Here is a 56,211-nt window from a genome sequence, read left to right as displayed (position 1 = left end):
TGACCTACGGCGACATCGCGAACATCCTCGGCATGCCCGGCGGCGCGCAGGCCGTGGGGCAGGCGATGGGCCGGAACCCGTTCCCGATCATCGTGCCGTGCCATCGTGTGCTCGCCGCGGGCGGCAAGGACGGCGGCTTCTCCGCGCGCGGAGGGGTCGCCACCAAGCGCCGGATGCTGGTCATCGAAGGCGCTTTGGCGGACGAACCGACCTTGTTCTAGTGGCTGTGGGGTTCTAGTCGCTCTGACCCGGCGACCAGGGCTTGAGCCATGGCGTCTCCGGCCAGCCTTCCGCGGCGGCCATCAGCGGGATCGCCGTCGCGCCGTCGATGTGCTCGCGGATGATGTCGGCGTGCCCGGCGTGGCGCGCGGTCTCCTCGATGAGGTGGAGCAGCACCCAGCGGACCGACCACGCGTCGACGTCCTGCGGATACCAGGGCACGCCCTTCGGCACCGGGACCGGCTGGCCGAGGTCGGCGATACCGGCGATGACGTCTGAAGTGCGGCGAGCGACCTCGTCGTAGCGCGCGAGGACGCTTTCGACCGTCTCTTCCGGCGTCATCACGTAGCCGGCTTCGTACTCCTTCATCGCTTCGTCCATCGGCTTCGAGGGCTTCTGGAGCAGGATGTCGATCCAGCCGTCTTCCGTGAACGCGGTGTGCTTGATCAGGCCGCCGACGCTGAGCGAGCTTCTGGTCGGGACGGCTCTGGCCTGTTCTTCGGTGAGGCCGTGCGCCGCGATCCGCAGGACGTGGCGCTGCTGCTCGAGGTAAGCGAGGAGACCTTCGCGCTCGTCGGCGACCGGGGGAACGTTTCCAGCCATGGTGGCTCCTTCCGTCAGGAAGGGGATCATGACATCCGGCACCGGCTTGCTGGGGCGATTCGGCGGGGAAGGGAGCAAGGGACCTTTGCTCCCGTTTGTCTCGACGTTGAGAGAAGCGAGAGCAAAGGTCCCTTGCTCCCCCGCTACCCTTGCGGCCGGACGAACGGGAACAGCACCGTCTGCCGGATCGAAGCCCCGGTCAGCATCATCAGCAGCCGGTCGACGCCGATGCCGAGCCCACCGGTCGGCGGCATGCCGTGTTCGAGCGCGAGCAGGAAATCCTCGTCCAGCTCCATCGCCTCGACGTCCCCGCTCGCCGCACGCAGCGACTGGGCCTCCAGCCGCCGCCGTTGTTCGAGCGGGTCGGTCAGCTCGGTGTACGCCGTGCCGACCTCGGAGCCGAACGCGATCAGGTCCCAGCGCTCGGCCAGCCGCGGATCCACCCGATGTTGCCGGGTCAGCGGCGACACGTCGGTCGGGTAGTCGGTGTAGAACGTCGGCAGCACAGTCGCGCCTTCGACCAGATGCTCGTGCGCCTTCAGCACGAGATCGCCGTGCCCGGCCTCCTCGTTCACCGGCACTCCCGCCGCGCGGCAGAACCGCTGGAGATCGGCGATCGAGGTGCTCGCGTCGATCTCTTCCCCGAGCGCCGCCGAGACGGCTTCATGCACCGGGATCACCGGCCACTCACCAGAGATGTCGTACTCGACGACCGTCCCGTCCGGCCCCGGACGTCGAACGACCTGCGCGCCGTACGCGGCCTCCGCGGCGCACTGCACGAGTTCACGCGTCAGCGTCCGCATCGTGTTGTAGTCGGCGTACGCCTGGTACGCCTCCAGCATGGTGAATTCGGGGTTGTGCGTCGCGTCGACGCCTTCGTTGCGGAAATTCCGGTTCAGCTCGAAAACGCGCTCGACGCCGGCCACACACAGCCGCTTCAGGTACAGCTCGGGGGCGATCCGCAGATACATCCGCATGTCATAGGCGTTGATATGCGTGATGAACGGACGCGCGTTGGCGCCACCGTGCACGGCCTGCAGCATCGGCGTTTCGACTTCGAGGTAGTCACCCTGGTGCAGCCGTTCCCGCACCGCGCGCACCACGGTCGAGCGCAGCCGCAGCATCGCCGTCGAATCCGGGTTCACCGCGAGGTCCAGGTAGCGCTGCCGCACCCGCGTCTCCGGGTCGGTAAGGCCCTTTCGCTTGTCCGGCAACGGATGCAGACTCTTCGCCGTGACGGTCCATTCGTCGACGAGCACGGAAAGCTCACCGCGCCGGGACGTCACGACCTGCCCGCTCACGCCGACGTGGTCACCGAGGTCGACACCACGCCGCCAGCCGCTGGGGTCGAGCACGGAAGCGTCGAGCATCAGCTGGATCTCACCGCTGAAATCCTTGACCCGCGCGAAACACAGCCCGCCGAGATTACGCATCGCGAGCACCCTGCCCGCGACTCGGACCCGGTGACCGGTATGGGTGTCCGGGTTCAGACCACCGAACTTCGAAACGACGTCACCGAGCAAGTCCTCGCGGGCGAAACCGACCGGATAGGGGTCGATCCCGGCTTCCCGCAAGCGGTCCAGCTTCGCCATCCGCACCCGGACCTGGTCGGGACGCCGCACCTGTTTCGGCGCGGGAGTGGCCGCGTTCGCTTCGATGCGGTGGACCTCGGCGACGAATTCGTCGGTGACGGTCTCCAGTTTCAGCGCTCGTCCAGACCGTCCCGTCGGGACGAATCCTTCGAGCGCGCCGGCGACGATGCCGACCCGCGGCAGCCGTCGAGCCGAGGAGTAGCACAGGAAACGCGGCTCCCAGTCGGGGCCGTACTTGGCGTTGGACCGGTAGAGCGATTCCAGCTGGAAGAAGCGCGACGCCATGCTGAGGACGCCACGCCATGCGCGCAGCACCGGGCCCGCACCGATCCGCTCACCCTCGGAGAAGACCGCCCGGAACATCGCGAAGTTCAGTGAAATCCGTTGTGCGCCAAGGTGTGAGCTCGCCGCGACGACCTCCGCCACCATGTACTCGTTGAGGCCGTTTTCGGCGTCGCGGTCGCGTCGCATCAGGTCGAGGGACAGCCCACGACGGCCCCACGGCACGAACGACAGCATGCCGCGAAGCTCGCCCTTGGCGTCGTACGCCTCCACCATCACGCTGCGGCCATCGCTCGGATCACCGAGCCTGCCGAGGGCCATCGAGAACCCGCGCTCGGTTTCCGCTCCGCGCCACTGCTGCGCGTGCAGCAGGAGCTTGGCCATTTCCTCGGGCGGGATTTCGCTGTGCCGACGAACTTTCGTGGTGTATCCGGCCCGTTCGATCCGTTTGACCGCTTGCCGGACCGAGCGCCGTTCCGGCCCGGCGAGGCTGAAGTCCCGCACGTCGAGGACGGCTTCGTCACCTATTTCCAGCGCGCGAAGGCCCGCGTCGGCGTAGACCTTCGCACCACGTTCACTCGCGCCGAGCACACCGGGCGTCCAGCCGTAGGTGCGGGCTTCGTTCAACCAGGCGCGGACCGCGTCGGGCCAGGCATCGGGATCGCCGATGGGGTCCGCGCTCGCGACGCTGGTGCCCGCGAGCACGCGATAGGCCACGGCGGCACGGCCGTTGGGCGAGAAGACGACACTCTTCTCGCGCCTGGTGGCGAAATAACCCAAGGAGTCGTCTTCGCCGTGTTCGGCAAGAAGGCGGCGTACGCGCAGTTCTTCCTCGTCTGTCCTCAAGCGACGGCTACGCACCCCGCGGAAGAGCGTGTACAGCGCGGCCGTCGCGACGGCCGTCGCGCTGAGGTCGAGCACGAGATCGAGCCAGGCCGGGCCTTCGCCGATGCCGACCCGGCGCAGCTGGATGTTCTCCCCGGTCGTGTGGTTGACGACCCAGGCGAAGCGCGCCCAGGTGTCGGCGAGACGACCGGGAAAGGCTTCGCTCAAGCCCCAGCCGACGAGAATGACCGCGGCCAGGCCACCGAACAGGACGGTGAGCCCGTCGCGCCACGCGCCGGGCGCGAGCCGGGCGGGGAACGCCGGACGCAGAATCCAGAGCAACGCGATCATGCCGAGGGAGATCAGGTCGGCGATGGCCAGCACCCACACCTGGTGCGGAATGTGGCGAACCTGCCACGGACCGAGTTTCAGCAGCTCGGGCCACCACAGCAGCGCGGCCTGGAAGGCCAGCGTCACCGCCAGGCCACCGACCTGGAACAGCAGCAGTGTGTAAAGCGCGGCGCGTTTGCGGCGGCGGAGCGCGGCGCCGAGGACGACCAGCAGCAGGACGATCACGAGGCTCGCGTTGGTCGGGATGCTCAAGGCCGAGAAGGCGATGTCACCCGTCCTGAGCACCGGCCCCTTCACCCCGCCGGCGAGCAGGAGGATCACCGAGAACACGGCCGCGAGCTGCACGAGGGTGGCGACGATCCCGCCCGCCCTCGCCTTCCACGGCGCGACTCGGCTCACTGGGTTTGCCATTCTGGTCCTTCGCGGTACACACACAGGAGATCGACAGCTGTACTTACTTGACGTCACACAACCCTGTGTGGTTGTCAACGATCATCATCCTCTGGTCTGAATTTCCTCATTCGCGGGTGTGACGGCGCTGTGTGAAGCTGGTCGCAGGGCCTTGGGACGGTCATATCGGCATGTCACGCTTGGCCTGTTCAGCTCCACGACCCGGGGACCTCTTCGAGGCCTCGAGGGAAGGACGGTCGACAAGGATGTCTGCCACCGAAAAGGATTCCGGCGAGCTCGCGGCTCCGTACGGGACGGGCGCGGCGCCCCAGGGCACTTCTGGGAAGAAGGTCCGCGTACATCATCTTCGTGACATGAAAGAGCGCGGCGAAACGTGGCCGATGCTCACCGCCTACGACATGTACACCGCCGCACTGTTCGACGAAGTGGGCATTCCCGTGCTGCTCGTCGGGGATTCGGCGGCGAACAACGTCTTCGGCTACGACACCTCGCTTCCGGTGACTGTGGACGAGCTGCTGCCGTTGGTGCGGGCGGTGACCCGATCGGTGAAGCGGGCACTGGTCGTGGCCGATCTGCCGTTCGGCTCGTATCAGCTCTCGCCGCAGCAGGCGCTGGAAACCTCGGTGCGGTTCATGAAGGAAGGCCGCGCGCACGCGGTGAAACTCGAAGGCGGACGGAAATTCGCTCCGCACGTCGAGGCACTGACTTCGGCCGGTGTCCCCGTGATGGGACATATCGGATTCACCCCGCAGAGTGAACACAATCTGGGCGGCTATCGAGTCCAGGGACGCGGCGAAGCGGCCGAAGCGCTACTCGCCGACGCGCTCGCCCTGGAGGAGGCTGGAGCCTTCGCGGTCGTCATGGAGATGGTGCCGGCCGAGGCGGCGAAGCGGATCACGCACGAACTGAAGATCCCGACCGTCGGCATCGGCGCCGGGCCGGATTGCGACGCGCAGGTGCTCGTCTGGCAGGACATGGCCGGGCTTCGACGCGGCAGGACTCCTCGCTTCGTGAAGAAGTACGCCGATCTCGCCGGCGTGCTGGCGGGGGCCGCGACGGCATTCGCGGAGGACGTCCGGCGAGGCGAGTTCCCGGCTCCGGAGCACTCGTTCCACGACTGATCCACCTCTGACCTGCGAAAAGAGAGCAAGGGACCTTTGCTACCACTCCGCCAGTTGGGAGCGCGGCAGCAAAGGTCCCTTGCTCCCTCACGCTGTGGCGACTGTGTGGATTTCGGGTCATCCAACGCACCAAAATCCACACAGTCAGGGCGCCGACCAGCGCCTCTCTCCCCCTCCCACCGGCTGCGGTAGCAAAGGTCCCTTGCTCTCTCTTTCAGGTGGGCCACGCAGGGCGACCCTCCTAAAGTCGTTCACGTACATGAACTTGAATCATGTCCTTGACGCATGTTCGTAAAGAGGCTTAACGTCTAGCCCGTCGCCGCCACGACCGAGCTTCGATCCCTCGACGAGGAGGACCACGGATGCGTGTTCGTGAGCGGGTTCTGGCCGTTGCGGCCGGTGCGGCCCTGCTGTCGACGCTGGCGGCGTACCCGGCACAGGCCGCGACGGTCCGCGTAGGGACTTCCGAGCAGCTCACGGCGGCGCTCGCTTCGGTCACTCCGGGAACCGTCATCGAACTCGCGGCCGACACGACCTTCACTGGCAACTTCAAAGCAGCGAAGAGCGGAACGTCCAGCAGCCGTATCACCCTGAAGGGGCCGCGAAGCGCAGTCATCAAGGCCTCGGCCGGACGCACGCTCGAACTGACAGGCAGCTACTGGAACCTGACCGGCTTCACCCTCACCGGTGGCCAGAAGGGCCTGATGGCGACAGGCGTCAAGAACACCGTCGTCGACGGCATCAAGGTCACCGGCGTCGGCCATGAGGGCATCCACTTCCAGTACACGAGCACCGACAACGTCGTGAAGAACTCCGAGGTGACCGACACCGGCCGCGAGTACGCGGGCTACGGCGAAGGCATCTACTTCGGTTCCGCGAAGGGCAACTGGCCCGGCGGCACGCCCGACCGGAGCGACCGCAACAAGGCGCTGAACAACAAGATCGGCCCGAACGTGCGAGCCGAGTCGATCGACATCAAGGAAGGCACCACCGGCGGTGAACTGCGCGGCAACGTCTTCGACGGCACCGGGCAGAGCGGCGAGCATTTCGCCGACAGCTGGGTGGACATGAAGGGCAACAACTACGTGGTCGCGGACAACCGGGGCAGCAAGGTCTTCGTGCACGACGCGACCTACGGCGGCTTCGAGGTCCATGTCCAGCTCGACGGCTGGGGCCGCGGCAACACCTTCTCCGGCAACACCGCGGACGTGCGGTCCTCCTACGCGTACGGCTTCTATCTCGTGAAGGCCGCGACGGGGAACAAGGTCTGCGCGAGCAACAAGGTGACCGGTGCCGGGAAGGGATTCGCGAACGTGGCCGCCACGGCGGGCTGCTGACGCGACCGGAGACCGGGGGCCCGCTCAGCCCGGCGGCGGGGGCGGGCCCCCACCCTTCGAACACTCCTCGGTTCAGGCAGAGTGTCCTCATGGACGACCTGTACCCGCCGATCCACGTGCGCGCCGAGGGCATGCTCGACGTCGGCGACGGGCACCGGATCTACTGCCAGGAAGCCGGGAACCCGGACGGCAAACCGGTGGTCGTCCTGCACGGAGGCCCTGGTAGCGGCATCTCCTCGATGGCCCGGCGGCATTTCGACCCCGAGGCCTACCGGATCATCCTGTTCGACCAGCGCGGTGCCGGCCGCAGCACTCCGCATATCGGCACGCCGGACGTCGACCTGTCGGTCAACACCCTCTGGCATCTCGTGTCCGACATGGAGAAGCTGCGCGAACGGCTGAATCTCGAACAATGGCAACTCTTCGGCGGCTCGTGGGGCGTGACCCTCGCCCTCGCCTACGCCGAAACCCATCCGAGCCGCGTCAGCGAGATCATCCTGCGCGGCGTCTTCACCGTCCGGCGCGGCGAACTCGACTGGATCTACAACGGCGGCGCCGCGAACCTCTTCCCCCGGGAGTGGGAAGCGTTCCTCGCCCCGATCCCCGAAGACCGCCGCGACGACCCTCTTTCGGCCTACCGCGAGCTCGTCTATCACCCCGATCGGGCGATTCGAGAGCGTGCCGCCATCGCCTGGAGCGCCTGGGAAGGCGCGATCGTCTGCCTGCGCCCGGATCCGGCCTTCCGCAACCAGTACGCGTCACCGGACTTCGCGGTCACGTTCGCCCGGCTGGCGCTGCACTACTTCTGCCATGGCGCGTGGCTCGAGGAAGGGCAGCTGATCCGGGAGGCCGGGAAGCTCGCCGGGATTCCCGGTGTCATCGTGCAAGGGCGGTACGACGCGGTGTGCCCGCCGGTGACGGCTTACGAGCTGCACCGGGCCTGGCCGGATTCGAAGCTGGAGCTGGTGGAAGCGGCCGGGCACGCGGTGACGGATCCGGGGATGCTGGCGGCGCTTCGGGCCGCGACGGACTCCTTTCGGTAGGAGCGGCTACAACCGGCCGCCCGAGGTCGTGTCGCCGGAAAGTCGTTGCGCCAGATATACCGGCACCGTCGAAGCCAGGATCAGCACCGCCGCCACGACGTTGACGATCGGTGCCTGGTTCGGCCGGAACAGGTTGTTCAGGATCCAGATCGGCAGGGTCTCGAGTCCGGTCCCGAGGGTGAACGTCGTGACGATGATTTCGTCGAACGACAAGGCGAATGCCAGCAGGCCGCCCGCCAGGAGGGCCGAGCGCAGCATCGGGAACGTCACCAGCCGGAACGTCGTGAGCCCGTCCGCGCCGAGGTCCATCGACGCCTCTTCGAGGTTGCCGCCCATTCGCCGAAGCCGCGCGACGACGTTGTTGAACACCACCACGATGCAGAACGTCGCGTGCGCGACGATCGCGGTGAACAGGCCGAGGTCGATGCCGAGGATCGTGCGGAAGGCGTTGTTCAGCGCGATACCGGTGACGATACCGGGCAGCGCGATCGGCAGGATGATCAGCAGCGACACCTGGTTGCGGCCGAAGAAGCGGTACTTCTGCAGCGCGAAGGCCGCCATCGTGCCGAGTACCAAGGCGATCGCCGTCGCGGCGAGTCCTGCTTGGACACTCGTCCACAGTGCGTTCAGCGCACCCTGGTTCTCCGCGGCCCGGCCCCACCATTCGAGGGTGAAGCTCGACGGTGGCCAGCCGAAGGTGGTGTCCGCGTTGAACGAATTGAGCAGCACCACCAGCAGCGGGAAGTAGATCACCGCGAGGCCGAGCACCAGCGCCGCGAGCAGAAGGTATTTGGTCGTCCGGGAAAGCCGCATCGCGCGCTCCTACAGGTTGTCCAGCGCGCCCGTGCGGCGCACGGCGGCGAGGTAGGCGAGCATGATCACCACGGGTACGGTCGCGACGGTCGCCGCGAAGGGCAGGTTGTTGGCCGCGCCGATGTTGTCGTAGACGACGTTGCCGAGCATCTGCGACGTGCCGCCGACGATCTTCACCGCGATGTAGTCGCCCAGCGACAGCGAGAACGTGAAGATCGAGCCGGCGACGACGGCCGGGAAGGTCACCGGCAGGACCACCGAGCGGAACGTCCGGAACGGCCGGGCGCCGAGGTCACCGGAAGCGTCCACCAGTGAGTTCGGCAGCCGCTCCAGGCCCGCGTAGATCGGCAGGATCATGTATGGCAGCCAGAGATACGACAGGGTGATCACGGTCGCGAGCACGCCGTAGCCGGGGCTGTCGAGGCCGAACGGGTTCAGCAGCCAGTGCAGGACCCCGTTGCCGGACAACATGGTCCGCCACGCGTAGGCCTTCACCAGGTAGCTCGCCCACAACGGCGTCATGACGGCGATGACCAGGAGGCGCCGCGCCCTCGGCGAGGCGAATTTGGCCATGTAGAACGCCATCGGGAAGGCGATGATCGCGGTGACCACCGTGACGAGCGCGGCGATCCCGACCGTCCGGAGGGTGATCGTGCGGTACACCGCGTCGCTGAACAGGGTGACGAAGTTGTTCAGCGACCACTCGGTCACGACCTGGCCGGTGAAGACGTCGGTGCTCCAGAACGCGGTCACGAACAACGCGGCCAGCGCGCCGAGGTAGGCGAGGCCGAGCCACAGCATCGGCGCGGAGAGCAGGATCCCCAGTCGCAGTCTGGGTTTGCGGTACAGGAAGGCGGAGGTCTTCCGCCTCGGCGAATCGAGCGTGGTCGTCATCGTCTCCACCAGGGGATGGGACCGGGAGCGGACGGCGTTGGGGGGCACCACCGTCCGCTCCCGGAGTTCGGGAGGTCAGCCCTTGATCTCGGTCCAGGCACGGGTCCACTCGCCGTAGTCCTTGCACTTGACGTCGGTGCGGCCGTCGAGGCACTGCGCGATCGGCGTCGTCCAGTACTGGATCTTCGATGCGTACGCGACGTCACCGGCGTGGAAGGTCTCGCAGTGCGCCTTGTTCTTGGTTTCGGCGCACGCCTTGGGGTTCGAGGGCGATTCACCGAAGTACTCGGCCACCTGTGCGTTGGCCTTCGGGCTGACGATGTGGTTCAGCCACTTGTAGGAACACGTCTTGTGCGGCGACTTCGCCGACACCATCCAGGTGTCCGACCAGCCGGTCGCGCCTTCGGACGGCAGCACGGATTCGACCGGCGCGCCCTCGCTCTTGGTCAGGTTCACCGTCACCTGCCAGGCGGTGCCGACGACGGCGTCGCCGCTCTTGAGCGCCTGGCTTTCCTTCAGGTAGTCCGACCAGTACTCCGCCACCATCGGGCGCTGCTGCTTGAGCAGGTCGACCGCGGCCTGGAACTGCTTGTCGTCCAAGGCGTACGGGTTCTTGATACCGAGTTCGGGTTTGTGCGTCTGCAGGTACAGCGCGGCGTCGGCGATGTAGATCGGCGAGTCGTAGGCGGTGATCTTGCCCTTGTACGGGCTGTTCGCGTCGAACATGACCGACCACGACGTCGGCGCCGGGGTCACCTTGTCGGTGCGCCAGGTCAGCAGGTTCGCGCCCCAGCCGTGCGGCACGCCGTAGGACACGTTGTTCACGCTGTTCCACGGGCGGTTCTTGAGGAAGTCGAAGACGTCGGCGTAGTTCGGCACGAGCGCGGTGTTCACCGGTTCGACGTCGCCGGACGCGATGAGCCGCAGCGACGCGTCACCGGAAGCGGAGATGACGTCGTACTGTCCGGTCTTCATCAGGCTCACGGCCTCGTCGGAGGTGCCGAACGCCTTGACGTTGACCTTGCAGCCGGTCTCCTTTTCGAAGCCCGTGACCCAGTCGACGGCCGGGTCGTTGGAGCCGTTCTCCGCGTAGCCGGGCCATGCCAGCACGTTGACCTGGCCTTCGGGCTGGCCGAGCTGCGCGAGCGCGTCGAGATTCGGCGGGGTGAAGCCCTGCCCGCCGGGCGCGGCCGCGGTCGAACTGGATCCGGAGGTTCCGCAGGCGGCCACGAGCAAGCCGGCGCCGAGCAGGCCGGCGAGCGCGAGTTTCCTGTTCTTCATTGAACAACCTTTCGGTACAGGGGGAGAACTAACCGGCTTCGGGGACGCGGAAGCTGTGTTCGTGCCGCCAGCTCAGGCGGACACGGCCGCCCTCGAAGTCCGCGGGTTCGGCGGTGTTCTGCCGGACCACGGACAGCTGGCCGCCGGCGTCGAGGGTGACCTCGTAGCGCACGGTCGCGCCGGCGTAGACGGTGTTGGTGACGGTGCCGGTGGCGCTGGTCTCGCCGACCTCCGCGGATTTCGAGAGATCGGCGTCGATGCGGATCTTTTCGGGGCGGATGCTGAACACACCGGGTTTGCCGATGATGTTCTCGGCGCCGCCGCCGCTGAGCAGGTTCGAGGTGCCGACGAAACCGGCGACGAACGCCGTCGCGGGCCGCTCGTAGACCTCGACCGGGGAGCCGACCTGTTCGATCCGGCCGGCGTTGAACACCGCGATGCGGTCGCTCATCGTCAACGCCTCGTCCTGGTCGTGGGTGACGAAGATGAAGGTGATGCCGACGTCGCGCTGGATCTGTTTCAGCTCGGTCTGCATGGTGTGGCGCAGTTTCAGGTCGAGGGCGCCGAGTGGTTCGTCGAGCAGGAGCACCTTCGGCCGGTTGACCAGAGCCCTGGCGAGCGCGACACGCTGACGCTGGCCGCCGGAGAGCTGGTCGGGTTTGCGCTCGCCGAACTCTCCGAGCCGGACGGTGTCGAGAGCTTCCATCGCGCGTTGACGTCGCTCCGCGCGGGGGACGCGCTTCACCCGGAGGCCGTACTCGACGTTCTGCTGCACGGTCATGTGCGGGAAGAGCGCGTAGTCCTGGAAGACGGTGTTGACGTCGCGGTCGAACGGCGCGAGACGGCTGACGTCGCGGCCGTGCAGTTCGATCGTGCCCGCCGTCGGGAGCTCGAAGCCGGCGATCATGCGGAGCACGGTCGTCTTGCCGGAGCCCGACGGACCGAGCATCGAGAAGAACTCGCCGGGCGGAATGTCGAGGTCGACGCCGTCGACCGCGTGGACCTGGCCGAACTCCTTGCGCAACCCGCGCAGCCGGATGGCCGGAATGTCGCCTCCACCTGCGGAAGTGATAGCAAAGGTCCCTTGCTCCCCCGCGGCGGCGGCGGGCGCTTGATGAGGCATGGCGTGCCTTTCGGTGGTCGTCACAGCGCGCTCATCACGTGCTTGACGCGGGTGTAGTCCTCGAGGCCGTAGAGCGAGAGGTCCTTGCCATAGCCGGACTTCTTGAAACCGCCGTGCGGCATCTCGGCGACCAGCGGGATATGCGTGTTGATCCACACGCAGCCGAAGTCGAGTTTTCGGGCCAGCCGCATCGCCCGCTGGTGGTCGGTGGTCCACACCGACGACGCGAGCGCGTACTCGACGCCGTTGGCCGCGGCGAGCGCTTCGGCCTCGGTCTCGAAGCGCTGCACGGTGATGACCGGGCCGAAGATCTCCGTCTGGCTGATCTCGTCGTCCTGCCGGACGCCGGAGATCACCGTCGGTTCGTAGAAGTACCCCTCGTCCCCCTGCCGTTTCCCTCCACAGTGGACCGTCGCGTGCGCGGGGAGCCGGTCGACGAATCCGGCGACCCGCTCGAGCTGGGCGGCGTTGTTGAGAGGGCCGTAGGTGACCGACGTGTCGTCTGGCTTGCCGGTGCTGGTCGCCCGCGCCTGCCGGGTGAGGGCGGCGACGAAGGTGTCGTGGACTTCGTCGGCGACAAGGACCCGAGTAGCCGCCGTACAGTCCTGGCCCGCGTTGAAGTACCCGGCGGCGGCGATGCCTTCAGCGGCCGCTTCGATGTCAGCGTCCGCGAAGACCACTACGGGCGCTTTACCGCCGAGCTCCAGGTGTACGCGCTTCACGTCCTTCGCGGCCGAAGCGGCGACCTCGATCCCGGCCCGCACGGAGCCGGTGATGGACACCATCGCGGGGATCTCGTGCTCGACGAGCGCGCGCCCGGTGTCGCGGTCGCCGCAGATCACGTTGAGCACGCCGGGCGGCAGGAATTCAGCGCAGATCTCGGCGAAGAGCAGGGTCGACGCGGGTGTCGTGTCGGCCGGTTTCAGCACCACGGTGTTCCCGGCGGCGAGCGCGGGGGCGATCTTCCAGACCGCCATGAGAAGCGGGTAGTTCCACGGCGTAACCTGCGCGCACACGCCGATCGGTTCTCGGCGGACGAAAGAGGTATGCCCTTCCATGTACTCGCCCGCCGACCGTCCTTCGAGGACACGCGCGGCCCCCGCGAAGAACCGCAGCTGGTCGACGATCATCGGCAGTTCTTCGGCCGCGGTGAGCGCGACCGGCTTGCCGGTGTCCGCCGATTCGACGAGCACGATCTCTTCCGCGCGGGCTTCGACGGCGTCCGCGATCTTCAGCAGCGCGAGCTGGCGCTGCGCGGGCGTGGTGTCGCGCCAGGTTTCGAAGGCGGCGGCCGCGACCTGGAGCGCGCGGTCGACGTCTTCGGGGCCGGCGACGGCGGCGGTGCGGTACGGGCGGCCGGTGACGGGATCGACGACGTCGGCGACCTGGCCCGACGCGGATCCGGTGTACTCACCGCCGATGAAGTGCTTCAACTGCTGCACGAGAGCTCCTGGCTACTGGGCCTGGGGGCGTGAGGCGATAGCAAAGGTCCCTTGCTCCCTTTTGGGGCGGCGAGGTCGCTAAAACATATAAGTCCAGATGTTAAATGACAAGACGATGGGGCAAGATTGCTTCCATCGGGTAGCGGTACGGGCGAAGGGCCACCATGCGTAAGGGGATGTCGCACAGCGCGCGATCAGCGATGTTCGCTCCGCTCGACCAGATCGGCCGGGCGGAAGCGGTCACCGCGCGGCTGGTCGACGCCATCACTCTCGGGCTGCTGGCCGACTCGGAGCAGCTGCCGAGCGAAGCCGAGCTGGCCGCCCAGTTCGGCGTCTCCACCGTGACGGTCCGCGAAGCTCTCGTGGCCTTGCGACAGCAGGGCCTTGTCGAGACGCGACGCGGCCGCGGCGGCGGAAGCTTCGTGAAGACGCCTGCCAACCCTTCGGCCGCTTCGTGGCGAGAGCGCCTTCGCACGGTTTCGCTGTCCGAGCTTCGCGACGTCGGCGATCACTACCTCGCCATCGCGGGCGCCGCGGCCAAACTCGCCGCCGAGCGGAGTTCGCCCGAGGACATCGAGCGGCTCGAACTGGCGACCGAGGACATCCGCACGGCCACCGGCGCGGAGGCGTCGCGCGCCGAGCGCCAGTTCCATCTCGAAGTAGCCGCGGCCGCCCAATCGCCGCGGCTGACCAGGGAAGAAGTGCAGTTGCAGAGCGAACGAGGCGGATTGCTGTGGTTGCCGCTCGAGCCGCACGGCACCCGCGAGAACGCCTACGCCGAACACCGCGCGATCGCCGCCGCCATCGCGCAGGGAGACGGCGAGCTGGCCAGGAAGCTCACCGAGGAGCACATCCTCGAAGCGATAGACCGGCTGGCGGACGTGCATTTAGACCTTCTGGCCCCTTAAGCTGCGGCATCCGCGCATCCGAGGTGAGCATCGTGAACGACACACCGTCCGCCGGTTCCGAGGTCGTCGAACAGGTATCCACCCTGGTCGAGGACGTCTTCGGCCGGCTGAAGCCGCTACTGGCCGGCGCCGAAGGGCTCCTGGCCGCATCCACGGATGCCACCGCCGATGAGCTGACCCGCCTCCGGCCTCAGGTCTTCGACGTCCTCGGTGGCCTGGTCGTCGGCGCCGGGTTCATCAGCGCGCCGAACGCGTTGGCAGACCAGGAATTCGGCTTCGAATGGTGGACCGAAACCGGTGACGCCGAGCCGGCGCGGCTGGTCATCAGCCTCGATCCGGACAGCGAGAACTTCCTGGACTACACGAGGCAATCGTGGTTCACCGTCCCGCGTGACACCGGCCGCCGCCATATCAACGGCCCGTACGTCGACTATCTCTGCACCGACGAGTACACGCTGACCTTCACGGTCCCGGTCCAGCGCGACGGAGAGTTCGCGGGGGTCGTCGGCGCGGACATCTACGTGCGCGAGGTCGAGCGCCTGCTGCAGCTGAAATTGCGCGCGCTCGGCGGCCGCGCGGCGCTCGTCAACGCCCAGGGCCGGGTGATCGTGTCGAACAACGTGCGCCAGGCGACCGGATCCCTGGTCCGCGAGGTCGACGTCCCGGCGTGGTGGTCCGCCGGCGCGGAGCCGGTCACGACGGAGACCGGCACGCGGTTGCGGCGCTGCGGCGACTCGCCGATCGCCCTGGTCAGGTCCGAGCGCTGACCTGCAGCGCCAGCCAGAATTCGGCGCGCACCCCGGGGGAATCGAGATCTCGGCCGGTCAGTTCGGCGACCTTGCGCATGCGGTTGCGCAAGGTGTGCCGGTGGACGCCGAGCCGCGCGGACGCCAGATCCCAGTGACCGTGGTGTTCGAGCCAGCAGGTCAGCGAGGCGACCAGTTCACCCCTGCCGGTCTCGTCGTGCTGCCGCAGCGGCGCCAGCAGGCTGTCCGAAAAGGCTTGTGCCGCCTGGGAATCGACCATCTCCAGGAAGCCGCGCCCGGCATGCTCCGCGAACCGGACCAACGGGGAACGCTCGGCCCTCGCCGCTTCCGCGGCCTGTTTCGCCTGCCGGAGCCCGGCCGGGAAATCCACTGTGGACACCGGATCGGACAGCCCGGCGTGCAGCCCGCCGATCCGGGAGGCCTGCCGGACGACCGGCTCCACGTCGCCGAGCGCGATCACGAACGCCCCCGACTCGCCGAAGAACGCCTTGTCTCCGGCCACTTCGGCGTCGAGCGCGTCGGCGAGCGAGCGGCGCGCACTCGCGGGGCCTGCGACGGCCAGCACGGACCACGGCGCTTCCGGGACACCGCCCCAGAGCGACTTCATCGTGCGCGTGGCGAGTTCGGCCTGCCCCGCGGCGAGCAGATCGCACAGCCCTGACCTCAGCCGACGCACGGCGTCCACGTGCTCACGATTCTGTTCCAGCGCAAGGGAAAGCAGGGACACCGCGGTGTTGACGATATGCTGCGCCGCGGCGTCGAGCGGCTCGCGAGTGCCGACCGCGAGCACGCCCCGCGCACGCGTGTCGAGCGTCTGCAGGACGACCTCGTACTCCCCCACCACCGTCACCAGCGTTCCTGCTCGCAGCCGCGCGAGTTCGTCCCGGATTTCGTCGGCGAAGGGTCCCGCGGATGGCGAAGCCTCGGTGACCGCACCGGACGAGTCGAGCAGGAGCACCCAGCCGTCGACCAGCTTCGCCAGTTTGCGCACCACACCACCCGGCCCGCCCTTGCCGACGGCGGTCCTGGTCAGTTCCTGCTGCCCCTTGCCGGTGCGCACGAGCGAGGCGTATTCGTCGGCGGCGACCGCGCGCGAGACCGCCCGCGTGATCGCGATGAACGGCGTCTTCCTCGGTACTTCGAGTACCGGCAGCCCGACCTCGTCCGCGGTCTCCACAAGCGACCGAGGAATGCTCTCGTGGCTGAGGCCGACTCCGAACCCGAGCCCCGCCACGCCGGCGTCGACGAGCCGCCGGATGTACCCGGGTGACGTGGTCTCATCGAGGGCGAGGCCGGTGGTCAACAGCAGTTCGCCGCCTTCGAGGAAGGCCTGCGGATCGGTCAGTTCGGTGGGATGGACCCAGCCGATCGCCCGGCCGAGCCCCGCTTCGGCCGCGCGCACCCGCAGGCCGAGCGGACGTTCGGCCACGAGAGCGGCGAGGGTCAGTGCCATGTGGTCCAACTCTACGCCTCGATATCGACAAGATGTCGAGCTGACGTGGGCCGGGCGGGCTCCCATCCTGGAGGGCGACCCCGTCCCTCGCGTCCGCAGGAGTCTGGCCGTGACCGTCACCACCGAAACCCAGCGCAGGCTGCGCACCGAGATCCCCGGCCCCGCCTCGCGCGCCCTGCAGGAACGACGCGCCGCCGTCGTAGCCGCGGGAGTGAGTTCGGTGCTGCCGGTCTACGTCACCTCGGCCGAAGGCGGCCTGCTCACCGACGCCGACGGCAACGTCCTGATCGACTTCGGTTCCGGTATCGCGGTGACCAACGTCGGCCACGCCGCCCCCGCCGTCGTGGACCGCGTTCGCGAACAGGCAGGCCGGTTCACGCACACGTGTTTCATGGTCACGCCGTACGAGGGATACGTCGAGGTGTGCGAAGCACTCGACAAGCTGACGCCGGGCACCCACGAGAAGCGTTCGGTGCTGTTCAACTCCGGCGCCGAAGCCGTCGAGAACGCGGTGAAGATCGCCCGCGCCGCGACCGGCCGTCAGGCCGTCGTCGTCTTCGACCACGCCTATCACGGCCGTACCAACCTGACGATGGCGCTGACCGCGAAGTCCATCCCCTACAAGCACGGTTTCGGCCCGTTCGCCCCCGAGGTCTACCGCGTTCCCGGCTCGTACCCGTACCGCGACGGTCTGTCCGGCCCCGAGGCCGCGCGGATCGCCATCGACCGCATCGAGAAGCAGATCGGCGGCGACCAGGTCGCCGCCGTCGTGCTGGAGCCGGTGCAGGGTGAGGGCGGCTTCATCGAGCCCGCTCCCGGGTTCCTGCCCGCGCTTTCCCGCTGGTGCACCGAAAACGGTGTCGTGTTCGTCGCCGACGAGGTGCAGACCGGCTTCTGCCGCACCGGCGAGTGGTTCGCGTCCACGCACGAAGACGTCGTCCCCGACCTGATCGCCACCGCCAAGGGCATCGCGGGCGGTCTGCCGCTCGCCGCCGTCACCGGCCGCGCGGAACTGCTCGACGCCGTCGGCCCGGGCGGGCTCGGCGGAACCTACGGCGGTAACCCGATCGCGTGCGCCGCGGCGCTCGGCTCGATCGAGATCATGCGCCAGGAGAACCTCGCGGCCTCGGCGAAACGCATCGAAAACGCGCTTCTGCCGCGGCTGCGCACGCTGGCCGAGGAGACCGGTGTGATCGGCGACGTCCGCGGCCGCGGCGCGATGCTGGCCGCCGAGTTCGTGAAGCCCGGCACCACGGAACCCGACGCCAACCTGACCAGGCGGGTCGCGCAGGCCTGCCACCAGGCGGGCGTCGTCGTCCTCACCTGCGGCACCTACGGCAACGTCGTCCGCCTGCTGCCGCCGCTGTCCCTGTCCACCGAACTGCTCGACGAGGGCCTGACCGTCCTCGAGCACGCTGTCCGTACGGAGGCCGCCAAGTGACCACATTTCCTTTCTGGGTAGCCGGAAAGCCGGTCACCAACGACGAGACCGTCGTCGTCCGTCACTCCTTCGACGGGAGCGAGGCCGGGGCGCACCACGTTCCGTCCACTTCGGACATCGAGACCGCCGTGCAGGCGGCGTACGACGTCTCCGACGAGTTCGCGACACTGCCCGCACACGTCCGGGCGGGCGCGTTGGACCACGTGTCCCGAGTTTTGGGTGAGCGGTCCGAAGAGCTGGCACAGCTGATCACCGCCGAGTCGGGCAAGCCGCTGAAGTGGGCTCGCGGCGAGGTCGGGCGCGCGGCGTCGACGTTCCGCTGGGCCGCCGAAGAAGCCCGCCGGTTCTCCGGTGACCTGCAGCGCCTCGACACCGACCCGGGTGGCACCGGGCGGCTCGCGCTCGTGCGCCGCGTCCCGAAGGGTCCGGTGCTGGGCATCACACCGTTCAACTTCCCGCTGAACCTGGTGGCGCACAAGGTCGCGCCCGCGATCGCGGTCGGCGCGCCGATCGTGCTCAAGCCCGCGCCCGCGACGCCGCTGACCGCGTTGCTGCTCGGCGAAATCCTCGCCGAGACCGGCCTGCCCGCCGGGAGCTGGTCGATTCTCCCGGTGAGCAACGAGGAATCGGCCAAGCTGGTTTCGGACCCGCGGCTGCCGGTCGTGTCGTTCACCGGTTCCGTGCCGGTGGGCTGGGGTATCCGGGACAGCGTGCCGCGCAAGCACGTCGCGCTCGAACTCGGCGGCAACGCGGCGGTGCTCGTCTGTCCTGATTGGACGGATCTGGACTTCGCGGCGCAGCGGATCGCGACGTTCGCGATGTACCAGGCGGGTCAGTCGTGCATCTCGGTGCAGCGCGTGTACGCGCACGCCGACGTCTACGACGAGCTCCAGGCGAAGGTGCTGGAGCAGGTGCGCGCGCTCGGGACCGGCAACCCGCGGACGGACGGCGTGGACGTCGGGCCGCTGATCAACACCGCGGCCGCCTCCCGGGTGGAATCGTGGATCGAGGCCGCGGTCGACGCGGGCGGCGAGCTGCTGACCGGCGGCAAGCGTGACGGCGCGACCGTCGAGCCGACGGTGCTCGCGAACGTGCCGGAGGACGCGTCGGTGATGGCCGACGAGGTCTTCGGGCCGGTCGTGTCGATCACGCGGGTGGAGTCGGTGGACGACGGTGTGCGCCGGATCAACGACTCGCGCTTCGGCCTTCAGGCGGGAGTCTTCACGCGTGACCTGCCGACGGCGTTCGACGTGTCCGCCAAACTGCGTGTCGGCGGTGTGCTCATCGGCGACGTGCCGAGCTTCCGCGCCGACCAGATGCCCTACGGCGGGGTGAAGGACTCCGGCGTCGGCCGCGAAGGCCCCGCGTCGGCGATGGCGGACTTCACCGAAGAACGCGTCACCGTCCTGACCGGTCTCACCCTCTGACGACCCGCATTTAGTCCTCTGGATGCGCTGGTTCGCGTCGCGAACTACCGCATTCAGAGGACTAAATGCGTGAGGTGGGCGTGGGCTTCGACGAGCGAAGGGCCGTACCAGGTCAGATAGCGCCCGGAGACCAGGACGTGCTTCGCGCCGGGGAACGCTTCGGGGCCGTCGTCCGCGGTGAACTCGTAGGGCTCGTCGGGCAGCACGAGGAGGTTCGCGTCTCCGGCCGCGAAGCGCGCTTGGAGCTCGTCGAGCTTCGGGCGCGGGTAGCGCTCTTCGTGGTCCGCGTAGACGTTGCCAATCCCGACGCGATGCAGGACGTCACCGCCGAAGGTGTCCCTGCCGAGCACGATCCACGGCTTCCGCCAGACCGGCACGACCGCGCGGAAGCGCTCCGGCAGCGTCTCCCGCCAGATCTCCTCCGCCTCGACCAGCCAATCCGGTTCGGCGAGGTCGTAGGCCTGCGTCAGGATCCGCCGGATCGACGCTAGCGCGCCGGGCACGGTCGCCGACGCCTCCATCACCCAGACCGGGACCCCGTTGGCGCGTAAGCGTTCCACGTCCTCCGGCCGGTTCTCCTCGGAGTTGGCCAGCACCAGATCCGGCTCGAGTTCCAGCACCTCGTCCACGTCCGGGTACTTCGAGCCGCCCACCCTCGGGACGTCCAGATCCACCGGATGGGTGCAGTAGTCCGTGGCGCCCGCGAGCCTTCCCGGCGCGCTCACCTCGACGGCCTCGGTCAGCGACGGCACGAGCGACACCACCCGCGACGCCGGTTCGCGCAGCGGGACCACTTCGCCGAGATCGTCGATCATGCGCGCTCGAAGGACAGTTTCCGCTTGTCGACGTCCACCGCCGTGAGCCGGACCCGGATCCGCTCGCCTTCGGGCGGCTTCTCGCCCGCGCACTTGCCCATCACCGGCGGATTCTCGATCAGGATCTCCGATTTGGCGTCGTCGGCCCGCAGCACGATCGCGTCGAACTCCTCGCCGATGTGCTCGGCCATGACCCAGGCCTCGACCTGATCGATGCAGGCACGTTCGACCTTCGCCGCCAGGGTGTCGGACGCGGTCATCTGCTCCGGCACCTCCGAAAGCGCCGCGCGAACCCACTCGGGCACCTCGCGGCCCGCGCTCACGGCGAGACAGATCTCGGTGGCGAACCGGTCGACCAGCCGCCGGATCGGGGCGGTGACGTGGGCGTACGCGCCGCCGATCCCGGCGTGCGTGGTCAACGTCGGCAGTTCGCCGTCGAACGCGGTGTACCCGGCGCCGCGCAAAAGCCTGGTGGTGTCGGCGAAAAGCGCCATGGACGCGGGCTGGCCGGGATCGAGCGCGGCCAGGAATTCCGACACGCTCTCGCCCTCGGGCCAATCGATGTTCAGCGCCTGCGCGGACCGGCGCAGCCATTCGATCGCTTCGGCGTCGGGCTGGGGCAGCGTGCGCAGGACCCCGATCCCGGCGCCGATCATGATCTTGGCCGCCGCCATGCCGGTGAGCAGCGAGATCTCGGCGTTCCACGCGTCGACGTCGTTGCGCGGGCGCTGGATCAGCGCCCAGCCCCCGTCGGGATCGCCGCTGATCTCCTGCTCCGGCAGCTGCAGCTCGACCGCTCCGCGCCGGATCGCGAGTTCGCGGCGCAGCCGGCCCAGTTCCGGCAGCGCGGCGACCGAGGGATGCGGGTCGCCCGCGTCGATCGCCGCCTGGACGGTCTCGTAGTCGAACTGTTCGGTGGACCGGACCAGCGCCCGGCGGACGTTGGTCGCCGTCGGCTCGCCGCTCGCGTCGACGTCGATGGTCCACAGCACGGCAGGCCGGGTCTCCCCCGGCAACAGGCTCGCCGCGCCCTCGGACAACACCGGCGGATGAAGCGGGACGTTCCCGTCGGGCAGGTAGAGCGTCTGCCCGCGGCGGCGCGCCTCCTTGTCGAGCGCGCCACCCGGCGGGATGAACGCGGCCAGGTCGGCGATCGCGTAGTGGACGCGGAACCCGCCGCCCTCGGCGCGCTCGACCAGCACCGCCTGGTCGAGGTCCTTGGCGCCGGGCGGATCGATGGTGACGAAGGGCAGACCGGTGGCATCCTCGCGTTCCCCCGCCGACTCGAGCGGGTCGAGGACCGCCGCCTCCGCTTCGGCGAGCACGTCGGGCCCGAACGACTCCGGCAGCGAGAACTCGGCCCGAAGGTGACCGAAGTCCCCTCCTGCCGCGTGTGTCCTGATCACGAGTGGAGGCACCACCCAACCCTATCCCGATCCGGCGCCGTTGATCGCCCGTTCGGGTGCGGGCCGGTCGGGTGTACGTTACGGACCGAAATGAAAACCGATACCCTTTTCAAAACGACAGGAAGGGCCGTGGCGTGAAGATCGCGTTCGTCGGGAAGGGCGGCAGCGGGAAGACCACGCTGGCGTCGCTGTTCACCGCGTACCTGGCCGGCGGCGGGAAACCGGTTCTGGCGATCGACGCGGACATCAACCAGCATCTCGCCGTCGCGCTCGGCGCGAGCGAGGAAGAGGCCATCGCGTGGCCGACGCTGGGCGACAACATGGGCCTGATCAAGGAGTACCTGCGCGGCGACAACCCGCGGATCGCGGACGCCGCCTCGATGATCAAGACGACGCCGCCGGGACGCGGGTCGCGGCTGGTCCGGCCGTTCGAGGACAACCCGATCTTCCACGCCTGCTTCCGCGAGTTCGGCGGTGTGCGGCTCGGCGTCACCGGGCAGTTCGACGAGGACGATCTGGGCGTCGCCTGCTATCACTCGAAGGTCGGAGCGGCGGAGCTGCTGCTGAACCACATGGTCGACGATGCGGGCGAGTACGTGGTCATGGACATGACCGCCGGCGCCGACGCGTTCGCGTCCGGGCTGTTCACGCGGTTCGACGTGACGTTCCTGGTGTGCGAGCCGACCGTGCGCAGCGTCGGCGTGTACCGGCAGTACGCCGACTACGCGCGCGACTTCGGCGTGCGGCTGGTCGTCGTGGGCAACAAGGTCACCGAAGACGAGGACATCGAGTTCCTGCGCGAAGAGGTCGGCGACGCCCTGCTGGGCTGGATGGAGAACTCGCGGCACGTCCGCGCCGCCGAACGCGGCCGCGCGCGCCCGATCGGCGAACTCGAGGCGCACAACCTCGCGACGCTGGGCTCGATGCTCGCGACCATCGACGGCGAGCAGCGCGACTGGGCGCGCTACCAGCGGCAGGGCGTCGAGTTCCACCTCCGCAACGCGCGGGCGTGGGGCAGCGGGCGGGCCGGGGAAGACCTCACCGCGCAGGTGGACCCGGAGTTCGTGCTCGGACCGGCGCTCGCCCGCCAGGACGCCTGACCGGCTCGTGAGTGGTTAGGACGGCTAGTACCTACTGGATGTGGTGGCGTTGGTCGCGGTCCGGGCCCACCACTGGCACTGAGTGGCAAGCCTCGTGAGTGGTACGGACGGTTAGAACCGTCCTAACCACTCACGAGGGTCAGTCGCCGTTCCATTTGGCGTCTTCGGCGTCGGCCTGCTTCGTGCGCTCCTTGGCGATCTCCAGGGCGCGCCGGGCCGTCGCCTCGTCCGGGTACGGGCCCAGGAGGTCGATGCTCCGGCCTCGTTCCAGGTGCTCGACCTGGTTCGTCTTGGTGTTGAAGTACCAGCCCTGATCCGGGTTCGGGTCGCTCGACATACGTCAAGCCTGACATCACCCGGACGTCCTGTCATCACTTGCGATAGCGGTAGGGGATCTCCGTGGGATCGCCGGTCGGGCCGAACTCGCCGCCCTCGGGCTGGTCCACCTTCGAGCTTTCCGGCACGTTCTCGCCGAGTTCGTCGAACCAGCCCCGGTGCATCGGGACGCCGCGCGGCGGGGTCGCCGGTTCGGGCGCCATGGGGATTCCCGGCGGAGGCGACACCGGCTGCGTCAACGGAGGAGCCGACGACGGCGGCGTCACGGGCGGCTCCGGCTCGGCCTGCGAGGGCGCGGCGGCGGCCGGGGCTTCCGGGGTGGAAGGAGGCGCGCTCACCGGCGGAGGCGGCGGCGTGTGGTTCCCGGGCGGCGGTTGTGTCCGGGTGGGCTGGGGCAGCGGAGGCGGCGGCTGGGACACCGGCGGTTGGGACGCGGGCGCCTGAGACACGGGCGCCTGTGGGACGGCGGCCTGAGACGCAGATGTTTGAGGCGCGACAGGCTGCTGGGCGGCAGTCTGAGGCGCGGGGGCCTGCGGAGCCGGTGCCTGAGACTCGGCAGGCTGCTGGGTCGATGCCTGAGACGCGCCACCCTGGGACGCGGCAGCCTGAGGCGCGGGAGCCTGATGGGACGGTGCTTGAGGCGCGGCAGCCTGATGAGCCGATGCCTGAGACGCGCCACCCTGGGATCCAGGCGCCTGGGGCGCGGGAGCCTGCGGGGCCGGTGCCTGCGGCGCAGGCGCCCCCTGATGGCCCGGCAACGGCGGCGCCGGTGGCCCCGAAGGCGTGACCGTGCGCCACACCGGCGCGGGCCCGATGTTCATCGGCGCCGGGGCTCGCGGAGGCTGCCCGGTCGCGGGCGGCGCGGCCTGCGAAGGCGGCGGGGGCGCCTGACGTTGCGCAGGCTTCGGAATCGGGTCGAGGCACGAGACAAGCACCGTGGTGTTCGCCGGATCCTCGACCTTCCGTCCGCTGCGCTCGCGGTAGATCATCTCGCCTTCGGTGTCCATCTCGACCAGGTAGCCGGCCTCGGCCAGCTGCTCTTCGTCGAGATCGACGAGTTTCTCGTAGCGCGACGGGACCACCCGGTAGATCGGCCAGGCGAGCCGGGCGTTCTCCTGGTGGAACTGGGCCAGCAGGGCGGCCATCTGCTGCTGCCAGGGCAGCGACATCCCCTCGGCCAGCGAACGCGGCAAGACGACGTAACCGGGATCGACGCCCGGCCAGCCCTGGTTCAGCTGGTCGGCGAGCGGAGTGCTCGACGCCGGCCGCGCCACCTGCCGCGCGGGCTGGGCGGTACCGAAAAGATCGCGGGGATCGACCTCGGGGCCGCTTCCCGCCGCGGGCTTGCCTCGCCTTCCGAATTTCCGTGCCACGTTCTTCATCCTCTGCCAGTGTGCGGCCGCGTGCCGGTGGACAGGCCGCCACTTCGGGTGAATCCGATGGTCCCGCGATCGCGATACCACGCTCTCACCATGCTAAACGCCAGGACGGACCGCCTGCGCGACCACTTCGGCCTCGTCGAAGGAGAAGTCGCGGATGTGCACCGGCACCCCGGTCTGCTGCGCTTCGACGATCTTGCCGTCGCCCAGGTACATCATCACGTGGTGGATGGTCGCCGGGTTCGACGGCACGGTGGCGAGGAACAGCAGGTCACCCGGCTGCGCCTGCCGCACCGGCAGCATCGCGCCGCCCTTGTACTGGTCACGCGAAACCCGCGGAATGATGATCCCGGCCGACTCGTAGGCCCGCAGCATCAGCCCGGAACAGTCGTAGCTGTTCGGTCCGGTGGCGCCCCAGACGTACGGCTTTCCCTGTTCGGCGAGGGCGAACTTGATGGCCTGCGCGGCGGCCTGGCTGGGCGGTACCACGCTGCCCACGCTCGTACCGCAGCCGACGACGTCGACGATCTGGCCCTCGTTCTCCACGAGGAGCGCCGCCATCGGCTCCCAGTTGTGGTATCGGTCGGGGAAACCGGAGCGCTCGACGCGCTGGGCGGCGTCACCGGGACGCATGTTCTCCCAGCCCGGCACCGCGAGCAGCACGTCGTAGAACTTGTTGACCTGGTACGGCGGGTCGGTGACCTGCGCGACGGTGCCCCAGCCCATCGACGGCCGCATCTGGAAGATGCCGAGCGAGTCGCGGTCGCCGTAGGTCAGGTTCCGCAGCTTGGATTCGGTCATCCCGGCCTGGATCGCCACCTGCCACGCGCGCGGGGAGAGCGTGCGCTGCTTGCCGATCGAGATGATCAGCGCGACGATCCCCTTCTGTTCTTCGTCCAGCTTGCTGATGTCCGAAGAACCGCGATCGGTCTGCCCGGGCAGGGTCGGCCCGATCGACGCGTCGCAGGAGGTCTTGACGACCCCGCCCGACTGCGCCTCCACATGGTCGCTCACCACCTTGGTGACCGTGCTCGTGGTGACCACCGCGGCGAAAACCGCGGCGATCAGCACGCCGACGATGAGCCCGATCTTCATCGGGTCAGCCCGCTTGGGTGAACTTGGTGACCCGCCATCCCGGGTTCGTCTTGACGACGGTGACCCGGACCTTGGGCCCGTCCGTCGCGACGTCGATCTCCATCGACCCGGCGAGCGAGGAAACCACCTGTGGCTCCCCGGTCACCCTGGTCGCCTTGATGTTCGCGGGGTCCACCGTCGTCAGTTCCCCGGCGAGGTACTCCTCGGTGGTGTAGGGCCGCAAGCCGCTCAGCCACTGCTCGGTCGTCGTACCGTCGGGATGATTCGCCCATGCCGTCACCCAATTCTTGGCGACCCGGACACCGTCCTGGTCGGGTGGCGCGGAAGACGGCGGAGGCTGGGTGGTGAGCCTCGGCGGCAACGTCGACGTCACGGTCACCGGCGCCGCGACGCCGGGGCGTGAGGTGGCTGTCGCCGAGGAACCCGGCCCGGCGGCCGTCTGTCCCGGTTTTCCGATGGCCTTCGGCAGCAGGATGCCCAGCGCGGTGAGCAGCACCGCGAGGATCACCAGCGTGCCGACGAGGTGGCGGGGCGAGCGCAACGGCCAGCCCCACAGTCTGCGGTAGACCGCGGTGCGCCCGCGGTTGGTCCGGATCGGCATGGGTCACCGGCCCACTGCGTGGTCTGTGTCCCGGACTTCCTCGCGGACCTCGAGCCCGCGCGACGGCCGGTACAGCACGAAGACCGGCTTCCCCGCGACGACCTCGGGGTCGACGCGACGAGGGCGCGGCGTGGACGGGCCGGCCTGCACCGGCACGGCGCCCGAGTAGTCCGGAGTGGTGTAACCGCCGCCCGCGGAGTTCATCCGCGAGGGCACGACGACCGGTTCGGGTTCGTCACTCCAGCGGCGGTCGGCGACCGGCGAGGTGTCGACCCGGCGGCTCGGCACCTGGATCGGGCTCCGCCCGCCGGAGGTGAACATGGAGTCGCCGGGATTGCCCGCGGACGGGTTGTACTGGCCGAACACGGGAACGCCCCCGCCACCGCCGGACGGCAGCGCGGGCAGGCCGCCACCACCGCCGACGGCACCCGGCCACGGTGCTCCGGACCAGGCCGCCGCGGGGCGGATCGCGCCGGAACCGTTGTCGAGCCGCTGGGAGCTGGCGAAGATCGTCGCCTCGGGCCGGAACCGCCCGCCGCCGACCGTCGCGCCGACGGGACCGCGGAGGTCGCCGTCGACGACGTCGTCGGTGTCGCGGACGTTCTGCCAGAACGCGTCCTGCGGGGTCGGGTCGTTGTTCTTCTTGCGGAAGCGGGAGAAGAGCCCGCCGCGCGGTGAAGGCATCGCGCCGCCGACCATGCCGACGGACATCTCGACCATCTGCCACAGCCGCCGCACGGGACGGCCGACCATGAACAGCAGGACGGTGATGATGGCGGCCAGCACCATCTTCGTCAGCAGGGACAGCGAATTCCCCGCGGTGAAGATCGCCTCCAGCAGGAGGGTGTGCACACCGGCCAGCACCGAGAGCACCATGAGGTTGAAGGCGACCGCGCCGACGACCTTCAGGATGCGCTGCATGATCTGGGGCTGGAGCAGCGCGATCAGGCCGATCAGCGGAGCCGTCAGGACGAAGATCCTGATCAGCACCTGCGCGAGCAGCACCGTGGCCTTGGCAAGGAGCTGGAACAGCGAGTAGAAGATCCCCTGGCCCAGCGAAAGGAAACCGGCGCCGACGCGGCTGCCGTCCTCACCCGTGAAGTACCCGGTCGCCGGGCCGAGTTTGGTGGAGATGTCCTTGAACGCCGCCTTCTTGGAGTCGACCAGCGCGGCGTCGGCGTCCCCGCCCTGCTGGATCTGGCCCCAGGTGAAGGCGCGCGCGTCCAGAAGGGCCGGACCGTACTGGATCGCCTGCGGGGAGTCCGGGCTGCCGAATTCGCCGCGGAGCCAGTTGTCGTAGACGACCCGGCAATGCAGCTCGGTCGGGACCCGGTCCCACGGCTGGCGCGCGGCCACGGCCTCCGGCGTCGCCTGACACGGCTGTGCCGTGGGCGGCTGCGGCTGGGACGGCGGCGGGGTCTTGGCCTCGTCGATGAACCCGGCCTGAATGTTGGTCGTGGTCTGCACGATCGCGTTGTCGATCGGATCGAGGAATCTCAGCAGCGCCAAGGAGGACGCGGCCAGCCAGACCGCGGCGAGCCCGTACAGCGCCCGTTTGCTGACCGCGGCGAGATCGCCGCGCCAGATGTTGCGGAACAACATGATCGACATGATCAGCGCGGCCAAGCCGAACAGCTGCGCGTAGATGTTGTTGTAGACCTTCTCGGCCCCGGCCTTGACGGCGTTGTACAGCGGGCTGAGCAGGCTCCCCTGCAGCACGGTGTAGTGCAGCGAGTTCGTGGCACCGACGATGTTCTTGCCGATGTTGAACAGCTGATTGCCCGCCCAGGTGTCGATCGTCGAGTTGGGCGAGGTGATGCCCGCGAGCGGGGAGCAATCGGTTTCGAAGGTGTCCCAGACGTGTCCGGCGTACCCGTAGACGTTGTACGGGCTGCCGCCTTCACCGCGAGCGGTGGCGGGCGGATCGAGCGCGCCGACCATGCCCGCGCCCGGCCGTTCCGGGTTCGGGGCCTCGCCGCAGGCCGCGGCCGACGCCGCCGGAGCGGTCGCCACGGCCTGCAGGCCCAGGATCACCATGACGACGAACATCGTCGCGCGACGGCTCGGTCTGGTCTTGCCGGGCCGCGGCCCCTCTTTGAGCCGTCGGCGCAGCGCGTGCCAGCCGGCGGCGAACGCGAGCACGAACGCCAGGGTGAGCACCGTGTTCATGCGGCATCCCTGCCGGTGCCACCCTTGCCGGCGCGCGCGTGCTCGCCTTGACCCCCGTTACCGTTATGTCCATTTTGGACGGCGCCCTGGACCTCACCGGTCTCCGCGGCGAGCGGGTCCGGGGCGCCCAGCATCTGCTCGTCGGTGAGCCCGACTTCGAGTTCGGCCGCGAGCTCGAGGTCCTCTTCGAGCTCGAAGTCGTCCTCCTCCGGCGGCGAAGCCACGAACGGCTTCTCCTCCGGGACGGCGAGTTCGTTGCCCGGCCTGGACGGTTTGGCGTCGGGCGAACCCGGCGTGGTGTCCATGACCCGGCGCAGGTGCTCCAGGTGCGGGCCGGAGAAGTCGACGCGGATCCGCTCCACGCCGCCGGCGCCGTCACCGAAGATGAACTGCCGCGGCTCGACGTCCCGCTGCAGATCGCGGGACGAGCCGGGGCGGCGGCCCAGCGCCGCGACGACCTGCTCGTACCCGACGCCGACCGGCACCTTCAGCAGGCGCAGCGCGTCGGCCTGGGCGTCGTCGTCGTCCAGGCGGCCGACGAACACCGAGTCCAGCAGCGCCACGAAACCCTGGATCTTCAGGAAGTCCGCGGGGATCTGCGAGGACAGCAGGACCCGGACGTTCCACTTTCGCGAGTCACGCGCGAAGCGGTTCATCAGCACGCGACCGGTCGGGACCTCGGAGAGGAAGAACGCCTCGTCGATCCAGACGCCCTTGCGCAGTTCCTTCGGCTTCTCGTACACCGACCGCTGCGTCAGCCACGCGGCGAGGTTCAGCATTTCGACGCCGAGGGATTCCGCGTCCGTCCAGTACTCGCGCGGGACGCCGTCCTTGGGCAGGGTCAGCCCCGCCATGGTCAGCACGGTCATCCGGTCGTCGCGGGTCTCGGAATACGGGTCCGCGTCGCTCTCCGGGATGAGCAGCGCCATCCGCTCGCGCATCTCGTCGAGGAAGTCCGCGACGACGACGGCGTGCTCGTGGTGCTCACTGGAGTCGCGACGCAGCGCGTCGATGACCTGGCCCGGGTCGGCGTCGAACCGGCCGCCCACCGCGCGGACGGCGCGCAGCAGCACGATCCGGGTCTGCGCCATCCTCGAGACCTCGTACGGCAGGACGCCGGTGAGGACGTCGAGCACGAGACGGCGGCGCGTCGCGCCCGCGAGGGCCTTCTCCCGGCGCCACGACCGCTCGGGATCGTCCTCGTCCATGAAGTGCTCGAGCTGCGGCTCGGCGACCACCCGGTACGGGTTGAGGATGCCGGGCTGCGCGTTGAGCAGGTTGATCGGCCGGGCGTACGGACGCAGCTCGGGCAGGTCGCACAGGCGCGACAGCGGGCCCGAGGGGTCGAGGATCGTCCAGTGCGCGCCCGCGCGGAGCGTCTTGTAGACGATGCCGCCGCCGAGGAACGACTTGCCACCACCGAGGCCGGCGACCATCGCCGTCAGCCCGGAACCGTCGCGGATCTCCTGCGCCATCCACGGGTCCCACGCCACCGGGCGCCGGGTCGCGGTCACGGTCTCGCCGAGCAGGATGCCGCGGCGGTCGCCCACCTCGGCCGTCGCCGTCGGCACGGACGACGCCGCCCAGACGACCGAACCGCGGCGCATGTACGCCGCCGAAGCCAGCGGCTCACCGGGGATGAACTCCCGGGCCAGCGCGTACTGGGCCTCGGGATGCTCGACGGCGATCTTCGGCTTGTAGAGGTCGAGGAGCTGCTGGGCGAGGCGCAGCGCGTCCCGCTCCGTCGGCCCGGACACCGCGAGCCGCCACCACGACCGCACCCGGGTGGCCAGCGCGGTGAAGCCCGACGTCATCTCGTCGTCGATCTCCAGCACCCGGCCCGCCTGGCGCGCCAGCGACTGCGGCGGCTCCAGCTCGTGCTCGTCGGTGTAGTGCTTGACCTGCGAGCGCACCTTGTTCATCTGGCGCTGCAGCTCGCCGGCGACCTCTTCCGGGCGCCGGACGTAGATCCGCGCGGACACCTCGACCGCGGCGGGCAGCCGGTCCGCGTGCTGGATCCACGGGTCGTCCACCTCGGGGATCTGGAGGCCGTGCATCTGGCCGACGGTGAGGACGGCGAGATGCCGCGAGACCCCGGCGTTCGACCCGGTGCGGCCACGGACGGTCACCGTCGGCGCGTACGGCTCGGCGTGGAAATCCGCCGCGTCGGTGAAGCTGGCGAGGTCCTCGGGCTCCCAGGCCGCGCCGGGGACGGCGGGCATGTTGCGCGGGGCGGGAAGGCCCAGCGAGCACGAACGGTGCATCAGCCAGGACATCTCCTCGGCGTGCACCGGACGGCCTTCGAGCCCGGCGGAGCCGATCACCTGGTCGAGGTGCTCGACCTCGGAGTCGAGCGCGGCCAGCTCGGCGTCGACGGCCTCCGGCAGGATCTTGCGCAGCACCGGGGCGGCGCTTTCGACGGCGCGGTCGATCATCCGCCTGGTCTGCACCTGGACGCCCAGGTAGACTTCTTTTTCGGCCATCGAACGGCCCATCAGCTGCTGCTGCTCGCCGATGAGGTAGTCGTCGAAGGACAAGGCGCCCTGGACGTCCTGAGGACGGCCGACGGCGTTGTGCACATGGGCCTCGGCCCACATGCGGATCGGGTACGGCCGGTTGGTCACGCGCAGGTGCAGCCAGCGGCCCTGGAGCTCCGCGTACTGCCCGGCGATGGCCGCGATCAGGTCGCGGCGCTGCGAATCCGACCGGAACGACCAGCGCTGCGGTGCGAGCCGGTACCAGGCGTACACCTCATAACCGGTGCGTAACAGGTGCCCGTCGATGCTTCGCGCCGCGATCGACGGGGTATACGACGGTATGGCCGCTTCGCCGGGCAGCCGCCTCCCCTTGCCGGCCTTCTTGGGCTGCGCGGAGCGGACCTGCTGGGGCGGGTGCCAGGCCCCTTGCTGCAGATCTCGATCACGTTTTCCTCGGCTTCCGCCGCGACCGAACAACGACTACCTCCCGGCCCGAGCCGCGGGACGGCTCCGACGCGCTCGTGGTGTTCCCTGAGCTCCGGCGCCGCCGCCGTAGCCGTGGTGCTGGTACTGCCGTCTCCTGCGGTGCTTCGGTAGCGGGCGGTTCGCCCGCACCCGGACGCGGGATGCGCTGGCGGCGCCACCCGTGCCCGTGGTCCGTTCTCTTGGTGTGTTGAGCTCTTTCGCCGCCATCGCGGCCACGGCGCCCAGGGGACGCTCGTGGCTGATCTTGGCCGTGATCAATCTGGTGATCACAATTGTGGCGACGAAGGCCCAGGCGGTCGAGAAGAACCCGAAGCTCCAGCCCGCCCACCGTTCGACGGTGAGCACGAGCAGGAAGACCGGGATACCGACGAGCCACGCGACGTAGCGGGCTCTCCAGGGAAAAGTCGCTTTCGGCGGGCCGAGCCATACGGCGTCGACCCGGTAAACCTCGTCATCGGTCCGGATACGCAACGCGAGCCCTCAGCCTGTGAAGAGGCCGGCGATCCACTGGCCCACGTTGACTCCGGCGCCACTCACCGCGAGGCCGATGATCGCCAGCGCGATCACGACACCGGCGAGTCGGCGCATGACACCCGCGTTGTCCCCTTTGCCACCGCCCAGCCACAGCAGGAGGAGCGCGACGGCCAGCAGCACCAGGGGGATGATGTTGTCGATCAGCCAGGTGCGGACGTTGCCGGTGCCGAGCTCGCCGGCGGCCAGCGTGTCGAGGGTGGTCATGGTCATCATCGCATTACTCCCGGTGCGCGGAGAGGGGGATCGCGCGGTTCTGGCTCGGTGGTGCTTCGAACATCATGGCGTCACGAGGCGTAGTGGTCAAAGCGCGCTCTGTAGATGTCGTTTTGTCTACAGTTCACAGAGCGAGGCACAGCACCACGACCATCCTCGGTCTCCATCATCGTTGCAAGGGTCGTCAGGATTAACCCCGGCCACCCGTATTTCGCAGTGTGCTGACGGCCTCACTCGGTTGCGAGGCAACTTGCTCACTGTGAGTACGGGTCGGCCGCGGAGATTTCGGCCTCGACCAGTGTGACATGACTCGTTCGGTGGCTTCTCCCGAGTCCGCTGGGTGAACACGCATTCGACAAAAAACGTGAGTGCCGATCAAGCGAAAGTCACGCTTCCGTTACCCAAAGCGAAAACGGAGAGGCCATTTTCGCTACATAGCGTGATTATCGGCCCGCGGAGAACACATTCGCGGGAAAAGCGCCCGCTTCGACGGCCTGGCGGCTCAATGGCCCGCACAGTTCGTGAAGCCGTTTCGTCTTCTCCTCGCCGAGGTGCTCCCATGGCCCTGTCGATGCCGCGTTAGTGGCGACTTCGAGCCGTTCGCGAAGATCGTTCCCGGCCTCGGTCAGGCCGCCCTGGTCGTCCAGGATGCCCTGTTCGCGAAGCTTGGCCGCCGCGCCGTCCCACTGCTCGTCGCTCCAGCCGCGGGACTCCTTGGCCGCGGCGAGCAGGAACCCCTTGCCGGTGGCGGTGTGCGTGACGAGGGCGGCGAGCCCGTCGAGCCCGTTGGCGACGAGCGCGGCGATGTGACCGTCTCCGCGATGCTCGCGCAAGAGGGTGATGGCGTGCCAGAGGACGAGATGCGGCTCGCTCGGCCAGTCGAGACCCGCGTGCCCGGCGTACAGGGGACGGCCGTCGACCTGGCAGCCGCCGGTCGCCTCGCGGGCGAGCTCCGCCGCTTCGGCGACCTCTTCGGAACCGAGCGTTTCCTTGCCGAGCAGCCGGGTCAGCGTCGCGTCGACCGCTTCGAACCGGGCCTCGATGATCTTTTCGGGCGTGGCCAGCGTCCACGCGCGCGGGATGTGGCGGGCGACGAGTTCGGGGTTGAAGTTGTAGAAGGTCGCCGCGACCACGCCTGGCCCCACCGCGCCCATCGGCGCCGCGCGGCCCGCGAAGTACGTCATGCGCCCCGGGCGGAGACCCACGCCGGTGAGCGCGGCTTCCGTCTCGGGGGCGAAGTAGGTAAGGGAATGCAGTACATCGAACGTTCCGCGGAACCGTCCCGTGACGCGACTCGCTTCACCCATGAGGGGCAGCCTACCGACAAGTAGTGACGGGCGCAGCGTCCGAAGGGGCGGCGGCGGGAGCAAGGGACCTTTGCTATCACTTCCGCAGGTCGGGCGCGTGTTTGGCGTTTCGGGTCAGAACCCGAAACGCCACTCACGACCACCCCGGCCCACCCCTCACCGCGGCCGAAGTCCGTGAAGGCCTCCTTCCTTACCCTCAAGGTAGGTAAGGAGGCCTTCACGGGCCTACCGCCCATCTCGGGAAGTACGGACGAGCCGGCGTGTAAGCCGGATCCTGTCCCCGCCCCGCCTCGCGGCGGTACGGGTGGCGGCCATCCATCTAGGCCCGCCGTCGCCGACGGGCTCGAGCGGCCTACCCGCAGGCTCGGGCGGGCAGCCCTCGATCGCCTGCGCAGGAGCCTCGCGGCTCCCTCTTGACCTTGCTCCGGGTGGGGTTTACCTAGCCGTCCTGGTCACCCAGGACGCTGGTGGTCTCTTACACCACCGTTTCACCCTTACCCCCGCCCGCGAAGCGGCCGGAGGCGGTCTGTTTTCTGTGGCACTGTCCCGCGGGTCGCCCCGGGTTGCCGTTAACAACCACCCTGCCCTGTGGAGTCCGGACTTTCCTCGAACCGGTTTCCCGGCTCGCGGCCGCCCCGCCGACTCGTCCGTCGGCGAATCCTACTGCACGGGTCCGGGCAGGCAGTTCAGGTTGCGCCGCCCGTCCGGCTGAACGACGAACCACTGGTGGTCGGTGCCCTGTCCGGTCCATTCGCCGGGTCGCGCGCCGGCGAATTTGTAGAGGGGCCAGCCCGCCAACGTCACCTGTTCGGCGCCTTCGGGGCGCTTGATGGTGTCGATGAGCGCCGGGTCGATGCCGGTCACCGAGGGCGTGCCACTGGTCGTGACGGGTGTCCAGACCACGGCGCAGTCCCCGAGGCACGCCGAGCGGGCCTTGTGCGGGTCGTCGCGTTCGTAACGGAAGAGGACGGCGCCGGTCTCGTCGAGCACGGCCTGCCCCATCCGGGTCAGGTAGACGGCGGTGAGCCCCGTGCCGGGCGACGGCACCCGCGGGCTGGGGAAGGCTTCGGTGACCGGCGCCTGAGCAGTCCGCGACACGGGTTCAGCCGCCTGCCACCACATCGCGGCCCCCACGACGAGCGCCGCGATGACGACGAGCATGGTCAACCGCGATCGGCGCATCAGGCGTCTCCGTTTCTCCCGGGTGGCGGACGGGGTTCTGCTCCGCGATCTCGTTGGTCCAGTGGAGGACGGCGGACGGGCTGTCGAGGCCGACGACACCGACGAGACGCCCCTTGCGGACGAATCCGGTGACGGGCCGTTCACCGCCGACGGGTGAAGCGAGCGCGACGGTGTCGGTGCCGAGCTTCGGGATGCCGCTCGCCTGGATCCGCATGCCGTGCTGCTCGGACCAGAACCGCGGCACCGGCGCGAACGGGCGCGAAGCCTGCGGGCCGGCGAGCAGGTTCTCCGCGGCGGCCCGGCCCATTTCGACGGCGTTGAGCCAGTGTTCGACCCGTCGCGGCGTCTCGTCGAAACGCAGATTCGGCCACTGCGCGACGTCACCGGCGGCGACCATGTTGCCCATCCCGAGCACGTGGCAGGTCGGCGAGCAGACGACGCCGTCGTCGAGCGGCAGCTTCGAACCGCGTAGCCACGAGATCGACGGCACCGTCCCGACGGCCACGACGACACACGAGACGTCCAGGATCCAGCCGTCGGACGAGCGCAGCCGCAGGCCGTTCGCCGTGGTCTGCCAGCTGTCGACGGACGCGCCCAGTGCCAGCCGCACCCCTCGCGACCGGTGCAGCGCCGAGAGTTTCTGCCCGATGTGCTTGCCGACGACCTCGCCGAGCAGATGCGCCGACCGGCCGACGATGGTGACCTCCCGGCCGATCTCGCGCAGGCTCGCCGCGACCTCGCAGCCGATGAACCCACTGCCCAGCACCGCGACGGGCCCGTGGTCGGCGGCGAGGTTGTCACGCAGTTCCGCGGCGTCGGCCAGGGTCCTGACGACGACCACCCGCGGATGTCCGTGCGGCACACCGGAAAGCCGCCGTGGTTCGACGCCGCTGGCGATGACGAGCCCGTCGTAGGGCAGTTCCTCCGCCCCGGGCAGGTGGACGACCTGGCGCCCCGGCTGAAGGTGGGTCGCCGGGGTGTTGAACCGCCATTCGGCGTCGATCTCGTCGGGCCGGGCGAGCAGCATCTCCGCCGGATGGGTGGCGCCGGTCAGCAGTTGCTTGGACAGCGCGGGCCGGTGGTACGGCAGCTCCGGCTCGTTGCCGACGATCACCAGTTCGCCGTCGAACCTCAGTTCCCGCAACCGTTCCGCGCACCGCAGGCCGGCCAGCCCGCCGCCGACCACGACGATTCGTTCGCTCATTGCCCAGCCCCCTGTAATCGGATCGCTCGCATCGGACACGCCCTCGCCGCGGCCTGCGCCAGTGGCACCTGCTTGGCGCCGGGTTTCCGGAGGTAGCGCAGCTGGCCGTCGCCCTGCAACTGGAAGACCTGCGGCGCTTCGGCCTGGCAGATGGCGTAGCGGTGGCATTTCTTGTCGTCGACGGAGATCCGGACCGGCTGTGCCCGGCCGGTTCCGCCTTCGAGCAGCCCCAGCCGCACCAGCGCCCCCGGCGGGAGCACCCGGAGCACGGTGAGCACGACGGCGGGGGTGAGCACGGTGATCCCGCCGAGCCAGACCGTCGCGAGGTTCCCGTTCGCGGCCGCGCCGAGCCAGGAGTGGATCGCCAGCAGGCCGACCGCGAAGTAGCCGGCCTGATGGAACCGCTGCCCGCGACGATCGGACACGCCACGGCGCAGTGCCGCGGTGATCGAGACGGCGACGAACAGCTCCAGCCCGACGACGGCCGCGGCGTGCCGCGCGACCCCGCCGCCCGCGAACGGGATCAGCAGCGCGAGCACGCCGAACGAGTCGTCGTCGAGGAACAGATAGGACAGTCCGTGGACGACGCCGGTGGCGAGACTGAACGTCGCGAACACGACGTGACCGCCGCGCAACGCCTCGTGGCCGGTGACGCGCCTGATCCAGCCGGTGGCGCTCAGCACCCCCCACACCAGCGTCAGGCACATCGTCACGTAGGCGAACCTGGCGGACAGGGCGGCGATGTCCCGCACCCCGCTGTCGTGCGGCGACGGGGCCGGGATCACCGCCAGGAGTGAGGCCGTCATGCTCGCCTGCCCGGCACACCGAGAAACCGCACGAGCCCGAAGGTCGCTCCACCGGTGATCGCCACCATGAGCATGCCGAGCGCGATGTCGCCGCCGTCGAGATCGTTGCCGCCCGCCGGAACGACCATCAGCGAGGTGGTCTCGGCGATACCGGTGCTTTCGAGCAGGGTCATATGCCGCATGACGGTGTCGACGGCTGTCTGGGCGAACGACCGCATCGCGTCGTCGCGGGTGGCCGCCCGGACGTGGGAGGCGAGACCGAAGATGCTCCCGTGCGCGGCGCGGGCGCGGTTGACGTAGAGCCGGTCGAAGTCGGCACCGGCGGCGCCGGTGATCTCGCCGGTCCACGAGCGCTGTTCTTCGGTGGGCTCGCCGGGCAGTTCGACACGGACCCTCGAAGCCAGTGCGCGGACCTGCGGGTCGAGGCGGTCGTGGTCGTCGGCGAGTTTGCGGCCGACCTCGCGGACCCGCTGTGCGCTCCCGCGCTGTTCCGCCTGACGGCTCAGCGGGCCTTCCCACAAATTCGCTTGGCGTACCCGGACGAGGAGCTCCCGATCATGGGAGTCGATTTCCGCGACGGCTTGAGCCGGTGTTCCCAGCCATATCACCATGCAGCCGATCACCACTCCGAGAAGTCGATAGATCATTTCACCCGCCCCGTCCGCGATATGCCTCACTGGGAGTACGGCGAACCGGAGCGGCCGGTTCGATCTCCGTCGCCGCACCCGGTGTGATGTGCATCACACTGCACAATTAGAACCGTTTCCCGCCGACATACGTACCGGACGACTAATGGTAAATAGAGCACTACTGCACATGGCCCACGGCGATAGTCTGCGCTACGGTGTACGAACCTGTGAAATCCTCCACCGCTGGGGAGGTCGCGAACTTCATGGAAGCAGTGGGCAGAGAATGCGGGCTCGGCGGCGACGCTCGGCCGGGCGCGCTTTCCGATGAGCTGATTGCGTTGCTGTACAAGGATTTCCGGGAAACCCTGTTCAGCCAGGTGATGTACCTGACCGGCCATGATCAACAATGGACGGAGGACGTCGTCCAGGAGACACTGATTCGCGCCTGGCAGCATTCCGACACGTTGAACCGTGAGCCTGGAATGCTGCGCGGCTGGCTGCTCACGGTCGCCAAGCGGATCGTGATCGACGGCTGGCGAAACCGGCGCGCGCGCCCACAGGAGGTGGAGCTGGACAGTTCCGAAAGCGCCGAAATAGCGGATCAGACCGAGCAGTCGCTGTCCGCGCTCGTCATTTCCGAAGCGCTACGCTATCTGGACGGCAAATATCAGGCCGTCATCTACGAGACGTATCTGACCGGGCATACGGTCCGGGAGGCGGCGGTGATATTGGGAATCCCGGAGGGAACGGTCAAATCACGGCTGTACGCGGCTATGAGGACATTGCGACGGTCGTTAGGAGAGCTGGGTTCGCGATGACGAAGCGAAAGGTGAAACACACCGATGTGGCGGCGTACGTACTCGGTGTGCTCGACCAAGCCGAGGCTCACGCCTTCGAAACACATTTGAAGGGCTGCGTGCGCTGCGGCCGCCAGATCGCGGAATTCGCTTCGGTGGAAGACGCGCTGGCCAAGGCCGACCTGCGCTACCTGTCTCCCGTCGCTTCGCGGCGTCGCGGGCGGCTGTCGCTGATCGCGGCCAACCTCGTGGTGGTCTTCCTGGCGTGCGTCGTCGCGGCCTTGATGTCGTCGCAACGGTCGTCCCGCCGGCTTCGGCGGATCTCGTCGGATGCGGGCATCTCGACCCGTGCTCCCCTCGATGACCAGCGATTACTCCCGATACCGCTTACGTTCGAGTAGTCTGCCGCAACCCGACACGAAGGTCTCTACGGTGCATACCGAAGTAAATCCCGAGAGCCCCTTCGGCGGGCCTTCGGTACCGAAGCGCCGCGCCACAGGGCTACTGGGCCGCGAAAGCGAACTCGACAAGATCACCGGGCTGTTCCGGGACGCGCTGAACGGCCGGGCCGCCAGCGCGGTGGTGGTCGGCGAGTTCGGCATGGGCAAGTCGGCGATGCTCACCGCGGCCGGTGAACTCGCGGAAGCGGCCGGGTTCACCGTCGCGATCGCCACCGCGTCCCGGCTGGAGACACATCTGAGCGGCGGGGTCGGCCGCCAGCTGATCGAGGGGCTCACCCGCGCGCCCGCCGTCCCCGGATCACCGAGACCGCGTGCCCCGCACGCCACCGAATCGCTGCCGGACCGCCGTCCACGGACCGAACAGGAACAGACGGAGGCGCTCGACGCCTTCTTCCACGCCGTCCGGCACGCCGCCGAACGGGGTCCGGTCTTCCTCGGCGTCGACAACATCCACCTCGCCGACCCGTGGTCGATGCGCTGTCTCGCCTACATCCGTCATCGGGTCGAGCACCTGCCGGTGATGGTCGTGCTGACCTCGCTGGTCGGCCAGCTGCAGACCGGTGAGGTCGCGCTGCTGGAGATGTCCGGCTGCACTCCGGCGACGATCCTGCTGCGCGGGCTCGGCGCCCGGCACGTCGCCGAGTTCCTCCGGGTCTCTCCCGGGCGGTTCGCCGAGGAATGCCGCGAGGTCACCGGCGGCAACCCGTTCCTGCTCGGCGCGCTGGGGCGCCGCCTGGTCCCGGGGATGGACCTGGACACCGCGGGTTCGGCGATGATCGGCGAGGTGCTGCGGGTCCGCATGCACGAGTACACCGCCGCGCCGAAAATGCTCGAAGCCGTCGCGATCCTCGGCGAGGACGCGAGTTTCGACCTGCTGGCCCAGCTGGCCGGGGTCGACGAGAGCACCGCGATGGAAGCCATCGACACGATGGTGCGCGTACATCTGCTGAGCAACAGCCACCGGCCGGCGCTGACCTACCGGTTCGTCCGCAACTCGGTACTCGCCGACATGCCGCTCACCACCAGGGCGGTCACCCAGGCCCGCGCGGCGCGGCTCCTGCACGACGCGGGTGCCGCGCCGGAGCGGATCGGCGCGCATCTCCTGGAGGCGACCGCGATCAGGATCCCCTGGGCGGTCGACGTCCTGCGGCTCGCCGCACGGCACTCCGTGGTCGAGGGCGACCCGGAGCTCTCCATCCGGTTCTTGTCGCGGGCGCTGGAAGAACGGCTCAGCGAACGCAAACGGATGGCGATCCTGCTCCAGCTCGCGCACGCGGAATTCCACTGCGACCCGGATTCGGCGCCGGCCAGGGTGCGCGAAGCCATCGACCACATCGACGACCGCGAAACCGCGGCCTTCGTCGCGACGGCCATGATCCTTTCGCTGTGCTGCGGCCCGGACGCGCGGCTGGCGATCAACTCCGCCGGCCAGTTCGCCGCGCGGCTCGACGCGGGCGGCCCCGACGCCGTCTGGCCGCTGCTGTGCATGACCTATCTCGCCGAGGCGGGCAGCAGGCTCGGGCCGCCGCCGGACTTCCGCGATTTCGAGCGGCAGTGGGCGCCGCTGAACGATCCCGCCGCGCAGCAGAGCCGGTCGGGATTGCTCGCGCTCGACACGGTGCGCAGCGGGAGATCCTCGGCGGACGCCGTCCGGCATTTCGGGGAGGCGTTGTCCGGCGAGCAGCCCGAGCTGTTCGAGCAGCCGTACTTCTTCACGCTCGCGACGGCCGCGCTCGCCGACGAACCCGCGCTCACCGACAAGCTCTGCCAAGTGCTCGACACGAAACGCCTGCCGTGGGACTTCCACGTGCCGAAGGGGGCGCTGGCCACCCTCGCCCGCGGGATCGCCGTGCAGGCGGGCGGTGATCTGGTGCGGGCGAGCGTCCACTACGAATCGCTGGTGCGGCAGTTCGACGAACGCGGCGCCATCAGCCGGTGCCCGATCGCGGTGCTGTGCGCGGCGAGGTCGATCGAGGTCTCGGTCGACCTAGGCCGCCACGACGTCGCGACCGCGCTGCTGGGCAAAATCGATTTCGCGGCCACACAAGCACTTTTCACGCACAATTACCTGCTCTACGCCCGCGGCAGGCTCCGCGCCGCCACCGGGGAGCCCGAGCTCGGCTACGAAGACCTGCTCGGCTGCGGCCGCCGTCTCGAACATCACGGCATGCGCTTCCCCGGCTTCGCCCCTTGGCGCGCGCACGCCGCCCGCACCGCGCTGGCGCTCGGGCGCACCGACGCGGCGGCCCGGCTCGCCGAGGAGGATCTCGACGCCGCCGGACGCTGGGGATCGCCGAGGATCCTCGGCGGCGCGCTGACCACCGCCGGCCTCGTCCGTGACAACGGCCTCGGCGAGGAGGGCGAACGCCTGCTCACCAAGGCCGTCGACGTCCTCGGCGGATCGACCGCGAAACTGGCGCTGGCCGAGGCGCTGACCGAACTCGGCATCCTCCAGGCCAGGCACGGGCAGGCCGAGAAGGCGATCGGCACGCTGCGGATCGCCACCCGGTCGAGCAAGCACTGCGGGGCGCGGCCACTCGCGAGACGGGCCGCCGAGGCGCTGCGGGACGCGCGCACGAGCCTCACGACGGCGAAGGACAACGAACACGGCCTCACCAAACAGGAGTACCGCGTCGCGCTGATGGCGTCACAAGGTCTCACCAACCGGGAGATCGCCGAAGCGCTGCACCTGACCCGCCGCACCGTCGAGCTGCATTTGTCCGGGGCCTACCGGAAACTGGGCATCACCGGCCGCACCGAATTGAGTTCCGCACTCGGCCGGCCTCAAGCCTCGTGAGTGGCACCCGAACGCGTTTAGTCCTCTGGATGCGGTAGTTGCCTGCGCAACTACCGCATCCAGAGGACTAAACGCGGGAGATTACGGGAGGTAGACGGTCTGGCCAGGGTGCATGGTCGGGCCGCAGTCCTTGAGCGGGCGGCCGAAGCGCGCCTTCTCGACTTCCGGCATGGTCTTCGCGGCGTAGTCCTGGACAGCCTTCAGCTTCTCCGGGCTGGTGACGGCGTCCTTGCGCACGAAGTCCCCGTTCCGCGGGCCGCTGCCCGGGTACACGAAGATCGGCTCGTAGTCGCGGTCGATCCGCGGGTCGACGGTGATGCCGTTGCCCGACGCCCACGGGCCCCACGAGTGGATGAAGGTCGGCTTGACCTTGTCGAACACGTAGTCGCGCAGCCCCGGCATGTCGCCGTTCTTGACGAAGTCCGCGACGTCCGCCTCGACCAGCCCGGCCATGTCGACCAGGTGCAGACGGCTGGTCATCGACGAGCCGCCGAGGTCGGGCAGGAGCAGCGACGCCTGCTGGAGACCGAGGATGTCGGCCATGGTGTTGAAGCCGCGGCCGAAGCGGTCGGCGATGAGGCACGCGGGCACCGTCGGGACCTCTTGGAACTTCTTCGACGTCGACGCGAAGCCCATCCCCGACGGGATCGCGGCCGCGACCAGCACGAGCACCACGACGGCGCGCAGCACCGCCCGCGAGCGGCGCATCAATTCACCGGCGGCCAGCGTTCCCGCCAGCACGCCGAGGATCCAGATCGGGGTCGCGAACCGGTGCTGGCCCATCCAGTCCGGGACCATCACGCCGTACGCGACGATGCCCAGCGCCAGCGGCACCAGCAACGCGATCAGCGCGCGCCGCCATTCCGCGCGGACCAGCGCGTAACCGATGGTCAGCGCCAGCAGGATCGTCCCGGCGACACCGGCGTAGCCGACCAGTTCGAACGGCTGCTTCAGCGCCGAAAGCCCGGGCAGGCCCTGCCCCTTGGCGATGGACGGGTTCGCCAGCAGCCTGCCGAACTCCGCGATCCGCCAGGTGAGGTACGCCCCGAACGGGATCGCGAACGCGACCACCGACACCACGATCAGCTTGATGCTCCGGCCCAGGAGCGGTTTCCGCAGCTGGAACAGGACGACGAGCGGGTACGCGCCGCCGTAGATCAGGCCTTCGGGGCGGGTCAGCGCGGCGAACGCGACCAGCACCCCGGACCAGATCGCGACCTTCGCGGTGAGGACGGTGTCCTTGCGCACGGCCACGAACAGCAGTGCGGCCAGCCAGGCGACGGCCATCCCGAACAGGGAGTTCTCCAGGCCGGAGATCGTCCAGATGACGAACGACGGGATCGCGGCCAGCGTCAGCCCGACGACCAGCGTCGCCAACCAGGCGAAGCGCGCGAAGATCTGCTTCGCCGCGACGTGGCACGCGGCCAGCGTCCCGGCGGTGAACAGCAGTCCCAGCAGCTTCGGGAACAGGACGTAGTCGGGAACGCCGAACAGCATGCCGCTGTCGAAGACGCCGACGAGCTTGCCGAGCACCAGCGCCACCAGCCACGTCGAGTTCGACCAGCCCTCGACCGACGGCTGCCCCTGCTGCAACACGGGGCCGAGCCCGTCCGCGAAGCTGCGCGCGTAGGAGAAGGTGATGGCCGCGTCGTCGACGATCCAGTGGCCGTAGAGGGTGGCGTGCCAGGCCAGCGCCGCCACCCCGGCGAGAATCGCCAGGTACGGTGCGACACGGGCGGCCAGACCACGACGGGCCGGCGCCTGGGCCGGGTCGGGCACGTCTTTTTCGGAAGCCTCGCTGAGTGCGCTCGCCGTCATGTCCCCGTCTTTGCCTTTTCGCTCACGTGCCGTCGCCCGAAACTGTAGCCAATACCCCATCGGCGGCTTCCGACGCGTCATATCCAGGCGTGATCCGCATCACACCTTTCCGATCAGGAAAGATGGGAGATGTCGTTCACCAACCGCACCGACGCGTTGCCGTCCGGGTAGAACTCGACGATCGACAGCGACGCCAGGTCCAGATGCAGGCGGAACAGCAGCGACGGCCCGGCGTCCAGCCCCATCCGCAGCAAAGCCTTGATCGGCGTGACATGGCTGACCAGCACGAGCGTCCGGCCGCCGTATTTCGCGATCAGTTCGTCGCGGGCCTTGCGGACCCGCCGGTGGACGCCGTCGAAGCTTTCGCCGCCCGGCGCCGCGATCGAGGTGTCGGAAAGCCAGCTGGTCTGGAACTCCGGGTCGCGGTCCATGGCCTCCTTGAAGGTGAGGCCTTCCCAGTCGCCGAAATCGGTCTCGATCAGCCCGGGGTGGGTCTCGACCCGGCCGCCCAGCGCGTCCGCGATCGCCTGCGCGGTCTGCTGGGTGCGGATCAGCGGTGAGGCGATGATCGGCGCGGCCTCGCCGTCGACGACCAGGCCCTCCATCGCGCCGAGGCGTTTCGCGGCGGCGGCCACCTGCTGTTTGCCGTGCTCGGTGAGGGGCACGTCGCCTCGGCCGGAATACCGCTTCTCGACCGACATCGCCGTCTGGCCGTGCCGCACGAGCAGCAGCTTGGTCGGCGTCCCGGTCGCGCCGCTCCAGCCGACCGGACTGACCCTGTCCTGCTTCACGGTCTTCTTCGGCGCTTCCGCCTGCTTCCCGGCGTCCATCGCTTCATTCGCCAGGCCGTCCGCGTGGGAGTTCTCGGCGCGCGGGATCCACTCGTAGCGCACGCGCGAGAACCGCGCCGCCAGCTCCTTGGCCTCGGCGTTCAGCGGCTGCATCGACGGGTGCTTGACCTTCCAGCGCCCGGACATCTGCTCCACCACGAGCTTCGAGTCCATCCGGACGTCCACTGTGGACGCACCGAGCTCGGCGGCCGCGGCGAGCCCGGCGATCAGGCCGGAGTACTCGGCGACGTTGTTGGTCGCGATGCCGACGTACGCCTTGCGCTCGGCGAGCACCTCGCCGGTGGCCGCGTCCTTGACGACCGCGCCGTATCCGGCGGGTCCGGGATTGCCCCGCGAACCGCCGTCGGCCTCGACGAGCACGTGGTCGGTCACAGGCCGGACTCCAGCGTGCGCACCAGGATGGCGCCGCAGTTCTCGCACTGGATGACGTTGTCCTCGGGGGCCGCCTTGATCTCGGCGATCTCACGGCGGTCGATGTCGAGCTGGCAGGCGCCGCAGCGGCGGGCCCGCAGCAGCGCCGCGCCGATGCCCTTCTGCGCGCGCACCCGCTCGTACAACTTCAGCAGGCCTTCCGGGAAACGCGGCAGGAGCTTGGCGCGGTCTTCGTCGCGGCGTGCCTTCGTGGTGTCGAGGTCGGTGAAGTGCTCGTCGCGGCGGCTGACGGCTTCGGCGACCTCGTTCTCGGCCTTCGCGACCTCGGCGCTGGTGCGCTGGGCGTCCAGCTCGAGCGCCTCGCGGCGTTCCATCAGTTCGAGCAGGTCGTCCTCCAGCGCGGACTGGCGCCGGTTGAGACTGTTCAGCTCGTGCTCGATGTCGGTCATCTGCTTCGCCGCGACGGAACCGGATTCGAGGAGCTTGCGGTCGCGATCGCCGCGGGCGCGCACCGACTCGATCTCCTTCTCCTGGCGCGCGATCTCGCGGTCGAGGTCGGACGCCGCGGTCTGGACCGAGACCAGCGCGTCACGTCGTTCGCGCACCGTCTTCTCGCCCGCGTCGATCTCGGCGATCTCCGGCAGGGTGCGGCGACGGTGGGCGGTACGCGAGAGTTCCGCGTCCACCTTCGCGAGTTCGAGCAGCTGGCGCTGGACGGCGGGATCGGCCTTCACGGTGCTCCTTGGATGGTCAGTGCTCGGTTCGGGTGGCCCGTAGCGTCCACGGGTCGGTGCACCTCGTGGAGACGTGAACGTCGACGTTACCCGCAAACGCGGCACGGACGACGGCCGAGGCTTGCTCGCACCACGGCCATTCGCTCGCCCAGTGCGTGACGCCGACCAGTGCGGGGACTTCGGCGATCTCGGCGAGATGCTCGCCGGCGGGATGATGCCGGAGATCGGCCGTGACGTAAGCGTCGACACCGGCGGCGGTGGCCCGCTTGAGATAGCTGTCGCCGGAACCGCCGGAGACGGCGACGCGGCTGATCGGGCGGTCGGGGTCGCCCGCGCCGTAGACGCCGGGCTCCGTGCGCGGCAAGGCGTTCGCGACGCGTTCGACGAAGGCGGAAAACGGTTCGGGCTCGGGCAGCTCGCCGATGCGCCCGATCCCGGTGACGCCGTCCTCGCGGGGGTCGAGCGGGCCGAGGACGGTCAGGCCGATGGCGTCGGCGAGCGCGTCGGAGACGCCGGGCGACGCGGAATCGGCGTTGGTGTGCGCGCAGTAGAGCGCGACGCCCGCACGGATCAGGCGGTGCACGAGACGCCCTTTGGTGCTGTCGGCCGGCACGCCGTGGACGCCGCGCAGCAGCAGCGGATGGTGCGCGACGATCAGCTGAGCGCCCCCGGCGATCGCCTCGTCGACGGTCTCGTCGACCGGGTCGACGCAGAACAGGACCTTGTCCACGTTCTCGGCCGGATCGCCGCAGACGAGTCCGACGGCGTCCCACGATTCGGCGAGTTCGGGCGGGTACGCCTGCTCCAGGGCGGCGATGACTTCGGCTAGCGCGGGCACCCGGGGATTTTCGCATGTAGCGTTTCCGGGCATGCGACTTCGGGTGCTCTGTGCCGCTTCGCTGCTTCTCGTCTTGCTACCCGCGCCGGCGTCGGCGTCTCCGGGACTCTGGCAACTGACCGACCTGGCCGCTCAGCGCGTCCAGATCGCCGACAAGGTCGCGGCCGCGAAGTTCGGCACGCCGTCGCCGATCGACGATCCGGTGCGCGAACAGCAGATCCTCGACTCGGTGGCGGCGAAGGCGCCCGGTCTCGGCCTCGACGCGGCCGGCGCGGTGCGGTTCTTCCGCGACCAGATCGAGGCGAACAAGGTCGTTCAGCGCGGCCTGTACGCGCGGTGGACCGAGCACCCCGCCACGCGGCCGCCCGGACGGCCCGATCTGGGGACCGAGGTGCGGCCGGTGATCGACCGGCTGAACGCGGGCCTGCTCACCGAGCTCGCGGCGACGCTGGACGCGCGGGCGCGGCGATCGTGCGACGTGCGGCTCGCGGTCACGGTGCGGCTGACCGACGCGCGGCGCGGGCTGGACCGGCTGCACTCGGGGGCACTTTCGGAGTCCGTCCGGTCCGCCTGCACACGGCCCTGACCTGCGGCGGGAGAGCAAGGGACCTTTGCTACCACTGGCGCTCAGCGGGTGGGGTGTGTGGAAACAGGGACGTTGAGTGTCCCTATTTCCACACACCCCCTACCGCGCGTAGTGACTGTGTGGTTTTTGGTGCGTTGGGTGACCTGAAATCCACACAGTGCCCGCCCGAGGGGAGCAAGGGACCTTTGCTACCGCCCCCGGGCTCAGTCCAGCGCCTTCGCGTCCTTGCTGATCGCCCAGCGGCCGGCCGCGCGCACCACGCGACCCGTCCACAGCATCGCCCGGTAGGCCTTCGTCGCCTGATCGGGCACATCGGGCCGGACGACCTCGTAAGGCGCGACGGACGCGCTCGACCGAAGGTGCAACGGCATCCTGGTCATCGCCTCTTTCGGCGATCTCGCCTGGACGAAGTGGTGCTCCGACAGGATCCGCCCGACCTCGTAGGGGTGCGGAAGCTTGACGGTGATGCGGTACCAGCGGAGCCCGGTTGCCGGGGACTCGATGCTGGGTATTGGTGCGCTCATACGCGACCTTCCTGCGTGTTTCTCTCCAGGAGGTCTACTCCCGCTTCGTCCCGGCTTTCCAGCTTCGCGCGCCCGGTAGCCGTTCGGAGCCGGTGAGCGGTCGATCTCCGGCGGCCATCACACTGATCAGGTGCTGCACATCGTCTTCGTCTGTTCCGGCAACATCTGCCGCTCCCCGATGGCCGAGCTCGTCTTCCGCGCGAAGGCCGAGGAGGCGGGACTCGATCACCTCGTTCAGGTGTCCAGCGCCGGAACCGGCGGCTGGCACGTGGGCGAGGCCGCCGACAAACGGGCCCGCGCGAAGCTGGCCGAACACGGTTACCCGACCGGCCACGTCGCGGCCGAGGTCGACCGCGGGCATCTGGCGGCCGATCTGCTGCTCGCGGCGGACGAGAGCCACCTGTCGTTCCTTCGGCGCAAGGTCTCGGACCCGGCGAAGGTCCGTCTGCTGCGCGAGTTCGACCCGTCCGCGCCCGAGGGCGCCGAGGTTCCGGACCCGTACTACGGCGAGGACGACGGGTTCGAGGACGTCCTCGGCATGATCGAACGGGCCGTTCCCGGCCTGCTCGGCTGGGTGCGCGCACACGCCTGAGGCCGACCGCTTACCGTGGTGGGGTGCGGTTGAAGTTCCTGCTGAAGCCCGGGTGGCTGGCGTTGACGTTGGTGGTGTTCACCTTCGCCATCACTTGCTTCACCCTGCTGGCGCCATGGCAGTTCTCCCGCAACACCGAGCGCGAGCACCAGAACGCGGCGCTGCGGGAGTCGTTCACCGGCCAGCCGCGGTCGCTGGACCAGCTGCTTCCGAACGGCGCCGCCCCTGATCAGCGCACCGAATGGCACCTGGTCGCGTTGAAGGGAACGTACCTGCCCGAGGGCGAGGTCGTGGCCCGTCTGCGCTCCGTACAGGGCGAAGCGGCCTACGAGGTCCTGACACCGTTCCGGACCGTCGAGGGCACGGTCGTACTGGTGGACCGCGGATACGTCCGGCTCGACGACAAGTCGCGCGCGCTCCCCTTCGCCCCGCCTCCCGCCGGAACGGTCGACATCGTCACGCGGGCCCGTCACGACGAGAAGGACGGGAAGAACCGCGACGCCTTCGCCGACGAGTCGACCGGCGGGAAGCTGCAGAGCTACGTCGTCGATTCCCAGGTCGTCGCGCGGGCCGCGAAGCTGGACATCCGTCCGGGCTACTTCCAGCTCGACGTGAACCAGCCCGGCGTGCTGGGCGCGCTGCCGCTGCCGCAGACCGACGCCGGGCCGTTCTTCTCCTACGCGCTCCAGTGGATCGCGTTCGGGGCGATGGCGGTGATGGGCTGGCTGTACTTCACCGTCCGTGAGCTGAAGCCGGGCGGCGCGCTGGCCACGGAGCGGCCACACCGGCGCAAGAGTGTCGCGGAGATGCTGGCCGAGGACGAGCACACAGAAGTGGCCACCTGATCTGGCACGAAAATGGCCCTTTCATAGGTCCATTCCGCATGATCCCCTTCGATCATGTTGATTCACCCGTGGGACGCCGCCCACGACGACGCCGAATGGCAGACCTGGCTCTCCGCACACGACTTCGGCCAGCTGATCGCCGGAGGCGCGGGTCGTGACCTGCCGATCGTCAACCCCGTGCACTTCGTCTTCGACGGCGACCGAACGGTCCTGCTGCACCTCGCGCGTCCCAACCCGGTCTGGCCGTTGCTGGAGGAACACCCGCGCGCCCTGCTGTCGGTGATCGACGAGCACACCTACATCCGCTCCGACTGGAACACCCCCGCCGACCCGCCGCACGGGGTGCCGACCTCCTACTACTCGTCCGTCCAGCTCGAATGCGACGTCCGGCTGATCGACGACGCCGCGGAGAAGGCCTCGCTCCTCGACCGGCAGCTCGCGCACTTCGAGCCCGGCTCTGGCCGACTGGGGGTGAGCGCCACCGAGGCGCCGGACAAGCGGCTGCTCCCTGGCATCCGCGGGGTCGAGCTGACCGTGACCGGGGTGCGGGCGAAGTTCAAGTTCGGCGGCAACAAGCAGCAGGCCGACCGGTCACGGATCGACGCGGAGCTCGCCCGGCGCGACGGCCCGATGGACGCCCGGGCGCGGGCGCAGCTGGCGCGGCGGGAGCGGTAGCAAAGGTCCCTTGCTCCCTTTCCGCAGGTCAGCGCGCCAGGCGGTAGCAAAGGTCCCTTGCTCCCACGTCCGGTGTCGAGCCGCATCCCTCCCGTTCGTCCTAGGGGTGCACGACATCTCGCGGAAGGGAACAGTGATGGAAACGATGGAGTCGTACCGGCACGCCCAGGACGGGTTCGACGCGGTCCTCGCGGCGGTCAGGCCGGATCAGTGGGACAAGCCGTCGATGTGCTCCGAGTGGTCGGTGCGTGACGTCGCCGGACACGTGATCTGGGGTCAGCACCAGATGCGCGCTTGGGCGACCGGCGAGGACTACCGGGAATCGGCGGGTGCGCCGGGCGCGCCGCACCCGGCGGTGCTGGCCGGAGAGGATCCGCTGCGAACCTGGCGGGCGGCGCGCGAGGAGTCGGTCGCGGCGCTGACGCCGGACGCTCTCACCAGGATCACCTCGATCACGGGGATCGGTGAAGTCCCGCTGGCCGCGATCGTCACCCTGCTGATCACCGATCACCTCGCCCACACCTGGGACATCGGGTACGCCCTCGGGATGGACGTCCGGCCCGCTCCTCAGCTCGTCGACCTCGCATTCGAATGGGCACGCGCCCATGTCGTGCGCCGCCCCGGGTTCTTCGGGCCGGAGCTCACCCCGCCCGCGGACGCCGACGAGCACACCCGGCTGCTGGCGTTCCTCGGCCGGGCGGCCTGGCAGCCGGTACCCGCCTGACGTCGCTCGGGCGGGAGGTCTCCTCCCGCCCGAGCGCCCCTACGGGGAATCGAGTGAACGCAGCCGTCCGAGGAGAAATCGCCGGTCGCCCGGGTCGGTGGCGAGGTCGTGTGCGCGACGGTAAGCGGCCGTCGCCTCGTCACGCCTGCCGAGGCGGCGAAGCAGATCCGCGCGTGCGGCGTGGAACAACTGATAGCGCTCCAGCCCGTCGATCCGGTCGATGAGCGCGAGCCCGTCCTCGGGCGTCGTGGCCATCGCGACGGCGACCGCGTGGTTCAGCGCCACCACCGGCGAGGGCGTCAGCGCCAGCAGTTCACCGTAGAGCGCGGCGACCCCGGCCCAATCGGTGTCCGCTGTGGACGGTGCCTGCGCGTGGAGCACCGCGATGGCGGCCTGGAGCTGGTAGGGGCCGGGTGCCCCGTGGCGCAGCGCCCGGTCGAGGACGCCGATCGCTTCGACGATCTCGCCGTGGTCCCATCCGGACCGGTCCTGATCCTCCAGCAGCACGAGATCACCGGCACCGTCGCGGCGGACGGCGGACCGCGAATCGTGCAGCAACAGCAAGGCGACCAGTCCGAGTGCTTCGGGCTCGTCGGGCATGAGGGCGGCGACGAGCCTGGCGAGCCGGATCGCCTCCCGCCGCATCACCGCGTCGCCGGCGGCGTAGCCCTGCGTGAAGATCAAGTACACGACCGCCAGCACGCCTGTCAGGCGCTCGGGCAGCAGGTGGTCGGCCGGGACCTCCAAGCCGATGCCGGCGTCGCGGATCTTCCGCTTCGCCCGCACCAGCCGCTGCGCGAGTGCCGCTTCGGTGACCAGGAAGGTCCGCGCGATCTGCGCCGCGGTCAGCCCGGCGACGGCCTGCAACGTGAGCGCCACCCGTGCCTCCTCCGCTAGTGCGGGATGGCAGCAGGTGAAGATCAGGCTCAGCCGCTCGTCGCCCACGGCGAGCAGCCGTTTGTCGTCGAAGTCGGGCATCGTCGCCTCCGCCGGCGCGGCCGCCTCTTCCTGCTTCTCCCGGCCGAGCCGGGCCCGCCGCAGCCGGTCGATGGCGCTGTTGCGCGCGACCGCGAGCAGCCAGGCGACCGGATCGTCCGGCGGCTCGGACCAGCGCCGCAGCGCCTGTGCGCACGCGTCCTGCAACGCGTCTTCGGCGAGTTCGAAGTCGCCGAGCACGCGGACGAGCGCGGCGAGCATCCGGGCGCGGTGTTCGCGGAAGACCCGCCCCACCACCTCGGCCGTCATTCCGCGGCGGCCACCGGGTCGGACGGCCGATGATCGAGACCGGGAACACCGGCGATCGGCCGCACCTCGATGGAGCCCTCGCTCGCCAGCGGGCAGAGCGCGGCCAGTTCGAGCGCCTCGTCGAGGTTCCGGCAGTCGAGGACGTAGTAGCCGCCGAGGTGCTCGTGGGTTTCCACGAAAGGGCCGTCGGTGACGAGCGTTTTCCCGCCCCGGACTTCGACGACGGTGGCCGTGCTTTCCGGCCTCAGCGCATGTCCGCCGACGAAGACACCGCGGCGGCGGCATTCGTCGGCGAAGGCGTTCACCCTGGCCAGCGCCTCGGGGAAGGCGGGGTCATCGGGCTCCGGCCGCTTGCAGTTGTAGATCAGGAGCAGATACTGCACGGGTCCTCCAGCCATCCGAAACGGATCGTTCGCAGAGGATGACGAACAGGGAGACGGTAACTCGACAACGCGGCCCGCTGCTCCCGTCGTCGACTCCTCCCACCGGAGTGGCAGCAAAGGTCCCTTGCTCCCTTTCCGCAGGTCAGCGGCCTAGGTGGTAGCAAAGGTCCCTTGCTCCCCCGCGCCGCCGAAACCGCAGGTCAGCGCCGTCGCCGAAGCCCGACGAGACCCGCCAGCACCACCGAGCTGAGCGCGCCCAGCCAGCCGACCACCCGGGAGAGTTCCACCGCCCGCGTCACGTGGCCGGCGTCCGGGTTGCGGCCGATGCCGAGCACCGGCAGCTCCTCGACCCCGTGCGGATACACCGTCCGCCCGCCGACCCGGATCTCCAGCGCCCCGGCGAAGGCGGCCTCGACGCGGCCCGCGTTCGGGCTCGGGTGCGCGGTGGTGTCCCGCCGCCACGCTCGCCACGCCCCACCGGCCGAGCCGCCGACGACCGGGGCCGCGAGCACGGTCAGCCCGGCCGCGACCCGCGTGGGCACCAGATGGACGATCTCGTCCAGCCGGGCGACAAGCCACCGATACCGCTCGGGACGTCCGCGCCCGATGCCGCGCAGCAGGCTGATCGCACGCGAGCCGAGCAGGCCGGGGACACCGGCCAGCGCACCCCACACCAGCGGCGCGATGACGACGTCGGCGGTGTTCTCCGCGAGCGTCTCCACCGAAGCGCGCGAGAGGCCGATGACGCCGAGATCGTCGGCGACCCGGGGGTCCAGTGTGGACAGTGTGCCGCGCGCGGTCTCGAGTTCGCCTTCTTCGAGGTCACGCGCCAGCGACGTGCCGTGCGCGGCCAGTCCGGCGGCGCCGAGGACGGCCCAGGTGGTCACCGCGGTCGTCGTCGCCTGCAGGACGGGGCTGCGCCGTCCGGCGCGTTCGGCGAGCACGCCCGCCAGTACGGCGGAGCCCGCGAGGCCACCGGTCCACAGGATTCCGGCCACCGGCCGCTTCGCCCGCACCTTCGCGTCCACCGCCGAAGCCGCCCTGGCGAACGCCGTCACCGGACGCCGTGACCGGGGATTCCCGATCACCCCGTCCGCGGCCACCCCCAACACCAAGCCGATCGCGCGCGCCGCGCTCACCGTCGCCCCCTGCATGCAGTATCCCTCGAAGACCTGCAGAGATTACTCGAAGATCATCCGTCCAGGAGGACGGCCATCTCGTCACGCGCCTGGATGACGATGTCGCGCATCGCGCGTTCGGCCCGGTCGGGGTCACCGGCATCGACGGCCGCCGCGACCTCGACGTGCAGGGCGACGGCCTCGGGTTGCGGTTCCTCCGGCATCAGCCCGTGCCCGGTTCGCCCGGCGAGCACCGCGGCGACGACCGCGGAAAGCTGCGCGAACATCGGATTCCGCGACGCGGACAGCAGCAGATCGTGGAATGCGACGTCGTGCCCCAGGAAGGTTTCGAGGTCCCGCTGGTGCGCCGTCTCCTCCAGCCTCTTCGCCAAGGCCCGGAGACGGCCGCCTTCTTCCGGGGTCGCCCGCAGCGCGGCGTACCGGGCGGCGCACGGTTCGACGCCGGAACGCAGTTCGGTCAGGGTTCTCAGCGCGGTCTTCCGCTCGGATCCGTCGAGTTGCCAGCGAAGCAGTCTCGGGTCGTAATGGTTCCAGTCCCGCGGCTCGCGCACGATCACGCCGACCCGGCGCTTGCTGCTGGTCAGGCACATCGTTTCGAGGACGCGCACCACCTCGCGCGCCACCGTGCGCGACGCGCCGAACCGCTCCTGGAGCTCCTCCGAGCGCAGGACGGAACCCGGCGGGAGCTCCCCGTTCGCGATCGCGGAGCCGAGCGCGTCGAGCACCTCTGCATGCCTGTCGTTGCCCACCAGGCGACTCTAACCTTCTGACTCGATTAAGTAGTACTTGATGTTGCTTAAGTAGTACTTTTGAGCTGTACTCGTCCCGGCTACAACGACGTGGGAGGTACGGATGACCGTCATCGTGGTGATGGGCGTTTCCGGCTCGGGCAAGACGACCGTGGGCACGGCACTCGCCGAACGCCTCGGCGTCGACTACGCCGAAGCGGACACGTTCCATCCGAAGGCGAACATCGACAAGATGAGCTCCGGCCACCCGCTGAACGACGAAGACCGGCGGCCCTGGCTCGAAGCCATCGCCGCCTGGATCTCCGGCCACCAGTCCGCCGGCGGCGTCGTGACGTCCTCCGCGCTCAAATACCGCTACCGCGACATCCTGCGCGGCGGTGGCGACGTCTGGTTCCTGCACCTGCACGGCGACCGCGACCTGCTCGCCGACCGGATGAAGACCCGCTCCGGCCATTTCATGCCGGTGTCCCTTTTGGACTCCCAGCTCGCCGATCTCGAACCGTTGCAGCCGGACGAATTCGGCCTCGTCGCCGACATCGCGAAGAAGCCGGAAGAGATCGTCGAAACCGCCCTTTCCGCTTTCGAGGACCGCCGATGACCACCACACTCGCCGCCGCCTGGACCGGACACGACACCCGTCTCATCGGCGCGACGGTGCTCGCCATCGCCGTGATCGTCGTCCTGATCACCAAGGCGAAGCAGCATCCGTTCCTGGCCCTCATCCTCGGCTCCGGCGTGCTCGGGCTCGTCGGGGGCATGCCGGTGGACAAGCTGATCAAGAGCTTCAGTTCCGGCGTCGGCTCCACCGTCGCCTCGGTCGGCGTGCTGATCGCGCTCGGCGCGATGCTCGGCAAACTGCTCGCCGACTCCGGCGGCGCGGACCAGATCGTCGACACCATCCTGCGCCGCGCGGGCGACCGCGCCCTGCCGTGGGCGATGGCGCTGGTCGCCGCGCTGATCGGGCTGCCGATGTTCTTCGAGATCGGCCTGGTCATGCTGATCCCGGTGATCCTGCTGGTCGCCAAGCGCACCGGGAAACCGCTGCTGATGCTGGGAATCCCCGCGCTCGCCGGGCTTTCGGTGCTGCACGGTCTCGTCCCGCCGCATCCAGGACCGCTCGCCGCCGCGGGCGCGCTGAACGCGAACGTCGGCCTCACGCTGGCCTTCGGCCTGCTCGTCGCGATCCCGACGGTGATCATCGCCGGGCCGCTGTTCGGCAAGCTGGCCGCGAAGATGGTCCCCGACGCCGTCGCGCCGGAACGCCTCATCCCGGAATCGTCCTCTTCGGACGGACGGCGGCCCGGTTTCTTCGCGACGCTGTCCACCGTGCTGCTGCCCGTCGTGCTGATGATGGGCAAGGCGCTCGCGGACATCCTGCTGGAGAAGGAGAATCACGTCCGCCGCGTGCTCGACTTCATCGGTGATCCGCTGGTGGCGCTGCTCGCCGCGGTCCTGCTCGGCATGCTCACCCTCGGCAAGTCCGCGGGCTTCACGCGGGACAAGCTGTCGTCCACGGTCGCGGACTCGCTGCCGCCGATCGCCGGCATCCTGCTCATCGTCGGCGCGGGCGGCGGATTCAAGCAGACCCTGGTCGACGCCGGGGTCGGCAACGTCATCACCAGCCTCGCCACCGGCGCAAACCTGTCGCCACTGCTGCTCGGCTGGCTGGTCGCGGTCGCGATCCGGCTCGCCACCGGCTCCGCGACGGTCGCCACCGTGTCCGCCGCCGGCATCGTGGCCCCGCTCGCCGCGACCATGGACCCGTCGCACAGCGCGCTGCTGGTGCTCGCGATCGGCGCCGGTTCGCTGTTCTTCTCCCACGTCAACGACGCCGGTTTCTGGTTGGTCAAGGAGTACTTCGGGCTTTCGGTCGGGCAGACACTGAAGAGCTGGTCGATCATGGAGACGGTCATCTCGGTGGTCGCGATCGCGCTGATCCTGCCGCTCGGCGCCTTGTTGTAGCCGAAGTACCTGAAGACCCGGTTGACATGTGACCTTTTGGTCACCTATTCTTCCGGTGTGCCCGACGACGACCTGGTATTCAAGGCCCTGGCGGATCCGACCCGCCGGTTCCTGCTCGACCGGTTGTTCACGCGTGACGGCCGCACCCTGACCGATCTCGAGTCCGAAGTGGACATGAGCCGGTTCGGCGTGATGAAGCATTTGAAGCTGCTCGAAGAAGCCGGACTTGTCGTCACGCGCAAGGAGGGCCGGGAGAAGAAGCACTTCCTCAACCCGGTGCCGATCCGCCAGATCCACGACCGGTGGATCGACAAGTTCACCGAGCGCAACGTGACCGCGTTGCTCGACCTCAAAGCCGAACTCGAAGCCCCAGTACCCGAAAACGAGGAACCGTCATGACCGACACCGTCACCCAGGTCTACCGCGTCTACATCAAGGCCACCCCGGAGAAGATCTGGGACGCGATCACGAAACCGGAGTGGTCGCGGAAATACGGCTACTCCGGCCTCGTCGACTTCGACCTGCGCCCGGGCGGCAAGCACGTCACGCATCCGACGCCGGACTTCGTCCAGGCCGGGTTCACCGACGACCTCGCCGGCGGCGAGGTACTGGAAGTCGTCCCGCCACGCAGACTGGTCATCACCTGGAAGCTGCTGATGGACCCGGCCTACGCCGAGGAGCCGTACACCAAGCTCACCTACGAGATCGAAGAGACGAAGACCGCGGGCACCCGGCTGACCGTCACCCACGACGTCACCGGCGCGCCGGCGACGGCCGCGTTGGTCAGCGGCTCGCGGGAGAACATCGACGCCGGGCCGAACGAGAACCCCGGCGGCGGCTGGGCGTGGATCCTGTCGGACCTGAAGACGCTGCTGGAGACGGACGAGCCGCTCGTACCCGCCGCCTCCTGACGCTTCCGGCAAGTTCCGTGAAGGCCTCCTTGAGGGACTCTGAGTCCCTCAAGGAGGCCTAATGGGTTGTGTTCAGGCTGGTTTGGCAGGCTTGGATGTGGTGGCTGCTGGTGGGTGAGCACTCGTGAGGCCTGGG

General features: G+C 69.2%; 53 protein-coding genes and 1 other RNA gene (1 of these 54 only partly in view). 21 read left to right on the top strand and 33 right to left on the bottom strand.

Translation table 11 applies throughout. The annotated features are described in order from the left end of the window. On the top strand, positions 1–221 hold the 3' portion of the coding sequence (locus tag ACZ3HL_RS42765) for a methylated-DNA--[protein]-cysteine S-methyltransferase (RefSeq protein WP_465537575.1). 316 nt of this gene lie to the left of the window's left edge; the window shows 221 of its 537 coding nt (coding positions 317–537); the start codon falls outside the window, past its left edge; it ends in the stop codon at positions 219–221. 13 nt (positions 222–234) lie between these two features. Here the strand turns inward: ACZ3HL_RS42765 and ACZ3HL_RS42760 are convergent, their stop codons facing one another. Next, the gene (locus ACZ3HL_RS42760) at positions 235–822 is read right to left on the bottom strand and encodes a DinB family protein (protein ID WP_465416733.1); all 588 of its coding nucleotides are present in this window, start codon (positions 820–822) and stop codon (positions 235–237) included. Positions 823–965: 143 nt separating this feature from the next. Continuing rightward, positions 966–4,283: a bifunctional lysylphosphatidylglycerol synthetase/lysine--tRNA ligase LysX gene (gene lysX, locus ACZ3HL_RS42755; RefSeq protein WP_465537573.1), complete on the bottom strand. Its 3,318-nt coding sequence runs from the start codon at positions 4,281–4,283 to the stop codon at positions 966–968. Positions 4,284–4,528: 245 nt separating this feature from the next. On the opposite strand from lysX, the gene panB reads away from it, so the two are divergent. The 3 genes from panB to pip all read left to right on the top strand — a co-directional run bounded on the left by panB (position 4,529) and on the right by pip (position 7,784). Then, entirely contained in the window at positions 4,529–5,404 is an 876-nt protein-coding gene (gene panB, locus ACZ3HL_RS42750; protein WP_465537572.1) for a 3-methyl-2-oxobutanoate hydroxymethyltransferase, read from the top strand. A 362-nt stretch (positions 5,405–5,766) separates the two neighbouring features. Next, entirely contained in the window at positions 5,767–6,741 is a 975-nt protein-coding gene (locus tag ACZ3HL_RS42745; protein WP_465537570.1) for a right-handed parallel beta-helix repeat-containing protein, read from the top strand. A gap of 89 nt (positions 6,742–6,830) precedes the next feature. After that, positions 6,831–7,784 (top strand): prolyl aminopeptidase, encoded by a 954-nt coding sequence (gene pip, locus ACZ3HL_RS42740; RefSeq protein ID WP_465537568.1) that lies wholly within the window; start codon positions 6,831–6,833, stop codon positions 7,782–7,784. A gap of 6 nt (positions 7,785–7,790) precedes the next feature. Here the strand turns inward: pip and ACZ3HL_RS42735 are convergent, their stop codons facing one another. From ACZ3HL_RS42735 to ACZ3HL_RS42715, 5 genes are all read right to left on the bottom strand, one after another. Beyond that, on the bottom strand, positions 7,791–8,597 hold the full coding sequence (locus ACZ3HL_RS42735; protein WP_034313067.1) for an ABC transporter permease: 807 nt from the start codon (positions 8,595–8,597) through the stop codon (positions 7,791–7,793). Between the two features lie 9 nt (positions 8,598–8,606). Then, a complete protein-coding gene (locus ACZ3HL_RS42730) occupies positions 8,607–9,491 on the bottom strand; it encodes an ABC transporter permease (protein WP_465537566.1) in 885 nt (294 codons plus the stop codon). A gap of 75 nt (positions 9,492–9,566) precedes the next feature. Beyond that, the gene (locus tag ACZ3HL_RS42725; protein WP_465537564.1) at positions 9,567–10,772 is read right to left on the bottom strand and encodes an ABC transporter substrate-binding protein; all 1,206 of its coding nucleotides are present in this window, start codon (positions 10,770–10,772) and stop codon (positions 9,567–9,569) included. Between the two features lie 28 nt (positions 10,773–10,800). Next, a complete protein-coding gene (locus tag ACZ3HL_RS42720; protein ID WP_465537593.1) occupies positions 10,801–11,895 on the bottom strand; it encodes an ABC transporter ATP-binding protein in 1,095 nt (364 codons plus the stop codon). Between the two features lie 20 nt (positions 11,896–11,915). Then, positions 11,916–13,337 (bottom strand): gamma-aminobutyraldehyde dehydrogenase, encoded by a 1,422-nt coding sequence (locus ACZ3HL_RS42715; RefSeq protein ID WP_465537561.1) that lies wholly within the window; start codon positions 13,335–13,337, stop codon positions 11,916–11,918. A gap of 164 nt (positions 13,338–13,501) precedes the next feature. On the opposite strand from ACZ3HL_RS42715, the gene ACZ3HL_RS42710 reads away from it, so the two are divergent. Further along, complete coding sequence (locus ACZ3HL_RS42710) at positions 13,502–14,245, top strand: FadR/GntR family transcriptional regulator (RefSeq protein WP_034313079.1); 744 nt, start codon at positions 13,502–13,504, stop codon at positions 14,243–14,245. 32 nt (positions 14,246–14,277) lie between these two features. Next, positions 14,278–15,012 carry a cache domain-containing protein gene (locus ACZ3HL_RS42705; RefSeq protein ID WP_465537558.1) on the top strand — a complete coding sequence of 245 codons (735 nt, stop codon included), beginning with the start codon at positions 14,278–14,280 and terminating at the stop codon, positions 15,010–15,012. On the opposite strand, the gene ACZ3HL_RS42700 is transcribed toward ACZ3HL_RS42705, so the two are convergent. Next, positions 14,996–16,465, bottom strand: coding sequence for a PucR family transcriptional regulator (locus ACZ3HL_RS42700; RefSeq protein ID WP_465537555.1), 1,470 nt, complete (start codon positions 16,463–16,465; stop codon positions 14,996–14,998). The two genes, ACZ3HL_RS42705 and ACZ3HL_RS42700, sit on opposite strands and share 17 nt — an antisense overlap. 109 nt (positions 16,466–16,574) lie before the next feature. On the opposite strand from ACZ3HL_RS42700, the gene gabT reads away from it, so the two are divergent. Continuing rightward, positions 16,575–17,906: a 4-aminobutyrate--2-oxoglutarate transaminase gene (gene gabT, locus ACZ3HL_RS42695; protein WP_465537553.1), complete on the top strand. Its 1,332-nt coding sequence runs from the start codon at positions 16,575–16,577 to the stop codon at positions 17,904–17,906. Further along, positions 17,903–19,333 carry an aldehyde dehydrogenase family protein gene (locus tag ACZ3HL_RS42690; protein ID WP_465537551.1) on the top strand — a complete coding sequence of 477 codons (1,431 nt, stop codon included), beginning with the start codon at positions 17,903–17,905 and terminating at the stop codon, positions 19,331–19,333. The genes gabT and ACZ3HL_RS42690 overlap by 4 nt, the downstream gene beginning before the upstream one ends. 53 nt (positions 19,334–19,386) lie before the next feature. Here the strand turns inward: ACZ3HL_RS42690 and ACZ3HL_RS42685 are convergent, their stop codons facing one another. Then, positions 19,387–20,148 (bottom strand): helical backbone metal receptor, encoded by a 762-nt coding sequence (locus ACZ3HL_RS42685; RefSeq protein ID WP_465537549.1) that lies wholly within the window; start codon positions 20,146–20,148, stop codon positions 19,387–19,389. Next, on the bottom strand, positions 20,145–21,554 hold the full coding sequence (locus tag ACZ3HL_RS42680) for an RNB domain-containing ribonuclease (protein WP_465537591.1): 1,410 nt from the start codon (positions 21,552–21,554) through the stop codon (positions 20,145–20,147). Before ACZ3HL_RS42680 ends, ACZ3HL_RS42685 begins: the two co-directional genes overlap by 4 nt. 134 nt (positions 21,555–21,688) lie before the next feature. On the opposite strand from ACZ3HL_RS42680, the gene ACZ3HL_RS42675 reads away from it, so the two are divergent. Further along, positions 21,689–22,654: an ATP-binding protein gene (locus ACZ3HL_RS42675; protein WP_465537547.1), complete on the top strand. Its 966-nt coding sequence runs from the start codon at positions 21,689–21,691 to the stop codon at positions 22,652–22,654. 139 nt (positions 22,655–22,793) lie between these two features. Here the strand turns inward: ACZ3HL_RS42675 and ACZ3HL_RS42670 are convergent, their stop codons facing one another. The 14 genes from ACZ3HL_RS42670 to ACZ3HL_RS42605 form a co-directional block, all read right to left on the bottom strand. Further along, positions 22,794–22,991: a hypothetical protein gene (locus ACZ3HL_RS42670; RefSeq protein WP_007035345.1), complete on the bottom strand. Its 198-nt coding sequence runs from the start codon at positions 22,989–22,991 to the stop codon at positions 22,794–22,796. A 34-nt stretch (positions 22,992–23,025) separates the two neighbouring features. Further along, complete coding sequence (locus ACZ3HL_RS42665) at positions 23,026–24,363, bottom strand: hypothetical protein (RefSeq protein WP_465537545.1); 1,338 nt, start codon at positions 24,361–24,363, stop codon at positions 23,026–23,028. A 102-nt stretch (positions 24,364–24,465) separates the two neighbouring features. Next, positions 24,466–25,464: a C40 family peptidase gene (locus ACZ3HL_RS42660; RefSeq protein WP_465416760.1), complete on the bottom strand. Its 999-nt coding sequence runs from the start codon at positions 25,462–25,464 to the stop codon at positions 24,466–24,468. A gap of 4 nt (positions 25,465–25,468) precedes the next feature. After that, complete coding sequence (locus tag ACZ3HL_RS42655) at positions 25,469–26,065, bottom strand: hypothetical protein (protein WP_465537543.1); 597 nt, start codon at positions 26,063–26,065, stop codon at positions 25,469–25,471. A 3-nt stretch (positions 26,066–26,068) separates the two neighbouring features. Next, positions 26,069–28,234 (bottom strand): magnesium transporter, encoded by a 2,166-nt coding sequence (locus tag ACZ3HL_RS42650; RefSeq protein ID WP_465416765.1) that lies wholly within the window; start codon positions 28,232–28,234, stop codon positions 26,069–26,071. Then, positions 28,231–31,188: an ATP-binding protein gene (locus ACZ3HL_RS42645; protein WP_465537541.1), complete on the bottom strand. Its 2,958-nt coding sequence runs from the start codon at positions 31,186–31,188 to the stop codon at positions 28,231–28,233. The genes ACZ3HL_RS42650 and ACZ3HL_RS42645 overlap by 4 nt, the downstream gene beginning before the upstream one ends. A gap of 3 nt (positions 31,189–31,191) precedes the next feature. Further along, complete coding sequence (locus ACZ3HL_RS42640; RefSeq protein ID WP_076153445.1) at positions 31,192–31,668, bottom strand: hypothetical protein; 477 nt, start codon at positions 31,666–31,668, stop codon at positions 31,192–31,194. A gap of 9 nt (positions 31,669–31,677) precedes the next feature. Next, positions 31,678–31,944, bottom strand: a complete 267-nt coding sequence (locus tag ACZ3HL_RS42635) for a hypothetical protein (RefSeq protein WP_007035338.1) — start codon at positions 31,942–31,944, stop codon at positions 31,678–31,680. Between the two features lie 443 nt (positions 31,945–32,387). Continuing rightward, positions 32,388–33,251: an SCO6745 family protein gene (locus tag ACZ3HL_RS42630; RefSeq protein ID WP_465537540.1), complete on the bottom strand. Its 864-nt coding sequence runs from the start codon at positions 33,249–33,251 to the stop codon at positions 32,388–32,390. A 247-nt stretch (positions 33,252–33,498) separates the two neighbouring features. Next, positions 33,499–33,897: RNase P RNA component class A (gene rnpB, locus ACZ3HL_RS42625), an RNA gene on the bottom strand. A gap of 14 nt (positions 33,898–33,911) precedes the next feature. Beyond that, positions 33,912–34,433 (bottom strand): COG4315 family predicted lipoprotein, encoded by a 522-nt coding sequence (locus ACZ3HL_RS42620; RefSeq protein ID WP_465416771.1) that lies wholly within the window; start codon positions 34,431–34,433, stop codon positions 33,912–33,914. Beyond that, complete coding sequence (locus tag ACZ3HL_RS42615; protein ID WP_465537538.1) at positions 34,354–35,637, bottom strand: NAD(P)/FAD-dependent oxidoreductase; 1,284 nt, start codon at positions 35,635–35,637, stop codon at positions 34,354–34,356. Before ACZ3HL_RS42615 ends, ACZ3HL_RS42620 begins: the two co-directional genes overlap by 80 nt. Then, positions 35,634–36,443 (bottom strand): ferredoxin, encoded by an 810-nt coding sequence (locus ACZ3HL_RS42610; RefSeq protein WP_465416775.1) that lies wholly within the window; start codon positions 36,441–36,443, stop codon positions 35,634–35,636. The genes ACZ3HL_RS42615 and ACZ3HL_RS42610 overlap by 4 nt, the downstream gene beginning before the upstream one ends. Beyond that, positions 36,440–37,090 carry a DUF4142 domain-containing protein gene (locus tag ACZ3HL_RS42605; protein WP_465537536.1) on the bottom strand — a complete coding sequence of 217 codons (651 nt, stop codon included), beginning with the start codon at positions 37,088–37,090 and terminating at the stop codon, positions 36,440–36,442. The genes ACZ3HL_RS42610 and ACZ3HL_RS42605 overlap by 4 nt, the downstream gene beginning before the upstream one ends. 245 nt (positions 37,091–37,335) lie before the next feature. On the opposite strand from ACZ3HL_RS42605, the gene ACZ3HL_RS42600 reads away from it, so the two are divergent. The 3 genes from ACZ3HL_RS42600 to ACZ3HL_RS42590 are packed head-to-tail and all read left to right on the top strand — an operon-like array spanning position 37,336 to position 41,127. Next, positions 37,336–37,890, top strand: coding sequence for a sigma-70 family RNA polymerase sigma factor (locus tag ACZ3HL_RS42600; RefSeq protein WP_465537589.1), 555 nt, complete (start codon positions 37,336–37,338; stop codon positions 37,888–37,890). Then, complete coding sequence (locus tag ACZ3HL_RS42595) at positions 37,887–38,270, top strand: zf-HC2 domain-containing protein (RefSeq protein ID WP_465537534.1); 384 nt, start codon at positions 37,887–37,889, stop codon at positions 38,268–38,270. The genes ACZ3HL_RS42600 and ACZ3HL_RS42595 overlap by 4 nt, the downstream gene beginning before the upstream one ends. Positions 38,271–38,301: 31 nt before the next feature. Continuing rightward, positions 38,302–41,127, top strand: a complete 2,826-nt coding sequence (locus ACZ3HL_RS42590; protein ID WP_465537532.1) for a BREX system ATP-binding domain-containing protein — start codon at positions 38,302–38,304, stop codon at positions 41,125–41,127. Positions 41,128–41,208: 81 nt separating this feature from the next. Here the strand turns inward: ACZ3HL_RS42590 and ACZ3HL_RS42585 are convergent, their stop codons facing one another. The 4 genes from ACZ3HL_RS42585 to ACZ3HL_RS42570 all read right to left on the bottom strand — a co-directional run bounded on the left by ACZ3HL_RS42585 (position 41,209) and on the right by ACZ3HL_RS42570 (position 45,740). Next, the gene (locus tag ACZ3HL_RS42585; protein ID WP_465537530.1) at positions 41,209–42,945 is read right to left on the bottom strand and encodes a hypothetical protein; all 1,737 of its coding nucleotides are present in this window, start codon (positions 42,943–42,945) and stop codon (positions 41,209–41,211) included. A gap of 113 nt (positions 42,946–43,058) precedes the next feature. Then, positions 43,059–44,168 (bottom strand): bifunctional RNase H/acid phosphatase, encoded by a 1,110-nt coding sequence (locus ACZ3HL_RS42580; RefSeq protein ID WP_465537528.1) that lies wholly within the window; start codon positions 44,166–44,168, stop codon positions 43,059–43,061. Then, entirely contained in the window at positions 44,165–44,902 is a 738-nt protein-coding gene (locus ACZ3HL_RS42575) for a zinc ribbon domain-containing protein (protein ID WP_465416788.1), read from the bottom strand. The genes ACZ3HL_RS42580 and ACZ3HL_RS42575 overlap by 4 nt, the downstream gene beginning before the upstream one ends. Before the next feature lie 16 nt (positions 44,903–44,918). Continuing rightward, entirely contained in the window at positions 44,919–45,740 is an 822-nt protein-coding gene (locus ACZ3HL_RS42570) for a Nif3-like dinuclear metal center hexameric protein (RefSeq protein WP_465416790.1), read from the bottom strand. Positions 45,741–45,771: 31 nt separating this feature from the next. On the opposite strand from ACZ3HL_RS42570, the gene ACZ3HL_RS42565 reads away from it, so the two are divergent. Next, the gene (locus tag ACZ3HL_RS42565; RefSeq protein ID WP_465537526.1) at positions 45,772–46,326 is read left to right on the top strand and encodes a chorismate mutase; all 555 of its coding nucleotides are present in this window, start codon (positions 45,772–45,774) and stop codon (positions 46,324–46,326) included. 203 nt (positions 46,327–46,529) lie between these two features. On the opposite strand, the gene ACZ3HL_RS42560 is transcribed toward ACZ3HL_RS42565, so the two are convergent. Continuing rightward, a complete protein-coding gene (locus ACZ3HL_RS42560) occupies positions 46,530–46,850 on the bottom strand; it encodes a hypothetical protein (RefSeq protein WP_465416794.1) in 321 nt (106 codons plus the stop codon). Positions 46,851–46,980: 130 nt separating this feature from the next. Here ACZ3HL_RS42560 and ACZ3HL_RS42555 point away from each other — a divergent pair, with 130 nt between their 5' ends. The 4 genes from ACZ3HL_RS42555 (at position 46,981) to ACZ3HL_RS42540 (ending at position 49,686) form a co-directional block, all read left to right on the top strand. Then, entirely contained in the window at positions 46,981–47,442 is a 462-nt protein-coding gene (locus ACZ3HL_RS42555; RefSeq protein ID WP_465537524.1) for a low molecular weight protein-tyrosine-phosphatase, read from the top strand. A gap of 23 nt (positions 47,443–47,465) precedes the next feature. Next, entirely contained in the window at positions 47,466–48,287 is an 822-nt protein-coding gene (locus ACZ3HL_RS42550) for an SURF1 family cytochrome oxidase biogenesis protein (RefSeq protein ID WP_465416798.1), read from the top strand. 54 nt (positions 48,288–48,341) lie between these two features. Beyond that, positions 48,342–48,962, top strand: a complete 621-nt coding sequence (locus tag ACZ3HL_RS42545; RefSeq protein ID WP_465416800.1) for an FMN-binding negative transcriptional regulator — start codon at positions 48,342–48,344, stop codon at positions 48,960–48,962. A 136-nt stretch (positions 48,963–49,098) separates the two neighbouring features. After that, positions 49,099–49,686 carry a TIGR03086 family metal-binding protein gene (locus ACZ3HL_RS42540; protein ID WP_465537522.1) on the top strand — a complete coding sequence of 196 codons (588 nt, stop codon included), beginning with the start codon at positions 49,099–49,101 and terminating at the stop codon, positions 49,684–49,686. Positions 49,687–49,725: 39 nt separating this feature from the next. Here ACZ3HL_RS42540 and ACZ3HL_RS42535 read toward each other — a convergent pair whose 3' ends face one another. The 4 genes from ACZ3HL_RS42535 to ACZ3HL_RS42520 all read right to left on the bottom strand — a co-directional run bounded on the left by ACZ3HL_RS42535 (position 49,726) and on the right by ACZ3HL_RS42520 (position 53,202). Then, positions 49,726–50,931 carry an RNA polymerase sigma factor gene (locus ACZ3HL_RS42535; RefSeq protein ID WP_465537520.1) on the bottom strand — a complete coding sequence of 402 codons (1,206 nt, stop codon included), beginning with the start codon at positions 50,929–50,931 and terminating at the stop codon, positions 49,726–49,728. Then, entirely contained in the window at positions 50,928–51,314 is a 387-nt protein-coding gene (locus tag ACZ3HL_RS42530) for a YciI family protein (protein ID WP_465416806.1), read from the bottom strand. The genes ACZ3HL_RS42535 and ACZ3HL_RS42530 overlap by 4 nt, the downstream gene beginning before the upstream one ends. 200 nt (positions 51,315–51,514) lie before the next feature. Next, complete coding sequence (locus ACZ3HL_RS42525; RefSeq protein ID WP_465537519.1) at positions 51,515–52,468, bottom strand: cobalamin biosynthesis protein CobD/CbiB; 954 nt, start codon at positions 52,466–52,468, stop codon at positions 51,515–51,517. A 38-nt stretch (positions 52,469–52,506) separates the two neighbouring features. Continuing rightward, a complete protein-coding gene (locus ACZ3HL_RS42520; RefSeq protein ID WP_465416810.1) occupies positions 52,507–53,202 on the bottom strand; it encodes a FadR/GntR family transcriptional regulator in 696 nt (231 codons plus the stop codon). A 103-nt stretch (positions 53,203–53,305) separates the two neighbouring features. Here ACZ3HL_RS42520 and ACZ3HL_RS42515 point away from each other — a divergent pair, with 103 nt between their 5' ends. From ACZ3HL_RS42515 to ACZ3HL_RS42500, 4 genes are read left to right on the top strand one after another with little or no spacing between them, the layout of a single operon-like run. Beyond that, positions 53,306–53,800: a gluconokinase gene (locus tag ACZ3HL_RS42515; RefSeq protein ID WP_465416812.1), complete on the top strand. Its 495-nt coding sequence runs from the start codon at positions 53,306–53,308 to the stop codon at positions 53,798–53,800. Then, positions 53,797–55,164, top strand: a complete 1,368-nt coding sequence (locus tag ACZ3HL_RS42510; RefSeq protein WP_063276125.1) for a GntT/GntP/DsdX family permease — start codon at positions 53,797–53,799, stop codon at positions 55,162–55,164. The genes ACZ3HL_RS42515 and ACZ3HL_RS42510 overlap by 4 nt, the downstream gene beginning before the upstream one ends. Positions 55,165–55,221: 57 nt before the next feature. Further along, positions 55,222–55,563, top strand: coding sequence for an ArsR/SmtB family transcription factor (locus tag ACZ3HL_RS42505; RefSeq protein ID WP_465537518.1), 342 nt, complete (start codon positions 55,222–55,224; stop codon positions 55,561–55,563). Then, complete coding sequence (locus ACZ3HL_RS42500) at positions 55,560–56,075, top strand: SRPBCC domain-containing protein (protein WP_465416818.1); 516 nt, start codon at positions 55,560–55,562, stop codon at positions 56,073–56,075. The genes ACZ3HL_RS42505 and ACZ3HL_RS42500 overlap by 4 nt, the downstream gene beginning before the upstream one ends. Positions 56,076–56,211: the final 136 nt, after the last annotated feature.

This window comes from Amycolatopsis sp. NPDC000009, from assembly GCF_055563465.1.
Note: the sequence above shows the minus strand (reverse complement) of the source record. Positions and strands in the feature narration are given on the sequence as shown.

Excerpts from the sequence above, each read along its gene's own strand:
- ACZ3HL_RS42700 (WP_465537555.1), bottom strand. The coding sequence starts at position 16,465 with ATGGCACTGACCCTCGCCGCTCTCGTGGCCGAACGTCCGCTCGGCCTG.
- ACZ3HL_RS42635 (WP_007035338.1), bottom strand. The coding sequence starts at position 31,944 with ATGATGACCATGACCACCCTCGACACGCTGGCCGCCGGCGAGCTCGGC.
- ACZ3HL_RS42660 (WP_465416760.1), bottom strand. The coding sequence starts at position 25,464 with ATGAAGATCGGGCTCATCGTCGGCGTGCTGATCGCCGCGGTTTTCGCC.
- panB (WP_465537572.1), top strand. The coding sequence starts at position 4,529 with ATGTCTGCCACCGAAAAGGATTCCGGCGAGCTCGCGGCTCCGTACGGG.
- ACZ3HL_RS42545 (WP_465416800.1), top strand. The coding sequence starts at position 48,342 with ATGTTGATTCACCCGTGGGACGCCGCCCACGACGACGCCGAATGGCAG.
- ACZ3HL_RS42510 (WP_063276125.1), top strand. The coding sequence starts at position 53,797 with ATGACCACCACACTCGCCGCCGCCTGGACCGGACACGACACCCGTCTC.
- ACZ3HL_RS42565 (WP_465537526.1), top strand. The coding sequence starts at position 45,772 with ATGCGACTTCGGGTGCTCTGTGCCGCTTCGCTGCTTCTCGTCTTGCTA.
- ACZ3HL_RS42615 (WP_465537538.1), bottom strand. The coding sequence starts at position 35,637 with ATGAGCGAACGAATCGTCGTGGTCGGCGGCGGGCTGGCCGGCCTGCGG.
- ACZ3HL_RS42620 (WP_465416771.1), bottom strand. The coding sequence starts at position 34,433 with ATGCGCCGATCGCGGTTGACCATGCTCGTCGTCATCGCGGCGCTCGTC.
- ACZ3HL_RS42685 (WP_465537549.1), bottom strand. The coding sequence starts at position 20,148 with ATGATCGACGATCTCGGCGAAGTGGTCCCGCTGCGCGAACCGGCGTCG.
- ACZ3HL_RS42630 (WP_465537540.1), bottom strand. The coding sequence starts at position 33,251 with ATGGGTGAAGCGAGTCGCGTCACGGGACGGTTCCGCGGAACGTTCGAT.
- ACZ3HL_RS42600 (WP_465537589.1), top strand. The coding sequence starts at position 37,336 with ATGGAAGCAGTGGGCAGAGAATGCGGGCTCGGCGGCGACGCTCGGCCG.
- ACZ3HL_RS42720 (WP_465537593.1), bottom strand. The coding sequence starts at position 11,895 with ATGCCTCATCAAGCGCCCGCCGCCGCCGCGGGGGAGCAAGGGACCTTT.
- ACZ3HL_RS42655 (WP_465537543.1), bottom strand. The coding sequence starts at position 26,065 with ATGCCGATCCGGACCAACCGCGGGCGCACCGCGGTCTACCGCAGACTG.
- pip (WP_465537568.1), top strand. The coding sequence starts at position 6,831 with ATGGACGACCTGTACCCGCCGATCCACGTGCGCGCCGAGGGCATGCTC.
- ACZ3HL_RS42525 (WP_465537519.1), bottom strand. The coding sequence starts at position 52,468 with ATGCAGGGGGCGACGGTGAGCGCGGCGCGCGCGATCGGCTTGGTGTTG.
- ACZ3HL_RS42610 (WP_465416775.1), bottom strand. The coding sequence starts at position 36,443 with ATGACGGCCTCACTCCTGGCGGTGATCCCGGCCCCGTCGCCGCACGAC.
- ACZ3HL_RS42735 (WP_034313067.1), bottom strand. The coding sequence starts at position 8,597 with ATGCGGCTTTCCCGGACGACCAAATACCTTCTGCTCGCGGCGCTGGTG.
- ACZ3HL_RS42560 (WP_465416794.1), bottom strand. The coding sequence starts at position 46,850 with ATGAGCGCACCAATACCCAGCATCGAGTCCCCGGCAACCGGGCTCCGC.
- ACZ3HL_RS42535 (WP_465537520.1), bottom strand. The coding sequence starts at position 50,931 with ATGACGGCCGAGGTGGTGGGGCGGGTCTTCCGCGAACACCGCGCCCGG.
- lysX (WP_465537573.1), bottom strand. The coding sequence starts at position 4,283 with ATGGCAAACCCAGTGAGCCGAGTCGCGCCGTGGAAGGCGAGGGCGGGC.
- ACZ3HL_RS42725 (WP_465537564.1), bottom strand. The coding sequence starts at position 10,772 with ATGAAGAACAGGAAACTCGCGCTCGCCGGCCTGCTCGGCGCCGGCTTG.
- ACZ3HL_RS42595 (WP_465537534.1), top strand. The coding sequence starts at position 37,887 with ATGACGAAGCGAAAGGTGAAACACACCGATGTGGCGGCGTACGTACTC.
- ACZ3HL_RS42710 (WP_034313079.1), top strand. The coding sequence starts at position 13,502 with ATGCGTAAGGGGATGTCGCACAGCGCGCGATCAGCGATGTTCGCTCCG.
- ACZ3HL_RS42650 (WP_465416765.1), bottom strand. The coding sequence starts at position 28,234 with ATGAACACGGTGCTCACCCTGGCGTTCGTGCTCGCGTTCGCCGCCGGC.
- ACZ3HL_RS42515 (WP_465416812.1), top strand. The coding sequence starts at position 53,306 with ATGACCGTCATCGTGGTGATGGGCGTTTCCGGCTCGGGCAAGACGACC.
- ACZ3HL_RS42605 (WP_465537536.1), bottom strand. The coding sequence starts at position 37,090 with ATGATCTATCGACTTCTCGGAGTGGTGATCGGCTGCATGGTGATATGG.
- ACZ3HL_RS42760 (WP_465416733.1), bottom strand. The coding sequence starts at position 822 with ATGGCTGGAAACGTTCCCCCGGTCGCCGACGAGCGCGAAGGTCTCCTC.
- ACZ3HL_RS42585 (WP_465537530.1), bottom strand. The coding sequence starts at position 42,945 with ATGACGGCGAGCGCACTCAGCGAGGCTTCCGAAAAAGACGTGCCCGAC.
- ACZ3HL_RS42730 (WP_465537566.1), bottom strand. The coding sequence starts at position 9,491 with ATGACGACCACGCTCGATTCGCCGAGGCGGAAGACCTCCGCCTTCCTG.
- ACZ3HL_RS42745 (WP_465537570.1), top strand. The coding sequence starts at position 5,767 with ATGCGTGTTCGTGAGCGGGTTCTGGCCGTTGCGGCCGGTGCGGCCCTG.
- ACZ3HL_RS42540 (WP_465537522.1), top strand. The coding sequence starts at position 49,099 with ATGGAAACGATGGAGTCGTACCGGCACGCCCAGGACGGGTTCGACGCG.
- ACZ3HL_RS42500 (WP_465416818.1), top strand. The coding sequence starts at position 55,560 with ATGACCGACACCGTCACCCAGGTCTACCGCGTCTACATCAAGGCCACC.
- ACZ3HL_RS42670 (WP_007035345.1), bottom strand. The coding sequence starts at position 22,991 with ATGTCGAGCGACCCGAACCCGGATCAGGGCTGGTACTTCAACACCAAG.